At 65.2% G+C, this 55257-nt stretch carries 54 protein-coding genes, 2 tRNA genes and 1 pseudogene (2 of these 57 cut by a window edge); 27 read left to right on the top strand and 30 right to left on the bottom strand.

Features of this window, described 5'->3' with window-relative positions; all coding sequences use genetic code 11:
• The 6 genes in view from shc to hpnA are tightly spaced (at most 10 nt apart) and all read right to left on the bottom strand, a layout consistent with a single transcriptional unit that may run on beyond the window.
• Positions 1-1929, bottom strand: the 5' portion of a protein-coding gene (gene shc, locus ACO056_RS08910; protein ID WP_421854835.1) for a squalene--hopene cyclase. The gene continues 15 nt to the left of window position 1, outside the view; 1929 of the gene's 1944 nt are visible here — the first part of the coding sequence; the start codon lies at positions 1927-1929; its stop codon lies off the left edge, out of view.
• A 10-nt stretch (positions 1930-1939) separates the two neighbouring features.
• On the bottom strand, positions 1940-3187 hold the full coding sequence (gene hpnE / locus ACO056_RS08905; protein WP_421854832.1) for a hydroxysqualene dehydroxylase HpnE: 1248 nt from the start codon (positions 3185-3187) through the stop codon (positions 1940-1942).
• A gap of 2 nt (positions 3188-3189) precedes the next feature.
• A complete protein-coding gene (hpnD, locus tag ACO056_RS08900) occupies positions 3190-4017 on the bottom strand; it encodes a presqualene diphosphate synthase HpnD (protein WP_421854829.1) in 828 nt (275 codons plus the stop codon).
• The gene (gene hpnC, locus ACO056_RS08895; protein WP_421854826.1) at positions 4014-4835 is read right to left on the bottom strand and encodes a squalene synthase HpnC; all 822 of its coding nucleotides are present in this window, start codon (positions 4833-4835) and stop codon (positions 4014-4016) included. Before hpnC ends, hpnD begins: the two co-directional genes overlap by 4 nt.
• A complete protein-coding gene (locus ACO056_RS08890) occupies positions 4835-5965 on the bottom strand; it encodes a glycosyltransferase (RefSeq protein WP_421854823.1) in 1131 nt (376 codons plus the stop codon). The genes hpnC and ACO056_RS08890 overlap by 1 nt, the downstream gene beginning before the upstream one ends.
• Complete coding sequence (hpnA, locus tag ACO056_RS08885; protein WP_421854820.1) at positions 5962-6966, bottom strand: hopanoid-associated sugar epimerase; 1005 nt, start codon at positions 6964-6966, stop codon at positions 5962-5964. The genes ACO056_RS08890 and hpnA overlap by 4 nt, the downstream gene beginning before the upstream one ends.
• 142 nt (positions 6967-7108) lie before the next feature.
• Between hpnA and hpnI the strand changes: the two genes are divergently transcribed.
• The 4 genes from hpnI to ACO056_RS08865 are packed head-to-tail and all read left to right on the top strand — an operon-like array spanning position 7109 to position 11590.
• Positions 7109-8272: a bacteriohopanetetrol glucosamine biosynthesis glycosyltransferase HpnI gene (gene hpnI, locus ACO056_RS08880; RefSeq protein ID WP_421854817.1), complete on the top strand. Its 1164-nt coding sequence runs from the start codon at positions 7109-7111 to the stop codon at positions 8270-8272.
• Positions 8269-9714 (top strand): hopanoid biosynthesis associated radical SAM protein HpnJ, encoded by a 1446-nt coding sequence (gene hpnJ / locus ACO056_RS08875; RefSeq protein WP_421854814.1) that lies wholly within the window; start codon positions 8269-8271, stop codon positions 9712-9714. The genes hpnI and hpnJ overlap by 4 nt, the downstream gene beginning before the upstream one ends.
• Before the next feature lie 3 nt (positions 9715-9717).
• Positions 9718-10575 (top strand): hopanoid biosynthesis-associated protein HpnK, encoded by an 858-nt coding sequence (gene hpnK, locus ACO056_RS08870; protein ID WP_421854811.1) that lies wholly within the window; start codon positions 9718-9720, stop codon positions 10573-10575.
• A gap of 43 nt (positions 10576-10618) precedes the next feature.
• Positions 10619-11590 carry a lysylphosphatidylglycerol synthase domain-containing protein gene (locus ACO056_RS08865; RefSeq protein ID WP_421855412.1) on the top strand — a complete coding sequence of 324 codons (972 nt, stop codon included), beginning with the start codon at positions 10619-10621 and terminating at the stop codon, positions 11588-11590.
• A gap of 3 nt (positions 11591-11593) precedes the next feature.
• On the opposite strand, the gene ACO056_RS08860 is transcribed toward ACO056_RS08865, so the two are convergent.
• The 5 genes from ACO056_RS08860 to ACO056_RS08840 all read right to left on the bottom strand — a co-directional run bounded on the left by ACO056_RS08860 (position 11594) and on the right by ACO056_RS08840 (position 15450).
• Positions 11594-12220, bottom strand: coding sequence for a ParB-like protein (locus ACO056_RS08860; protein ID WP_421854808.1), 627 nt, complete (start codon positions 12218-12220; stop codon positions 11594-11596).
• A gap of 2 nt (positions 12221-12222) precedes the next feature.
• A complete protein-coding gene (locus ACO056_RS08855) occupies positions 12223-13824 on the bottom strand; it encodes a SulP family inorganic anion transporter (protein WP_421854805.1) in 1602 nt (533 codons plus the stop codon).
• A gap of 134 nt (positions 13825-13958) precedes the next feature.
• On the bottom strand, positions 13959-14594 hold the full coding sequence (locus ACO056_RS08850; RefSeq protein WP_421854802.1) for a hypothetical protein: 636 nt from the start codon (positions 14592-14594) through the stop codon (positions 13959-13961).
• A gap of 23 nt (positions 14595-14617) precedes the next feature.
• Positions 14618-14953: a hypothetical protein gene (locus ACO056_RS08845; protein WP_421854799.1), complete on the bottom strand. Its 336-nt coding sequence runs from the start codon at positions 14951-14953 to the stop codon at positions 14618-14620.
• Between the two features lie 104 nt (positions 14954-15057).
• Positions 15058-15450, bottom strand: a complete 393-nt coding sequence (locus ACO056_RS08840) for a hypothetical protein (protein ID WP_421854796.1) — start codon at positions 15448-15450, stop codon at positions 15058-15060.
• Between the two features lie 192 nt (positions 15451-15642).
• On the opposite strand from ACO056_RS08840, the gene ACO056_RS08835 reads away from it, so the two are divergent.
• Positions 15643-15819 carry a CsbD family protein gene (locus ACO056_RS08835; protein ID WP_421854793.1) on the top strand — a complete coding sequence of 59 codons (177 nt, stop codon included), beginning with the start codon at positions 15643-15645 and terminating at the stop codon, positions 15817-15819.
• 150 nt (positions 15820-15969) lie between these two features.
• Here ACO056_RS08835 and ACO056_RS08830 read toward each other — a convergent pair whose 3' ends face one another.
• On the bottom strand, positions 15970-17079 hold the full coding sequence (locus ACO056_RS08830; RefSeq protein WP_421854790.1) for an OmpA family protein: 1110 nt from the start codon (positions 17077-17079) through the stop codon (positions 15970-15972).
• 165 nt (positions 17080-17244) lie between these two features.
• On the opposite strand from ACO056_RS08830, the pseudogene ligD reads away from it, so the two are divergent.
• The 4 genes and pseudogenes from ligD to ACO056_RS08810 all read left to right on the top strand — a co-directional run.
• Positions 17245-18873: pseudogene (gene ligD, locus ACO056_RS08825) on the top strand (DNA ligase D); the annotation flags it as partial.
• Between the two features lie 134 nt (positions 18874-19007).
• A complete protein-coding gene (locus ACO056_RS08820; RefSeq protein WP_421854787.1) occupies positions 19008-19550 on the top strand; it encodes a hemerythrin domain-containing protein in 543 nt (180 codons plus the stop codon).
• 39 nt (positions 19551-19589) lie between these two features.
• Positions 19590-20740 (top strand): IS3 family transposase gene (locus tag ACO056_RS08815; RefSeq protein ID WP_421846432.1). Its coding sequence is split into 2 segments (ribosomal slippage): positions 19590-19842 and positions 19842-20740, totalling 1152 coding nucleotides; the frame shifts between segments, so codons are not numbered across the junction.
• Between the two features lie 66 nt (positions 20741-20806).
• On the top strand, positions 20807-21490 hold the full coding sequence (locus ACO056_RS08810) for a hypothetical protein (protein WP_421854784.1): 684 nt from the start codon (positions 20807-20809) through the stop codon (positions 21488-21490).
• A gap of 273 nt (positions 21491-21763) precedes the next feature.
• On the opposite strand, the gene ACO056_RS08805 is transcribed toward ACO056_RS08810, so the two are convergent.
• The 6 genes from ACO056_RS08805 to aspS all read right to left on the bottom strand — a co-directional run bounded on the left by ACO056_RS08805 (position 21764) and on the right by aspS (position 27146).
• Positions 21764-21840, bottom strand: a tRNA-Met gene (locus ACO056_RS08805).
• Between the two features lie 111 nt (positions 21841-21951).
• A complete protein-coding gene (locus tag ACO056_RS08800; RefSeq protein ID WP_421854781.1) occupies positions 21952-22470 on the bottom strand; it encodes a 2'-5' RNA ligase family protein in 519 nt (172 codons plus the stop codon).
• Positions 22471-22476: 6 nt separating this feature from the next.
• Complete coding sequence (gene mltG, locus ACO056_RS08795) at positions 22477-23460, bottom strand: endolytic transglycosylase MltG (protein ID WP_421854778.1); 984 nt, start codon at positions 23458-23460, stop codon at positions 22477-22479.
• A 26-nt stretch (positions 23461-23486) separates the two neighbouring features.
• A complete protein-coding gene (gene fabF, locus ACO056_RS08790) occupies positions 23487-24743 on the bottom strand; it encodes a beta-ketoacyl-ACP synthase II (RefSeq protein WP_421854775.1) in 1257 nt (418 codons plus the stop codon).
• A 188-nt stretch (positions 24744-24931) separates the two neighbouring features.
• Positions 24932-25168: an acyl carrier protein gene (locus ACO056_RS08785; protein WP_054121351.1), complete on the bottom strand. Its 237-nt coding sequence runs from the start codon at positions 25166-25168 to the stop codon at positions 24932-24934.
• A 196-nt stretch (positions 25169-25364) separates the two neighbouring features.
• Complete coding sequence (gene aspS, locus ACO056_RS08780) at positions 25365-27146, bottom strand: aspartate--tRNA ligase (RefSeq protein ID WP_421854772.1); 1782 nt, start codon at positions 27144-27146, stop codon at positions 25365-25367.
• Between the two features lie 169 nt (positions 27147-27315).
• Between aspS and rnd the strand changes: the two genes are divergently transcribed.
• From rnd to ACO056_RS08755, 5 genes are read left to right on the top strand one after another with little or no spacing between them, the layout of a single operon-like run.
• On the top strand, positions 27316-28623 hold the full coding sequence (gene rnd, locus ACO056_RS08775) for a ribonuclease D (protein ID WP_421854769.1): 1308 nt from the start codon (positions 27316-27318) through the stop codon (positions 28621-28623).
• Between the two features lie 14 nt (positions 28624-28637).
• On the top strand, positions 28638-29534 hold the full coding sequence (locus ACO056_RS08770) for a hydrogen peroxide-inducible genes activator (RefSeq protein WP_421854765.1): 897 nt from the start codon (positions 28638-28640) through the stop codon (positions 29532-29534).
• 53 nt (positions 29535-29587) lie between these two features.
• Positions 29588-29833 carry a type II toxin-antitoxin system ParD family antitoxin gene (locus ACO056_RS08765; RefSeq protein WP_421854762.1) on the top strand — a complete coding sequence of 82 codons (246 nt, stop codon included), beginning with the start codon at positions 29588-29590 and terminating at the stop codon, positions 29831-29833.
• A gap of 11 nt (positions 29834-29844) precedes the next feature.
• Positions 29845-30135: a type II toxin-antitoxin system RelE/ParE family toxin gene (locus tag ACO056_RS08760; RefSeq protein WP_421855409.1), complete on the top strand. Its 291-nt coding sequence runs from the start codon at positions 29845-29847 to the stop codon at positions 30133-30135.
• Positions 30132-30470: an SMR family transporter gene (locus ACO056_RS08755; protein ID WP_421854759.1), complete on the top strand. Its 339-nt coding sequence runs from the start codon at positions 30132-30134 to the stop codon at positions 30468-30470. The genes ACO056_RS08760 and ACO056_RS08755 overlap by 4 nt, the downstream gene beginning before the upstream one ends.
• A gap of 6 nt (positions 30471-30476) precedes the next feature.
• Here the strand turns inward: ACO056_RS08755 and pgsA are convergent, their stop codons facing one another.
• Positions 30477-31070 carry a CDP-diacylglycerol--glycerol-3-phosphate 3-phosphatidyltransferase gene (pgsA, locus tag ACO056_RS08750; protein ID WP_421854756.1) on the bottom strand — a complete coding sequence of 198 codons (594 nt, stop codon included), beginning with the start codon at positions 31068-31070 and terminating at the stop codon, positions 30477-30479.
• Between the two features lie 139 nt (positions 31071-31209).
• Between pgsA and ACO056_RS08745 the strand changes: the two genes are divergently transcribed.
• The gene (locus tag ACO056_RS08745) at positions 31210-32538 is read left to right on the top strand and encodes an MFS transporter (protein ID WP_421854753.1); all 1329 of its coding nucleotides are present in this window, start codon (positions 31210-31212) and stop codon (positions 32536-32538) included.
• 9 nt (positions 32539-32547) lie between these two features.
• On the opposite strand, the gene ACO056_RS08740 is transcribed toward ACO056_RS08745, so the two are convergent.
• Together ACO056_RS08740 and ACO056_RS08735 are read right to left on the bottom strand one after the other, a co-directional pair.
• A complete protein-coding gene (locus tag ACO056_RS08740; protein WP_421854751.1) occupies positions 32548-32796 on the bottom strand; it encodes a hypothetical protein in 249 nt (82 codons plus the stop codon).
• Between the two features lie 108 nt (positions 32797-32904).
• Positions 32905-33339 carry an EVE domain-containing protein gene (locus ACO056_RS08735; protein WP_421854748.1) on the bottom strand — a complete coding sequence of 145 codons (435 nt, stop codon included), beginning with the start codon at positions 33337-33339 and terminating at the stop codon, positions 32905-32907.
• Between the two features lie 61 nt (positions 33340-33400).
• On the opposite strand from ACO056_RS08735, the gene ACO056_RS08730 reads away from it, so the two are divergent.
• Positions 33401-34336, top strand: a complete 936-nt coding sequence (locus ACO056_RS08730) for an isopenicillin N synthase family dioxygenase (protein WP_421854745.1) — start codon at positions 33401-33403, stop codon at positions 34334-34336.
• On the opposite strand, the gene ACO056_RS08725 is transcribed toward ACO056_RS08730, so the two are convergent.
• The 6 genes from ACO056_RS08725 to ACO056_RS08700 form a co-directional block, all read right to left on the bottom strand.
• Positions 34333-34791, bottom strand: coding sequence for a GreA/GreB family elongation factor (locus ACO056_RS08725; protein WP_421854742.1), 459 nt, complete (start codon positions 34789-34791; stop codon positions 34333-34335). The two genes, ACO056_RS08730 and ACO056_RS08725, sit on opposite strands and share 4 nt — an antisense overlap.
• The gene (locus tag ACO056_RS08720) at positions 34788-36110 is read right to left on the bottom strand and encodes an Hsp70 family protein (RefSeq protein WP_421854739.1); all 1323 of its coding nucleotides are present in this window, start codon (positions 36108-36110) and stop codon (positions 34788-34790) included. Before ACO056_RS08720 ends, ACO056_RS08725 begins: the two co-directional genes overlap by 4 nt.
• Before the next feature lie 57 nt (positions 36111-36167).
• Positions 36168-36884, bottom strand: a complete 717-nt coding sequence (locus ACO056_RS08715; RefSeq protein ID WP_421854736.1) for a hypothetical protein — start codon at positions 36882-36884, stop codon at positions 36168-36170.
• A gap of 3 nt (positions 36885-36887) precedes the next feature.
• Entirely contained in the window at positions 36888-37490 is a 603-nt protein-coding gene (locus ACO056_RS08710; RefSeq protein WP_421854733.1) for a hypothetical protein, read from the bottom strand.
• A gap of 221 nt (positions 37491-37711) precedes the next feature.
• Positions 37712-37787, bottom strand: a tRNA-Ala gene (locus ACO056_RS08705).
• 172 nt (positions 37788-37959) lie between these two features.
• Complete coding sequence (locus tag ACO056_RS08700) at positions 37960-38277, bottom strand: FYDLN acid domain-containing protein (protein WP_421854730.1); 318 nt, start codon at positions 38275-38277, stop codon at positions 37960-37962.
• A gap of 174 nt (positions 38278-38451) precedes the next feature.
• On the opposite strand from ACO056_RS08700, the gene aroA reads away from it, so the two are divergent.
• The 3 genes from aroA to ACO056_RS08685 are packed head-to-tail and all read left to right on the top strand — an operon-like array spanning position 38452 to position 41434.
• Positions 38452-39813, top strand: coding sequence for a 3-phosphoshikimate 1-carboxyvinyltransferase (aroA, locus tag ACO056_RS08695; protein WP_421854727.1), 1362 nt, complete (start codon positions 38452-38454; stop codon positions 39811-39813).
• Positions 39810-40433 (top strand): (d)CMP kinase, encoded by a 624-nt coding sequence (locus ACO056_RS08690; RefSeq protein ID WP_421854724.1) that lies wholly within the window; start codon positions 39810-39812, stop codon positions 40431-40433. Before aroA ends, ACO056_RS08690 begins: the two co-directional genes overlap by 4 nt.
• A gap of 53 nt (positions 40434-40486) precedes the next feature.
• A complete protein-coding gene (locus ACO056_RS08685; protein ID WP_421854722.1) occupies positions 40487-41434 on the top strand; it encodes a GNAT family N-acetyltransferase in 948 nt (315 codons plus the stop codon).
• Here the strand turns inward: ACO056_RS08685 and ACO056_RS08680 are convergent.
• Positions 41431-42738, bottom strand: coding sequence for an adenylate/guanylate cyclase domain-containing protein (locus tag ACO056_RS08680; RefSeq protein WP_421854719.1), 1308 nt, complete (start codon positions 42736-42738; stop codon positions 41431-41433). The two genes, ACO056_RS08685 and ACO056_RS08680, sit on opposite strands and share 4 nt — an antisense overlap.
• Positions 42739-42938: 200 nt before the next feature.
• Between ACO056_RS08680 and ACO056_RS08675 the strand changes: the two genes are divergently transcribed.
• The 4 genes from ACO056_RS08675 (at position 42939) to rplI (ending at position 44707) form a co-directional block, all read left to right on the top strand.
• Positions 42939-43343 (top strand): PilZ domain-containing protein, encoded by a 405-nt coding sequence (locus ACO056_RS08675; protein WP_421854715.1) that lies wholly within the window; start codon positions 42939-42941, stop codon positions 43341-43343.
• A gap of 161 nt (positions 43344-43504) precedes the next feature.
• The gene (rpsF, locus tag ACO056_RS08670; RefSeq protein ID WP_421837518.1) at positions 43505-43867 is read left to right on the top strand and encodes a 30S ribosomal protein S6; all 363 of its coding nucleotides are present in this window, start codon (positions 43505-43507) and stop codon (positions 43865-43867) included.
• A gap of 3 nt (positions 43868-43870) precedes the next feature.
• Positions 43871-44095 carry a 30S ribosomal protein S18 gene (rpsR, locus tag ACO056_RS08665; RefSeq protein WP_054121790.1) on the top strand — a complete coding sequence of 75 codons (225 nt, stop codon included), beginning with the start codon at positions 43871-43873 and terminating at the stop codon, positions 44093-44095.
• Positions 44096-44107: 12 nt separating this feature from the next.
• On the top strand, positions 44108-44707 hold the full coding sequence (gene rplI / locus ACO056_RS08660; RefSeq protein WP_421854712.1) for a 50S ribosomal protein L9: 600 nt from the start codon (positions 44108-44110) through the stop codon (positions 44705-44707).
• Positions 44708-44809: 102 nt separating this feature from the next.
• Here rplI and ACO056_RS08655 read toward each other — a convergent pair whose 3' ends face one another.
• Positions 44810-48988 (bottom strand): LamG-like jellyroll fold domain-containing protein, encoded by a 4179-nt coding sequence (locus tag ACO056_RS08655; protein WP_421854709.1) that lies wholly within the window; start codon positions 48986-48988, stop codon positions 44810-44812.
• A gap of 207 nt (positions 48989-49195) precedes the next feature.
• On the opposite strand from ACO056_RS08655, the gene ACO056_RS08650 reads away from it, so the two are divergent.
• From ACO056_RS08650 to ACO056_RS08635, 4 genes are all read left to right on the top strand, one after another.
• The gene (locus ACO056_RS08650; RefSeq protein ID WP_421854706.1) at positions 49196-51355 is read left to right on the top strand and encodes a penicillin acylase family protein; all 2160 of its coding nucleotides are present in this window, start codon (positions 49196-49198) and stop codon (positions 51353-51355) included.
• A 44-nt stretch (positions 51356-51399) separates the two neighbouring features.
• Positions 51400-52836, top strand: coding sequence for an AMP nucleosidase (locus tag ACO056_RS08645; RefSeq protein ID WP_421854703.1), 1437 nt, complete (start codon positions 51400-51402; stop codon positions 52834-52836).
• Positions 52837-53183: 347 nt separating this feature from the next.
• Positions 53184-53948, top strand: a complete 765-nt coding sequence (locus ACO056_RS08640) for a cytochrome b/b6 domain-containing protein (protein WP_421854700.1) — start codon at positions 53184-53186, stop codon at positions 53946-53948.
• Position 53949: 1 nt separating this feature from the next.
• A complete protein-coding gene (locus ACO056_RS08635) occupies positions 53950-54711 on the top strand; it encodes a molybdopterin-dependent oxidoreductase (RefSeq protein ID WP_421854697.1) in 762 nt (253 codons plus the stop codon).
• Positions 54712-54796: 85 nt separating this feature from the next.
• Here ACO056_RS08635 and ACO056_RS08630 read toward each other — a convergent pair whose 3' ends face one another.
• A protein-coding gene (locus ACO056_RS08630; RefSeq protein ID WP_421854694.1) for a M2 family metallopeptidase crosses the window boundary here: on the bottom strand, positions 54797-55257 show its final stretch. The gene runs 1360 nt beyond the window's last position; the window shows 461 of its 1821 coding nt (coding positions 1361-1821); the start codon falls outside the window, past its right edge — the gene reads right to left on this strand; the stop codon is at positions 54797-54799.

Genomic DNA, 55257 nt, shown 5'->3' with positions numbered 1-55257 from the left:
AACGCGGCGGTCGTTGGAACGCTTGAGGTTGCGGTAGCGCGCCATGGCCCAGAGAGGGAAGTACTTGGGGTAGCCGTGGTAGCGCAGGTAGAACACGCGCGGGAAGCCGCCGCCGGTGTAGTGCTCCTGCCCCCACAAGCCGTCCGCCTGCTGGTTTGCCGCGAGCCAGGCCACGCCGCGCTCCACTTCGGGGGCATCCGCCTCACCCGCCGCCATCAGGCCGAGCAGCGCCCATGCGGTCTGCGAGGCAGTCGAAGGAGCAGGCGTGTGGCCCTTGCGATCGAGCGCGTAGCTGTTGCAATCCTCGCCCCAGCCGCCGTCCGGGTTCTGAATCCGCTTGAGCCAGCTTACCGCATTGGCCACCGCCGGATCTTCGGGCGGCAGGCCCGCAGCATTGAGCGCGCAAAGCACCGACCATGTGCCGTAGATGTAGTTCACCCCCCACCGGCCGAACCAGCTGCCCTCGGGCTCCTGCTCGCGGCGCAGGTAGTCGATAGCGGCGGACATGCGCGGGCTGCCCTGCGGTTCGCCAAGCTGCGCCAGCATCGAAACACAGCGTGCGGAAACGTCTGCAGTCGGCGGATCGAGCAGCGCGCCGTGATCGGCGAAGGGCAGATTATTGAGATAGTCCGCGGTGTTATCGGCATCGAACGCGCCCCAGCCGCCGTTTTTCGATTGGAGCCCGACAGTCCATTCCACGCCGCGATCGATCGGCATCCGGTCTGCCACCTTCGCCCGGTCCATCGCCATGACGACGACCGCGGTATCATCGAGATCGGGGTAATGCGCGTTGTTGTACTGGAACGCCCAGCCGCCGGGCCGCACGCCGGGGCGCTGGTCGATCCAGTCGCCCTCGACATCGAGCACCTGCAAGGGCTTCAGCCAATCGAGCCCCGCCTGCGCCCGCGCCTGATTGTCCTCGCCGCCGGCCTCCATCATCGCGTGGGCGGCGAGCGCGGTGTCCCACACCGGCGAGACGCAGGGCTGGCAATAGGCTTCGTCCTCATGGACGACGAGGAGGTTCTCGACCGACTTGCGCGCAATCGCCCGCCACGGATGATCCTCGCCATAGCCGAGCAGGTCGAACATCATCACGCTGTTGGCCATCGCGGGATAGATCGCGCCCAGCCCGTCTTCGCCGTTGAGCCGCTCGGCCACCCAGTTGACGCAAGCATCGATGGCGCGCTTGCGCAGGCGCTTTGGCCAGAGGCCATCGCCGGCCTTGAGCACCCGGTCGAGCGCGTTGAAGCCCGTGGTCCACAGCCACTTGGGGTCCTCGGCCTGAGTCAGCCGGGCGGGTTTGCGGCCGGTGTAGAGCTCATCGACCTTGATGCCCTTGGGATTGCGCGCAGCAGGCTTCAGGGCGCAGAGCACGAGCAGCGGCACCACCACGGTGCGCGCCCAGTATGACATGCGCGAAAGGTGGATCGGGAACCAGCGCGGGAGCAGGATCAGCTCGGGCGGCATTGTCGGCACTTCGGACCACGGCCCGGCAGCGAAAAGCGCCAGCTGGATGCGCGTGAACACGTTCGTCGCCTCGGCCCCGCCGGCCTTCAGAATGGCCTCGCGCGCGCGCGCCATGTGCGGCGCATCGATGGGATCTCCGATCATCTTGAGCGCGAAGTAGGCCTTGACGCTCGCGCTGACGTCGAAGCCGCCATCGTGGAACAAGCTCCAGCCATCATGTTTCGCCGACTGGATGCGGCGCAAGTAGCGCCCGATCTTGGCTTCGAGTTCGCTGTCGACGGGCTCTGCCAGATAGTGGCGGAGCAGCACGTATTCGGCCGGGATGGTGCAATCGGCCTCGAGTTCAAAGACCCAGTGACCATCGGGGCGCTGCACCTGCTTCAAGGCCCCGGCAGCGCGGTCAACTGCGGCGTCGACGGCAGCAAGGTCCATCCGGGGAGTGGCTTCGAGGGTATCAAGCATGAGCGACCTTCTAGCGTCGTTCTGCGCCAATCGCCAAGCCCGCAGCCGTTTCGCCCGAACGCAGGGCGCCTTCGATGGTGGCGGGCAGCCCGGTCTGGACCCAGTCCCCGGCGAGCAGGAGGTTGCCCCAGCGCGTGTGCGCCTGTGGGCGCAGGGCGTCCTGCGCCGGGGTGGCGGCGAAAGTGGCGCGCTTCTCCTTGACGACCTGCCACGCCGGCATTTCCGCAGTGAAGCCGTAGGCGCGCTGGATCTCGTCCCAGAAGGTGCGGGCCAGCTCTTCGCGGTCGAGCCCGACAATGTCGTCGGCAGCGGAAACCGTGACGGAAATGCGGTCCGGAAAGGCGAACAGCCACTGTGCGCGCGCGCCGAGCAGCGCGAGCATGGGCGGGGCATCCGCTGGCGGCGGACAGGCGAAGTGCGCGTTGACGATGGAGTTGAAGGTATCGGGCGCGGTGATCTCGGGCAGCAGGCCTTTCGCGATCCACGGCGGCACCGCGAGCACGACCGTTTCGCCCGCCAGCTCCTGCCGATGATCACCCCAATCGAGCGCGGCGATGCGCTCGCCCTCGGTCTCGATTGCCCGCAGGCGCTTGCCGAACGTGACGGGGGCGCCACGGCCTGCCAGCCACTCCAGCGCTGGATCGATGAATGCAGCTGCCAGTGTCGGCTCGGCGATGCGCGGCAGGCTGGCCTTGCCGCCGCGCAGCAGCGTCTCACGCAGGACCGCCGCCGTCAGCGCGGCAGAACCTTCAGCGGGCGGGGTATTGAGCACAGCGAGCAAGACCGGCTCGAGCAGCCTGTCCCACACCGGCCCTTGCGCGCGAATGCGCTGGCCGACGGTCGCGCCCGGGGTCTTGGCGAGGAGCTTCACTAGCGGGAGGTAGTCCGCAAGGCGGCTGCCGGGAACGCGCCGACTGGTGGAGAGGACCCACCACGGCAGCGGCCCGTCATTGATCCCGATGGTCCAGCGCGCGCCGCTGGCGAGATCGGCGAAGGCGAAATCGGCATGATCCGGGCCGGACAGCGGTGTGTCGGCGCCCACTGTCTGGCGAAAGCGCGTAACCGCGTGGTTGCCCGCGAGGACGAGGTGATTGCCGTTGTCGATGGTGAGGCCAAGCTGGGCATCGTGGTAGGACCGGCACCGCCCGCCGGCTTGCGTGGCGGCCTCGGCAATTTCCACCGCGAAGCCAGCCTCGACAAGGCGGACGGCAGCCGACAGCCCGGCCAGACCCGCGCCGACGACAATCGCCTTACGCATGCTCAACCCGCCACCAGCAGCCACAAGACGGTGAGCAGCAATCCCAGCTTGTTCGAGCGCACCCGCTCGCGCGGCGGCGCCCAGCCAACTTGCTCCATGCGGCGGAGCATCCGGGCATAGGCGATTTCCATCAGCCGCGGGGCGATGAGATGCCCCTTGGGCTTGGGCGCGAGGATCAGGCCGGCCTGACGATAGTGTTCATGCGCGCGGGCGGCCATGTGCCGGGCCGCCTTGTCCATGCGCGGATCGGCGGCAATCGCCTGGGGCGTGGTTGGCTCGATACCGGCGAGCCGGAGCGCTTCGGCGGAAATGTAGACCCGCCCGATCTCGGCATCCTCGTCGATATCGCGCAGGATATTGGTCAGCTGCAGCGCCCGGCCGAGGTGATGGGCGAGCGCTACGCCGGGTTCGCGGTCCATCCCGAAGATATTCACCGACAGCCGCCCCACAGCCGAAGCGACATGGTCGCAATAGGCATCGAGTTCGGCTTCGCTGGGCCAGCGGATATCCTGCGCAACGTCCATCGCCATGCCGTCGATCACGGCCTCGAAGTCTGCACGTTCGAGCGCAAAGCGGTGCACATGGGCCGCAAGAAAGGCCGCGCGCCCCGGATCGCGCCCGGCATAGAGGGCATCGAGATCCACGCGCCAGGCATCGAGATCGGCCATGCGGGCGGGCCGCTCGCCGTGCTGGTCATCGGCAATATCATCGACGATGCGGCAGAAATCGTAGACCGCGTACATCGCCTCGCGCTCGTCCTTCGGGAGCACGCGCATACCGGCATAGAACGAGCTGCGGGTTGCCTGCGTCGGGACATTGGCCTTGCTCATGCCGCACGCCTCAGCAGCGCAGGCAGCGCCGCGCCGGTCGCGAGCCAGAGCGCTTCGACCTTGCCGTGGTGGACGTTCTCGCTGAGCGGATCGCGGCGTTCGAGCCGGTCGCAAAGACTTTCCGCAAGCCGCTGAATAACCGCCACTTCCGCACAGAGGCGGCGATCGCGGATCCGGCGCGAGAAACCCGCGGATTCGGCCAGCAGCTGCCGCGTGCGGCGGGCGAGTTCGGCAATGATCCGGCGCAGCTGCGCGCTGGCCTTGTCCGCACCGAGTTCTTCCACGTTCAGCCCTGTTTCGAGAGGGATGTAGACCCGGCCGAGCTGCCGGAAATCCTTGGCGCAATCTTGCAGGTGATTGATGATCTGCAAAGCGGCGCACAGGGCATCATTTCCATGCCACGTTTCGCGGCTCTCGCGATGGACGTCGAGCACGAAGCGGCCGACCGGCATCGCCGATACGCGGCAGTAATCGATCAGCTCGTCCCAGGTCTGATAGCGCTTCACCGTCACGTCGCGCGTGAAGGCTTCGAGCAGATCGTGCGCATGGACCAGGTCCATCCCGCGTTCCGCCATTGCATCGCGCAGTGCCATGGCCTCGGGCGCGCCCTCACCTGTCAGCCCGGCGCGCATCGCGGCGAGCAGAGCAAGCTTGTGCTCAGGCTCTGCTGTGGGGTGATCGGCGATATCATCGGACGCGCGGGCGAAGCGGTAGAAGGCCTTCACGAGCGCGCGGTGCTCGGCCTTGACGAGGAAGCTGGCGACCGGGAAATTCTCGTCGCGATCGCCTTTTCCCGAGGCTAAATCATTGGGATTCATCACAAACCTGCCGCTGCCTGGGCGCGACCCTTCCACATCCCACCGCGTCCTCGGAAATGTTGCCACGCCGATAGCATGGTGCAGCCTAGGTAAAAAGCCGCAATTCCGGGAAGCGCGATGCCCCACAGCGGGGAGCGCCGATAGAAGCTGAGCATGGGCTGGAAGGTGGTGGCCATGATCGCCCACGCGGCCAGCCCGAGCCAGCGCGCGAGGCCATTGGCAAAGAGTGCGAGCGCTGGCGGCGCAAGGTAGACAAGCGCCATGCCGAGCACGGTTCCGCCGAGCAGCACCGGCGAATAGCGCAGCTGCGCATAGGCCGAACGGGAGATCATCGCCGCCACCGGCGCAAAGCCGCGATAGGGCCGGATACTGCGCGAGCGCCGCGTGAGCCCGAGCCAGACGGGCCCCTGCTGCTTGAGCAATGCACCAAGCGTGCAATCATCAATCAGCGCACCGCGGATGGCCGCGATCCCGCCCACGCGCTCCAGCGCATCGCGCCGCACCAGCATGCAGCCGCCCGCCGCCGCGCCCATGCCGCCCGCGCGGTTTACCTGGCCGAAGGGGTAGAGCATCTGGAAGAAGAACACGAACGCGGGGACGAGCATGCGCTCGGGCGGCGTCTCGCAGTGCAGGAGCGCCATCAGCGACACGAGCGACAGCCCACCCGCCTCGCCGCGGGTGACCAGCATGCGCAGCGTATCTGGCGCGTGTTCGATGTCGGCGTCGGTCAGCCAGAGATAACGCGGCCCCTTCCCTGCCCGCGCCGCGCCTTGCGAGACAGCCCAGAGCTTGCCCGTCCAGCCGCGCGCCAAGGGCTCGCCGGTGAGAACTTCCAGCCGGCCAGAGCCCAGATTGCGGGCGATCGCGGCAGTGCCATCTGCGCTTTGGTCATCGACGAGGATGACGCGAAAGGGCCCCGGATAGTCCTGCGCAAGCAGGCTGCCGATCGACCGCGCGATGACGTCCGCCTCATCGCGCGCGGGGACGACCGCAACCACTTCAGGCCAGACGTCCGGCGCGGGCGGCATCGCGCGCGTATCGCGTTCGCGCGCCAGCCAGAACATGTCGCGCCCGAGCATCAACACGAGCCAGATCGCCAGCGAAAGCGCGCCCAGCGCGGCGGCGGTCATCGGATCATGCCCGCTTGCCGGAACCAGCTTATCGCATCGCGCACCGCGTCCCCCCACGGGCGGGCCTGATAGCCGAGCTCGCTCCGGGCCTTGTCCGACCGGAAGAACATGCGGTGGCGCGACATGCGCAGCGAATCAAGCGTGAGGAAGGGATCGGCCTTGCCGGTTGCGCGCGCCAGCGCCTCGTTGATCCACGCCAGCGGCATCAGCGGCGCGCGCGGCAGGCGGACCTGCGGCGGACGGCGCCCCACTTCGGCCGCGATGCAGACGAGGAGATCGCGCAGCATCACGTCCTCACCGCCGAGAATATAGCGTTCGCCCACCCGGCCCTGCTCGAGCGCGAGGCGGTGCCCCTGCGCAACATCATCGACATGGACGAGATTGAGGCCAGAATCGACATAGGCCGGCATGCGCCCGTTCGCCGCCTCGACAATGATCCGGCCCGTCGGCGTCGGCTTCACATCGCGCGGGCCGATGGGCGTTGAAGGCAGGACGATCACCGCCGGCAGGCCCTGTTCGGCGACCATCTGCTCGACAAGCCGCTCGGCGACGACCTTGCTGCGCTTGTAGGCGCCGACTGCTTCTTCGGCGCTGGCGGCCTGCCGCTCGTCGACCGCCCCGGCGTCGGACGGCTTCAGTGTGGCGACGCTGCTGGTGTAGACCACGCGCTCGACACCTGCGCCAAGCGCAGCGCGCATCACTGTACCGGTGCTGGCGAGGTTGTTGCGCACGATTTCTTCCGGGTCCGGCGCCCAGAGCCGGTAATCGGCGGCGACGTGGCAGACGAACCGGACGCCTTCCATCGCACGGGCGACACTGGCTGCGTCACGCGCGTCACCTTCGGCCAGTTCGCCCGGAAAATCGCCGAGATTGCCGCGCGGGCTGGTCGCACGGACGAGACCGCGCACGTGGTAGCCGGCACCCGCCAGCTGCCGTGCGACGGCCGAGCCGACGAAGCCCGACACCCCGGTCACGAGCGCGAGACCCCGTGATTCGTCCATCAGGACCTGTCATCCCCTGTCATTGAAACCATAGTGGCTTGATTGACCGGCCATGCCGCGGTGGCAAGGGGATTGCCATCCGGTTCGCCGGTTTTGTCCAAATGTTTTACGCGGCGCGCGAACTTCATTAGGACTTCGGGCGATGATTGCCGCTGCCCATATCGCCTCCGTAATCGGCTGGCTTATCCTGGCGCTGGCCGTGATCGGTACGCTCTATTGGGCCTATGCCACCTCTGTGCTCCGGCAGTTTCTGCGCCAGAGCGCGCCTGCCATCGCTCGCACCGAAGCGGTGACGCTGCTCAAGCCGCTCTATGGCGCCGAACCATGCCTTGCGGAAAACCTCGCCAGCTTCCTTCGCCAGACGCATGACGGACCACTGCAGATGGTCTGCGGGGTGCAGCGCGCGGACGACCCGGCGGCGGACACCGTCCGCGCACTGATGGCGCGTTTTCCGGCGGCGCGGATCGATCTCGTCATCGATCCGGCGCGCCGCGGTGCGAACGCCAAGATCGGCAATCTCATCAACATGATGGCCCGCGCCGAGCATGATATTCTGGTGCTCAGCGACAGCGACATGGCGGTGGAGCCCGGCTATCTCGCCGGGGTTCTGGCCGCGCTCGATGCGCCGGGCGTCGGGGCGGTTACCTGCCTCTATCGCGGGCGCGGCGATGCCGGGTTCTGGTCGCGGCTCGCCGCTGCCGGGCCGAGCTACCAGTTCCTTGTCGGGCTGGTGTTCGGCAAGACGATGGGGCTGGCCGAGCCCTGCATGGGCTCAACTATCGCACTGCGCCGCCCGGTGCTTGAGGCAATCGGCGGTTTCGAGGCCTTTGCCGACGTGCTTGCGGATGATCATGCAATCGGCGCGGCGGTGCGCGAACGCGGGCTCGGCATCGCCATTCCGCCGCTACTGCTGGCGCATGCCTCGGCAGAGACCAGCCTCGTGCAGGTGTGGCGGCAGGAACTGCGCTGGGCGGCGACGATCCGGGCGCTTGCCCCGGCCGGCTATGCCGGTTCGCTGATCGGCATGCCGCTGGCGCTGGCGATGCTGGGCGCCGTGTTTCATCCCTTGCCCGGCGCCTGCGTGATCGCGGCGGCCTTCCTTGTGCGGCTCTGGACAAAGCGGGTGGTTGACCGCCGCGCGGGGGCCGCTACCGCGCCCTGGTGGCTTTTGCCGCTGCGCGACGGACTGAGCTTCGCCGTGTTTGTGGCGAGCTATTTCGTTCGCGTTGTTGATTGGCGCGGAACAAGGCTTAGAATGGACGGCGACGGGCACCTCGTCAGCCCCGTGGAGAATATCAGCTCATGATGCGTACCCTTTTCCTCCAGGCACCGTCGTTCGACGGCTATGACGGCGGCGCGGGTGCACGCTATCAGATGAAGCGCGAGGTCAAATCCTTCTGGTACCCCACCTGGATCGCCCAGCCGGCGGCAATGGTCGAGGGATCGAAGCTGATCGACGCACCCGCGCATGACTTGTCGTGGGAGGATATCGCGCACGAGTTCGACGAGCGTGATCTTGTCATCCTGCACACCTCTACGCCGAGCTTCAATCAGGACATCCGTACCGCCGCGCTGATCAAGGGGCGCAACCCGAAGATCGTGATCGGCTTTGTCGGAGCAAAGGTCGCGGTCGAGCCGGACAAGAGCCTGGCCGCCTCGCCCCACATCGATTTCGTGGCGCGCGAGGAATACGATTTCACCATCGTGGAAATCGCCGAGGGGCGCCCCTTGCGCGAAGTGGACGGCATCACCTGGCGCGACGCCGATGGCAGCTTCGTGCGCAACAAGGACCGCGCGCAGATCGAGGACATGGACGTGCTGCCGATGGTATCGCCCATCTACAAGCGCGATCTTGATCTCAAGAAGTATTACGGCGGCTATCAGCGCCACCCCTATATCTCGTTCTACACCGGGCGCGGGTGCAAAAGCCGCTGCACGTTCTGCCTCTGGCCGCAAACCATTTCCGGCCACCGCTATCGGCACCGCACAGTGCCCAAGGTGATCGAGGAAGTGCAGTACATCCTGCGCGAGATGCCCGAGGTGAAGGAGATCTTCTTCGACGACGATACGCTGGCCGATGCGCACGATTTCGTTGTCGAGCTTTCGGGCGAGCTGGCCAAGCTCGGTTTCGGCAAGCCCGGCTTTCCCGTTACCTGGGGCTGCAATGCCAAGGCGAACGTGCCTTATGACGTGCTCAAGGCAATGAAGGCGGGCGGCTGCCGCGTGCTGCTGGTGGGCTATGAAAGCGGCAATCAGCAGATCCTGCACAACATCAAGAAGGGCCTGCTCGTCAAAGTGGCGCGCCAGTTCACCAAGGATGCGCATGCGCTGGGCCTGACCATCCACGGCACTTTCATCCTCGGCCTGCCCGGCGAAACGCTGGAAACCATCGAGGAGACGATCCGTTTTGCGATCGAGCTCAACCCGCACACCATCCAGGTCTCGCTCGCCGCACCTTATCCCGGCACGTTCCTCTACAAGCAGGCGACCGAAAACGGCTGGTTCGACGGCAGCGATCACTTGCTGACGGACGGCGGCAACCAGATCGCCCAGCTGAGCTATCCGCACCTGTCCTCGAAGGTCATCTTCGACAAGGTGGAAGAGTTCTACAAGCGCTTCTACTTCCGCCCCCGCAAGATCGGCGCCATCGTTGGCGAGATGGTGCGCGACTGGGACATGCTGAAGCGCCGCCTGCGCGAGGGTGTCGAGTTCTTCGAATTCCTGCGCAAGCGCAAGGAAGCTGCCTGATCCTTGGCTAGCGAGGAGCCCCGGCGGCTCATTGTCACGGCGGACGACTTCGGCGCTTCTCCTGAAGTCAACGCCGCAGTCGAGGAAGCGCATCGCGGCGGCATCCTGACCGCGGCAAGCCTGATGGTCGGCGGCGACGCGGTGAGCGATGCGATTGAGCGCGCACGCCGCCTGCCACGGCTTGGCGTCGGGCTCCACCTTGTGCTGGTCGAAGGGCGACCGGTGCTGCCGCCCGAGCGGATTCCGTCGCTGGTGGACGGCGCCGGCCTGTTCCGTTCGGACATGGTGCGCATGGCTTTCGAGCTGTTCGCATCGCCCCCGGCGCGGCGACAACTTGCGGCCGAGATCGACGCGCAGTTCGCGGCCTTTGCGGCGACGGGGCTGCGGCTCGATCACGTCAACGCGCACAAGCATTTCCACCTGCACCCGACGATCACCTCGGCCATCCTGCGCGCCGGAAAGCGCCATGGCATGACCGCGATGCGAGCGCCGATCGAACCGCCGGGCGTCATCGCGGCAATCGAAGGCACACGCCCGCACGCCGGGATCGAACATGTCTGGGCGAAAGTCCTGCGCCGCCGCCTCCGAGGGGCTGGCCTGACGGTGCCGGATCAGGTTTTCGGTCTCGCGTGGTCGGGCGCGCTGACGGCGCCGCGGCTGCTGGCGCTGCTGGACAATCTCCCGCCCGGGCTGACCGAAATCTACGCGCATCCGGCGCTGGCTCCCTATCCGGGCAGTGCGCCGGGCTACCGCTACGCCGAGGAACTGGCTGCGCTGACCGATCCTCTTGCCAAAGCGGCGGTCAAACGTAATGGCGTGCCAACCGGGCGTTTTGCCGATTTTGGCGGGGCGCGGCCCTGACCATGGCGCGCACCCCGAACGACCATGATGCGGGAGGACGCGCCTGAGCACCTGGAGCCGCATCGGCATCCTTGCCGCCACATTGCTGGGGCTTGCCATCGCCGTCTGGACCGTTGGCGACGTTGGCCTCGCGCAAATCGCGCAGACCGCACGGCGCATGGGTCCGGGCGGTTTCGCGGCCGTTTGCGCGTGGTCGCTGTTCACCTCGGCGCTGCTAGGGGGAGCATGGCATTCCGCGGCTCCGGGCGAGCCGGCCCGGCGCGTGGTGCTGTTTGCCTGGGCACGGCTCGTGCGGGACGGGGCCTCCAACCTGCTCCCATTTTCGGAGCTTGGTGCGATACTCATAGGCTGGCGAACGCTGATCGGGGCAGCGGTCCCGGCCGCGCGAGTCTACAGCTCGTTCGTCGTCGATCTGACGACCGAGATGGCCAGTCAGGTCGTCTACACGCTGTTCAGCCTGATCGCGATTGCGCCGCTCCTCGCAGGCGCCGGAGCGGCGGAATTGCGCCCCGCGATCATCGGCGGCACCGCGGTGATGATTGGCTTCATCGTGCTGTTCTTCACCATGCAGCGTACGGTGCTGGCGCTGGCGGCGCGGATCGCGGCCCGCTTCCTGCCCGGAGCGACCGTGCTGGCCGAAGTACAGGCCGAGCTTTCCCGCACCTACGCCATGCGCGGCCACGTGCTCGCCGCGTTCGTGTTCAATCTTGCGGCATGGACAGCCACCGGCACCGGCTCGTGGTTCATGCTCGAGCTGATGGGCAGCGATATCGCGCTGTGGAAAGTGCTCTCGCTGGAGGGCCTGATCTTCACCTTGCGCAGTATCGCCTTCTTCGTCCCCGGCGCGATCGGGGTGCAGGAGGCCGGCTACCTGTTCGTTGCACCGCTGTTCGGTCTTGCGCCGGAAGCCGCGCTGGCGCTCTCGCTGGGCAAGCGTGCGCGCGACATGCTGATCGGCGCGGCCGCCCTGCTGATCTGGCAGATACGCGAATCGAGAGCGCTGATCGTGCAATAGGCCTCAATCATGCTCTGGCCCGGCAAAGCCCGGAAGGTGCGAGGCGGCGGGGGATCGCGCCAGAACGAGCGCCTTGGCAAAGGCCTTGGCGAACTTGTCCTTCACCTGATGCAGCGCGATCCGATCGCGCAGGAAGTCTGCCCAAAGAAACTCGGTGTAGGGGGTCTGCGTCTTGGCATAGCCGCCCGAGCGCCGCACTTCGCCCGCGAGCGAGCGGTAGGGATCATCAGCCAGCTTGCCGACATGGCGCGGCAGGTCCGACCAATCGCATCGCTTGCCATCCTCGTCATAGGGGTGGAGCCAGTTGTGGCAGTCCATGAAGCTGAAGAAGCGCCGCTTGGGCAAGTGTTCCAGCCGGGCGACGACCGAGACGAGGACATGCTCGATCCCTTCATCGTGCAGCGCGCGGGCGAGATGGTGGTGGTCGATCAGCCAGTAGACGCCGCCGGGACCGATCACCGCCGGGATGACATGCGAGCCGAGAAACTCCCCGCCGTCGCGGTCGCGCCGCGTGCGCCATTCCGCGCGCTTGCGCTCCACTTCGTGCAGACCGACGGTCATCTGCGTCGGACGCAGCGAACGGATCGGCACGGGATGGACAATCGGCTCGATCGGATTGGTCATGGCCATGGCTAATCTCCTGTGGTGGCGCGCTGGGCGGCATCGGCAACGCTGAAGGTGGAATCGCGGGCAAGCTCGGTCATGCCGGCCGCCTGCAGGACATCGCGCACGCGGTCATGCGCGCGGGCGAGGATCAGGCGCTTGCCGGCCTTGCGCAACTGCTCCGCAAATTCGCCCAGCGCCTCGATTGCCGTGCCGTCGAGATCGTTGCTTTCCTCCAGACTGAGGATCACCGTGGCGGCCGGGCGCGCCATCGCCTCACGCGCGATCACCGCCAGCGCGGTTTCGGCATTCGCGAACATCAGCGGGGCGTTGGGGCGGAACAAGGCAAGCTCGCCGGTTGCCGAAGCGTCAGGGTGGCGCGCCATGTCGACATAATCGTGACTCTCGCCGAGCCGCCCAAGTTCGCTGATCGTGGGATGCGACAAGGCATAGAGCAAGGCCGCGATGGAAAGCCCAATGGCGCCCAGCATCCCGCCAAGCACGCCCAGCGACAACACACCGAGCGCAGCGGCGACGGCGACCCACTGGTCGCGGTTCAGCCGGAAATAACGCGCCAGCGGTGCCGGTGAGAGCGCATGCGTCAGCGCCGCGATGACCACGGCGGCAAGCACGGGCTCCGGGATCTGCGAGATCCATCGGCCGCCAAGCAGCGCGAGCATCAGCAGCGCCGCGCTGGCTGCCGCGGCGGCAAGGCGGCTCTGCGCCCCGGCCGCCTCGTTCGCCGTACCGGCCGAAAAGCCCGCACCCACCGGCATCCCCTGCACGAGCGCGGCAGCGAGATTGCTTGCCCCCAGCGCGCCCAGTTCGCGATTTGCCGCCAGCGTATCGCCATGCTGCAGGGCGAGGCTGCGCATCGTACCCCAGCTTTCCGCAAACAGGATAAGCGCGATCGGTGCGGCGAGCTGGACCAGCCGGCTCCACAGCGCGAAGCTCTCCGGGAAGGTGGCGGCGGTCCATTCGAGGCGGATCGGCCCCGCCACCGCCACCCCGCGTGCGGGCAGATCGAGCAGGATGCTGAACGCCGTCCCGCTGCTCAGGACAATCAGGGCGCCCGGCAAGTGCGGATGGCGCCGGAGCCACAGCAGCGCGGCAAGCGCAGTCCCTCCCAGCAGGGTGCTGGCAAGGTTCCACGCGCCTGCCTGCCGCACCAGTTCGGCAAACTGCCAGGCAATCGGCGCGGCCTGCACGGCAACTCCTGTCAACTTCGGCAGCTGCCGCACGATGATGACAACCGCGAGCCCGAACGCGAAGCCGCGCAGCACGGGCCGCGAAATGAACCCCGCAAGGCTTCCCAGCTGGAAGAGATGCAAGATCAGGAAAATGAGGCCGACGATCGCCACCAGCGCAGTCGCCATGCCCGCGTGTTCGGCAGCGCCGCCGGGCAATCCCGCCAGTGCTGCTGCCAGGATCGCTGCGGAGGAAGATGTCGGCGCGATCACGGCGAACCGGCTCCGCCCGACCAGGGCATAGGCGAGACCCGCCGCAATCGCCGCCAGCAGCGCCCGGCCCGGCGCAAGGCCCGCGATGCCGGCATAGGCAACGCCCTCAGGCAACATGACGCCGGCGACAGCCAATCCCGCGATCAGATCCTTGCCCCCAGTCTTGATCATGTAGTCCTGCTCATGGCGCGTGCGCTGTTTCCCGTCTGTGACCTTTCGCGGAGTTTGCGCGCTGAAGCGCAGGATTCAAACAGAAATGCGCGCCGCGGCTGCGGCAGGAAACATGGTCTGCGCAGGCGGCTCAACTATCGCCGCTGCAACCAGCTTTCGCGCTCGGCCGCAGCTTCTTCGTCCGAGTAGACCGGGGCGTTATCGTCGAAGTGCGTCCAGCCCGCGCTGCGATAGGCCTCGCGGCGGGCGCCCAGTTCCACGTGCCGCGACCGGTCCAGCACCGCCTCGACCGATGCCGCTTCGTCTTCATCGACGGTTACGCCCACCAGCGTTCCGCCGCGCCGCACGCCCTCGGCATAGACGTCCGCTTCCTCCTGACTGACCCCGGAATTGGTAAGCGCGCCGACGATCCCGCCTGTCCCGCCGCCGACCACGCCCCCGGCTACCGCGCCGACAGCAGCGGCTGCCAGCCATCCGGCTGCCACGACAGGACCAAGGCCAGGAATGGCGATGAGGCCAAGCCCGGCCATGACACCTCCGCCCGCACCGAGCAGGCCGCCCAGCGCCGCGCCGACCGCCATGCCGGAGCCGGACGCTTCGGTGGCGGTCGTATCCTGCGGTTCGCGCACTGCGGCAGGGGCGCCCGAGATGCCGGAATGATGCGATACAAGGCTGATGTCGCTTTGGGCCACGCCCGCGCGCTCAAGTTCGAGCACCGCATCTTCGGCCCGCTCGAAGCTGTCGTAGAGACGCGTTACAATCTTTCCCATGTCATTGTCCTTGTGTGGAGCGCCTAGTGTTCCGCCACGTTGCCCTTGAAATCGAGGGCCACGTGGACGGCCACGTCGTTCATGGTCGCATCAGCCAGCCAGAGCCCGTCGCCATCAAGCCTGAGGCGCGTGACCTTGCGGTAGCCGGCCTTTTCGAGCCTGTCTTGGGCCTGGCTCGCGGTGAACGAGTTGTGGCCCTTGGCGAGATCACCCCATGTGATCGTATCGGGCGATTTGACCGCCGCGTTCTGCGCCGCGCTTTCGCTGGCGATGGGCCGCTCCTGCGCCAGTGCCGGGGCTGCCGTGGGCAAGCCCAGCACAATGGCGGCAGTGGTCCAGATCAAACCGTTGAACTTCATGGCAACTTTCTCCGCTATTGCAGGAGAAGGAAGCGCGCCGGGCGGGGAATGTTCCCGACCGATCGCGCCATGCCGGCCGTGAGGAGCCAGCCTGCCGCCTGGGTTCAGTCGTCGTCTCCGCCCGGCCCGAACATGCCATCCTCGTCGTCGTCATTCCGCTCGCCGCGATAGGCATCCATGTCGATGTGCCCGGATCGCACCATGTCGTGCATATGGTCGACAAGGTCCTGAACATCGTCTTCGGCGCCCTGTGACGGCGTCTTGTCGCTATCTTCAAGTGCGAAATCGGCGGCATCATGGCCACCTGAAGCTGCCGCCAGTGTCTGGCTTTGCGCGTCCTCGTCTTCCTGCGACAAGTTCACGGTTTCGGGCGGAAGCGGACCACTGCCGGTTGAGATCATCCGCGGTTCGATGGGCTCGTCCCGTTCAGGATGATCATCCGGATCAGGCAGGGGCACTTCTGACGGTTCCGGGGTCGGATCGGGAATCGTGGCCATTGGACATTCTCCACCCGGCGCGTGGTCGGATTGCCGGTCGGCTATATAACCGCCGAACAATCCGCCAGTTCCCCCGGCGCAGCATTTACGTCCGATTGCGTCCGGATCGCGCCGGTGCGCGGAACAACCGCCGTGCTGTGCGGTTGATTCACCGGAAGGTGATCCTGCCTTCGCGCATATGGGAGTTATAGCATGGGTTCGACATCAGATCGCATCGCCGGCGCGGCCAATTCGGTGGTCGGCAAGACCAGGGAAGCCATCGGCAAGGAAACCGGTGACGCCTCGCTCGCTGCCAAGGGCGCCGCGCAGGACGTCAAGGGCAAGGTGCAGACGGCGATTGGCAAGACCAAGGCCGCACTCGGCGAGTAAGACCTGACGCGCGCCGGGATGACGGCCCCGCCCGAAGTGGGTGGGCCCCGCTCCCGGCGCGCACCATGAATTGTCCCTCACCCGCTTCAAGCACACAACGAAAAAGGGCTGGATCGCTCCAGCCCTTTCCCATTCCGGATTCTGGGGGGGTTAGAATCCGGCGTTCGGTCCGTAGGTGATTTCCACCCGGCGGTTCTGCAGTTCGCGCACGCCCGGTGCTGTCGGCACGCGGGGATTGGCCATGCCAAAGGCCTTGGTCGCGATCTGCCCGGCAGGCACGCCATGCGCGGTCAGATAGGCCTGAACCGAGCTGTTGCGGCGGGCCGAGAGATCCAGATTGTACCGGGCCGTACCCGATAGATCGGTATAGCCATCGAGCTGGATCGGCACATTCGCGCAGTTGCCGTAGGCAGTCACCGCGTTGTCGAGGATCGCCGCAGCCTCGGTCGAGACATCCGCACGGTTCCAATCGAAGAACACGATATAGGGGCCCTTGTTGCACACCGGCGCAGGCGGCGGCGGCGGAGGTGGGGGCGGCGGAGGCGGCGGAGGAGGCGGCGGCGGAGGCGGAGGCGGCGCCTGTTCGGGCTGCGGTTCCTCTGCGCGGCCGAAGTTGAACGTGAGCGTCGCCAGCAGCGAATGCGAGCGCAGCGAAGCGCGCGCGTTCTGGCTGTCCATCGTCACGAACTTGCCCTCGTCGGGCCGGAAGTAGCGATAGCGCACACCAAGATCGACATTGCGGCTCAGCGGCACAGTCAGCCCGGCGAGCGCCTGCCAGGCAAAGCCGGAGGACGTGTCGCGCACATCATCGCCATAGGCCGTGAATTCATGGAGACGGGTCCGCGCATAGCCGGCACCGCCGCCGACATAGGCCTTGATCCCGCCCCAATGACCGAGCCCGATCAGCGCGTTACCCATCGCCGCCCAGGTCGAGGTATCGCCGCCGAGCGTGCCGGCATCGCGGGTGAGAACCGTTGGCACGCCGACAACATCGCGGGTCTGCGATTTCAGCTTGGATTTGGCGTAGAAGCCTTCGGCCTCAAGCCGGAAGTGGCCGAAATCGTAGCCGAGGGCACCGCCCGCTTCCCAGCCGGTATTGAACCGGTCGGTATGAAGGGGGCCTGCGTCGGTGCGGACGTTCGAACGCTCCTGTTTGACCGCGCCACCTTCGATGGTGACATATGGTCCGGACTCATCAGCCCAGGCCGTCCCTGCCATTGCAGTGGACGCAAGAGCAGCAGCTAAGAGCAGTTTTCTCATAAGGTTTTCCTCGTTCCGGCGCGTTTCACGCGTGCAAGAAAGTGGCAAACTCGCGATTTGTTGCATGGGCCACTTGCTGCAGGCCTGTTTTGTGAACCCGCTGGCCGATCGTTGCCGAACTGCAACATACGTCCACGCGCGCGAACTGCTCGCGGATGATGTGGGCTAGCCGCGCTCCAACTGCCGCCATGCTTGATCGACGGGGAGATCATTGCCCGCGATGCGGAGGGCAACCCGGATTTTTCCGCGCTGCAAGCCGTGCTCAAACGTGGTCATGGTTCGCAGGACGAGCGCGATGCATTTGAATTCCACGCCTTTGATCTCCTCGTGGACGACGATGTGGACCTTGGCGAACATCCCTTGATCGAGCGCAAGGAGCGGTTGGCGAACCTGCTGGAAGCGGCGCAGTCACCGATCTTCGTTGCCGATCACATCATTGGCGCGGGTGAGACGCTGTTTCGAGCCATGTGTTCAGCAGGGCAGGAAGGCGTTGTCTCGAAGCGGATTGATGCGCCGTATCGCGGCGCCCGCACACGCAACTGGGTCAAAGTGAAATGCATCCTGCGCCAGGAGTTCGTTATCGTCGGCTTCACCGCCTCGCGCGCCCGCGGCCGCCCCTTTGCCTCGCTCCTTCTCGCCCAGCATGACGGCGACAGCCTCGTCTATCGCGGCCGCGTCGGCACCGGCTTTGACAGTGACCTGCTGGACGATCTGGCTCGCCGACTGGCCGATCTCGAAACGGCAGAGCCCCCACTTGAGGTGGCTGCTGCGGATCAGCGTCATGTCCGCTGGGTCAAGCCCTGGCTCGTCGCCGAAATCGCCTATGCTGAGCTCACCTCCGAAGGGCGTGTTCGCCATGCCAGCTTCATCGGCCTGCGCACTGACAAACCACCACAAGAGGTCCAGCTTGAAATGCCTGCTCCCTCCCCCGCGTCTGAACCGGCCATCGCGATCACGCACGGCGAGCGGGTGATCTTTCCCGACAGCGGCGTCACCAAACAGGACCTTGCCGACTACGTAGCGGCGATTGCGCCGCTGATGTTGCCCTTTGTCGCTGGCCGCCCCCTCAGTCTCGTCCGCTGCCCAGGCGGACGTGACAAAGCGTGCTTCTTCCAGAAGCATGACAGCGGCTCGTTCGGGCCGGAGGTCCGCCACATCAGCATCGCCGAAAAGGACGGAGGGCATGAAGACTACCTCTTTGTCGACAATGTTGCCGGCCTCCTCGCCTGCATCCAGATGGGCACGATCGAATTCCACGCCTGGCAATGCCAGGCCAGCGCGGTGGAGCGCCCGGACCGGCTGATCTTCGACCTCGATCCGGCCGAAGGAATCGATTTTGCGCAATGTGCGGCTGCCGCCATCACCATCCGCAACGAACTTGCCGAACTGGGCCTGCAGAGCTTCGCGCTGCTTTCGGGCGGCAAGGGCGTTCACGTGACCGTTCCGCTTACACCGGGCCATGACTGGCCGACCCACGCCGATTTCGCAAAGCGCTTCGCAACAGCACTTGCCGCAGCCCAGCCCGACCGCTTCGTCGCGACCATGTCCAAGGCGAAACGCAAGGGCCGTATCTTCATAGATTGGCTGCGCAACCAACGCGGCGCTACCGCGATCGTGCCCTATTCCGCCCGCGCGCGCCCGGGCGCACCTGTCGCGGTCCCGGCAAGCTGGGATGAACTTCACACCATCGAGACGGCCCACCCCTTCTCCATCAGCGACAGCAAGCGACTGTTGAAGCGTGCCGCCGCTTTGAAAGGCTGGGGCCACGCCCGCCAGCGGCTGCCTGAAAGCTAAGGCGGGCAACTCGCTGCTTCGGACGAGATATTCCATTAACGCAGATTGGTCTGCCGGACGAAATGCGGCTCCATATCCCGGTCCGTACGTTTCACCCGGATCGCGTATCGCGCGCAACCTGAAGGAGCGTCCCCATGCCGCCAAAGACCGATGCAAAATCCCGGGCCACAAAGCCGGCTTCGAAGACTGCGCGCAAGAGCGCGCGCGCCGACGCCAAGCCCGTCGATGCCATCAAGCTGCTGAAAGACGATCACAAGGAAGTGAAAGGCTATTTCAAGCAGTATGAAGGCCTTGAAGCTGACGAGGAAAAGCAGGCGCTCGCCGACAAGATCTGCCTTGCGCTTACCGTTCATGCGCAGATCGAGGAGGAGATTTTCTACCCGGCAGTACGAGAGGCGATCGACGATGACGATTTGCTGGACGAAGCCGAGGTCGAACATGCCAGCGCAAAACAGCTGATCGCCGAGATCAAGTCGATGCAAGCGGGCGACCGCCTGTTCGACGCCAAGGTGACCGTGCTGGGAGAGTATATCGCCCATCACGTCGAAGAAGAAGAAGGCGAGATGTTCCCCGAAAGTCGCGACAGCAAGATCGACCTCAAGGACTTGGGCGAAATGCTGGCGGCCCGCAAGGCGGAGCTCATGGCACAGGCCGTGACGTGCTCCCCTGAAATGTGACCGCTTTTTGGTAGAGTCTGGCGCAAGGAGTCGGACGATATGAAGCGAAGCAGGTTCAACGAAGAGCAGATCATAGCGATCTTGAAGGAGCAGGAGGGCGGATTGCCGACGGCGGAGGTTTGCCGCCGCCACGGGATCAGCTCGGCGACGTTCTACAAGTGGAAGTCGAAGTTCGGCGGGCTGGAGGTGTCCGAGGCCCGGCGGTTGCGAACGCTCGAGGAGGAGAACTCCCGGCTGAAGAAGCTCTTGGCCGAGGCGATGCTCGACAATGCCGTGTTGAAGGATCTGGCATCAAAAAAATGGTAACGCCCGGCGCCAAGCGGGAAGCCGTCGCCCATGCCCGGGAGCATCACGGGGTGAGCGAGCGTCGGGCGTGTGCATTGGTTGGCGTGAGCCGCAGGGTGATCCGTTACGAGCCGACACGGCCGGATGACGGCACGCTGCGGCAACGGTTGCGCGAGCTGGCGGCGGAGCGTCGCCGGTTCGGCTATCGCCGCCTGGGCTATCTGCTGGCGCGGGAGGGCATCGCACCCAATCACAAGAAGCTGCTGCGCATCTACCGGGAGGAAGGGCTGCGCGTGCGCCGTCGTGGCGGGCGCAAGCGCGCTCTGGGCACACGCAGGCCAATGGTGTTGCCCGATGGCCCGAACCAGCGCTGGTCGCTCGACTTCGTCTCTGACAGCCTGATCTGCGGTCGGCGCTTCCGCATCCTGTGCGTGGTCGATGACTACACACGCGAGTGCCTGGCGCTGGTGGCCGATACATCACTGTCGGGTGCACGGGTGGCCCGGGAACTGACCGGCCTGATGGGCATCCGGGGGAAGCCGCATACGGTGGTCAGCGACAATGGCACCGAGCTGACCTCGTCGGCCATCCTGCGCTGGTCGCAGGAGCGCCGGGTCGAGTGGCACTACATCGCGCCGGGCAAGCCGATGCAGAACGGCTTCGTCGAGAGCTTCAACGGGCGCCTGCGCGACGAATGTCTCAACGAGACGCTGTTTACCTCGCTAGCTCATGCCCGGTTCGTGCTCGCTGCCTGGCGGCACGATTACAATACGGTCAGGCCACACTCCAAACTGGGCGGGAAGACCCCCGCCGAGATCGCCGGCCAACGTGTCTGGGGGCATGCCCCCAGACACGTTGCCATCCCCTCAAACACCCATCATGAAGGAGCGAGACTCTACCTCTGACTGGTAACAATCAGGGGAGCACGTCACCGCCCAAGCGATCGTCAGGCCTTTGCGCAGGCCGGGCGAATGGCAGCCGTGTGGAGCGGCAAGGCTTCGTCGTTGTTCCGGGTCGAAATGTCACCCAAAGCCGCCCGCGCCGCGATCGGCGCCTATGCCGCCTCGGCCAGCCTGCAGGCCGCCGCGGCCATCGAGTCAGTGGGCAACAGGCCTGTGACGTTTCATGCGCTTTCGCTGGATGCCGAAGGGAAGCCCCTACCGATCATCCATTCCGACGAAGGGTTTGTCCTGCTCTTCGGCAATCCCGATGCTACGCAACTAGACCAATACCTCGGTGCGATCCTGCGACCGTTCCCCGCAGGACTGCTCACTCCGGCCGGTATGGTCGTAGCCAATCCTGTTTTCGCATCGCCTGCGCTGTGGGCCAAATTCGGGCCCGGCGCCTATCATGGCGCAGTGATCTGGTCTTGGCAGCAAGCGCTGCTTGCAGCGGGGCTGGAACGGCAATTGGGGCGGACGGATCTCCCAGTCGGGACACGCGCCCGTCTGCTCGGCGGGCGAGCTGCGCTTTGGCGCGTGATTTCAACGACGCGGTCGCTACGAAACTCCGAGCTTTGGACCTGGCGCGCGAAGCGCGGACAACTCAGGCCCAGCGCTTTTGGCGCGAACTCACACGATGCCGACGAATCGAATGCCGCCCAACTTTGGAGCACCGTTTACCTTGCTGTGCGGCCGGGCAGGTCTGCACGATAGATGTGCGGTGCCTTTTCGGTCGTCCAGATTGGTGCGATGATCAACGTCCGTGTCGCACATCGCTACAACGCGCGTGTTGGCACAGATCTGTCAGAGCCAGCAGGGGTAGCGCTCCTTTCCGACCCGACGCTCCTCGAAAATGCCCCCACACCAAATCCGGCTCCACGGTGAATTTCTGGGGCTCATGAGGACGCAAATCATCCCCATCCTTCAGCTGCTCTGCCAATTCTTGGAAAAATTCCAACCTTCACGGAAACATCCGGAAGGAGAAAATGGTAGCGGAGGAGGGACTCGAACCCCCGACACGCGGATTATGATTCCGCTGCTCTAACCGGCTGAGCTACTCCGCCCCGATCGGGGATTGCGCAGGTGGGGCAAGGCCCGATCCCCTGTGCAGGCGGGCCTATTAGGCGGGGAGGCTTATGCGGTCAACAGGGGAATCGGACTTGCCCCACAGCGTTTCATCGGTGAGGACGCCCGCGGAATGCCCAGCGGCCAATGGTTTCCCACGGTCCGCCCATATAGCGATGTAGCGCAAGGCCGGCGAAGGTGAAGCGCTCGGGCAGGATGGCGGGGCCGAGCGCAGCCTGCAGGGCCTTCGCATCGGCGCGCACGACCTTGTTCTGCACCGTGACATGGAGGCGCGGCGTGCCTTCATCCTGCTGGGTGAGCATGCCGTGGAAGTGCGCCGCGATCATCGCACGCGTTTCCAGCAGCGCGGGGCTTTCAATGGCGATAGCGGTGCCCGTGCCGAGATCCATCAGGCCGGTGATCTGCGCCGGCAGCGGAGGGTATTCGGCCGCCAGCGCGGCGAGCAGTCGGCGCGCCTCATCCTCGATGAAGGGCGGCAATGCGCGCAGCAGGGTAACGTGGGCCGGAACCTGATTCCGTTCTGGCGGATAATGGGCGCGGCGCAGGGCCTCGGCGCGGCTTTGGAGGGCGGGAGGAAGCTCGGCCGTTACCACCAGCGGCGCCCGCATGGCCGCCTAGATCTCCCCGCGCGCGCGGCGGATCGCGAACCAGCGCGCGACGTTGGCGTTATGCTCCTGCAAGGTCGCGGCGAAGACATGGCCGCCCTTGCCATCCGCCACCATGTAGAGCGCATTGGTCTTGGCCGGATGCAGGACCGCCTCGATCGAGGCCTTGCCCGGATTGGTGATCGGCGCCTTGGGTAACCCGACCATTGTGTAGGTGTTGTAGGCATTGACCGCCTGGATTTCGGACTGGCGAATGCGCCGGCCCAGCGGCTTGCCGCGAGTGATCGGGTAAATGATCGTGGGATCGGCCTGCAGCATCATCCCCTGCCGCAAGCGGTTGGAATAGAGCCCTGCCACCATCCGCCGCTCAGCAGGCTTGCCGGTTTCCTTCTCGACGATCGAGGCGAGAATAACCGCTTCCTCGGGGCTGTGCGCAACCGTATCGGGCGCCCGGTCAGCCCAGAGCTTGGCCAGGGTGCGCGCCATGGCCTGCTGCATACGGGTTACCACCGCCGTGCGGCTCTCAGCACGCTGAAAAGCGTAAGTATCGGGCAGCACCGATCCTTCGGCGATCGTGGGCACGGCACCGGTCAACAAGGTCACCTTGGCAAGGCGTTCCTCGACCATGATTGCGGGCATGCCTTCGGGGATCGTGACCATGCGGCGCACTTCGCCGCCCTCGCCCTGCAGGATGGCCAGAACGGCCGAGCCGCTGGCATGCGCAGGGATGGTGTATTCGCCGGCCTTGAGCGGCTTACTGCCGCCCAGCAGGCGCGCACGGGTGCGGAAAGTGCCTGCCGAGGCGACGATGCCTTCAGCCTCGAGCTTCTGCGCCACGCTGGCGAGCGTCGCGCCCTCGGGCACGGAGAAGGTTGCCTCCTTCACCAGGGGGCCGCTGCCATACCAGCCGTAAAGGAAGTGGACGCCATAGGCGCCCACCACCAGCAGCACGGCAAGTGCAATGATCCTCAGGCGGCCTGCTGCCTTTGGCATCGAACGCCGCCTCCCCTGTCTCCGGCTCAGATCGCCTTCACGATCACGCTGGCGTTGGTGCCGCCAAACCCGAACGAATTGTTGAGTGCAGCGCGAACCACGCGCTTCTTCGCGACCTTGGGCACGAGATCGACACCTTCGCAGCCTTCGTCCGGATTATCCAGATTGAGCGTGGGCGGCACGATCTGATCGCGGATCGCCAGCACGCAGAAGATCGTCTCGACCGCACCGGCCCCGCCAAGGAGGTGGCCGATGGCGGACTTGGTGCTGCTCATCGAGGCGCCGGTGAGATCGGGGCCAAGCACGCGTTTGATCGCGGCAAGCTCGATCGTATCGGCCATGGTCGAAGTGCCGTGGGCGTTGATGTAGTCGATATCGCCCGGGACCATGGCAGCCTTGCGCAGCGCCATCCGCATGGAAAGCTCGGCGCCCTTGCCTTCAGGATGCGGCGCAGTGACGTGATAGGCATCGCCCGAGAGGCCGTAGCCAACGACTTCGGCGTAGATCTTCGCGCCGCGCGCCTTGGCGTGCTCGTATTCCTCGAGCACGACGACACCCGCGCCTTCGCCCATAACGAAGCCGTCGCGGTCCTTGTCATAGGGACGGCTCGCCTGTTCGGGGCGATCATTGTAGCTGCAGTTGAGCGCGCGCGCCTGGGCAAAGCCGGCAACGCCGAGCGGGTTGATCGTGCTTTCCGAGCCGCCCGCGAGCATCACGTCGGCATCGCCGTCCTTGATCATGCGCGCGGCATCGCCGATCGAATGCGCACCGGTCGAGCAAGCGGTGACGACCGCGTGGTTGGGGCCCATCAGGCCATACTTGATCGAGACCTGGCCCGAGATCAGATTGATCAGGCGGCCGTGCACGAAGTGCGGGCTCACGCGGCCCGGGCCCTTTTCGTGCAGCACGATCGATTCGCTTTCGATGCCCGGCAGGCCGCCGATGCCCGAACCGATGGAGCAGCCGGTGCGCATCTTGAGGTCGTCGTCCATATCGACGAGGCCGGCATCTTCGAGAGCCTGGCCCGCGGCATCGATGCCGTAGACGATGAACGGATCGACCTGGCGCTGGACCTTGAAATCGACGCGCTTGTTCGGGTCGAAGCCATAAGGGTGGTCAGCCGGCTTGACTTCGCAGGCGATCAGGCACTTCTGGCCCGTGGTATCAAAGCGGGTGATCCGCCCTGCGCCCGATTTCCCGGCGATAAGATTGGCCCAGACGGTTTCGACATCGGCTCCCAGCGGGGTGACGAGGCCAAGTCCGGTGATGACGACACGGCGCATTTCAGTCTCCGAAACGTTCGCCCGCAACCGGCGAACGGACCTTGAAGCACAACAGGCCCAGACCCCTTACGGGACCGAGCCTGTCGAAGCCCCGGCGGTTCAACACCGGGGGACGACCGCCGTTCCCGTCAAACCCCGCAAAGCAGGGCAGGACGGAAAGGTGCCGACGGGTTGGCAATCCGAAAGGATCAGCCCTTGTTGTCGTCGATGTACTTGATCGCGTCAGACACGGTGGCGATCTTCTCGGCCGCGTCATCGGGGATCTCGACACCGAATTCTTCTTCGAACGCCATGACCAGCTCGACGATATCGAGGCTGTCGGCACCGAGATCGTCGATGAAGCTCGCGTCTTCGGTGACCTTGTCGGCCTCTACCCCGAGGTGCTCGACAACGATCTTCTTCACGCGGTCGGCAGTATCGCTCATTCTTTTGCCCCTTCAAGGAACTGGGTTGGTATACTCAAATCTGGCCATCGCCCTAATGTCCGGATTGCTGGCTGGCAAGTGGCCCGATGCAATCGAACGCTGTGGACGAATTGTGCGTGATGCGTGACGAACGGTGAAAGCTGCGGCGAGAGGGGCGGCCGAACCTGAGGTTTGCGCGCCCATCCTACCAATTCGCTCACCCCTTGGAGGGTTCCACCGTCCGCAGATGCAATTCGCGCAGCTGTTGAAGGCTCGCCGGTGAAGGCGCGCCCATCAGCAGATCCTCGGCGCGCTGGTTCATCGGGAACAGCGTGATCTCGCGCAGGTTCTGCGCGCCGCAGACCAGCATGACGATGCGGTCCACACCCGCCGCCATGCCGCCGTGTGGCGGCGCGCCGTACTGGAACGCGCGGTAGAGCCCGCCAAAACGCTCCTCGACGTCTGCCTTGGAAAGGCCGACGAGTTCGAACGCCTTGACCATCAGTTCAGGCGACTGGTTACGGATCGAGCCCGAAGCGATTTCATAGCCGTTGCAGACGAGATCGTACTGGAACGCCTTGATCGTGAGGGGATCCTGACCCTCCAGAGCAGCCATCCCGCCCTGCGGCATCGAGAACGGGTTGTGCGCAAACTCGACCTTCTTGGCGTCTTCATCCCACTCGTAGAACGGGAAATCGACGATCCAGCACAGCTCGAAGCGGTCCTTGTCGATAAGGCCGAGCTGTTCGGCGACGCGCGTGCGGGCGGCACCTGCCAGCTTGGCCGCCTGCTCGGGCTTGCCAGCGGCGAAGAACAGGCCATCATCCGGGCCCAGGCCAAGCGCCGCGTAAAGCGCTTCCATGCCCTCGGCGCCGTGATTCTTGGCGATCGGGCCGCCGAACTCGCCGCCCTTCCGCGTCACGTAGCCGAGGCCGGCGTGGCCTTCGCTGCGCGCCCACTCGTTCATGTCGTCGAAGAACTTGCGGCTCTTGTCGGCCGTGCCCGGCGCGGGAATCGCCCGCACGGTGCCGCCGCCCGCGACGATCTTCTCGAACAGGCCGAAGCCCGAGGTGGTGAAATGGCTGGCGACGTCGGTGATGATCAGCGGATTGCGCAGGTCCGGCTTGTCCGAGCCGTACTTCAGCATGGCATCGTCATAGGCGATGCGCGGGAAGCTGCCCGAAGGCGTGACGGGCTTGCCGTTCGCGAAGGTCTCGAACACGCCGCCGATGACCGGCTCCATCGTTTCCCAGACTTCTTCCTGGGTCACGAAGCTCATCTCGAGGTCGAGCTGGTAGAATTCGCCCGGCAGGCGGTCGGCCCGCGGATCCTCGTCGCGGAAGCAGGGGGCGATCTGGAAGTAGCGGTCGAAGCCCGCCACCATCAGCAGCTGCTTGTACTGCTGCGGCGCCTGCGGCAGCGCATAGAACTTGCCCGCGTGGATGCGGCTGGGCACGAGGAAATCGCGCGCGCCTTCGGGGCTGGAAGCGGTGAGGATCGGGGTCGAATACTCGGTAAAACCAGCGTCTTCCATGCGATTCCGCATGTCGCGGATCACCTTGGTCCGCGTCATGATATTGGCGTGGAGCGTTTCGCGGCGCAGATCGAGGAAGCGGTAGCGCAGGCGGATATCCTCGGGATACTCCTGCTCGCCGGCCACCGGCATGGGCAGCTCTTCCGCCGCCGAAAGCACCGTGGCGGCGCGGGCATAGACTTCGATCTCACCCGTCGCGAGCGCGGCGTTCACCGTGCCGGCGCTGCGGGCCTTGACCTCGCCCTCGATCGTCACGACGCTTTCGACGCGCAGGCTTTCCAGTACGGCGAGCGCCGCGCTGTCGCTGTCCGCCACGATCTGGGTGATGCCGTAGTGATCGCGCAAGTCGACAAACAGCACGCCGCCGTGGTCACGCTTGCGGTGGACCCAGCCCGAAAGGCGCACGTTCTGCCCGACATGCGCCTGTGCCAGCGCGCCGCAGGTGTGGGAACGATAAGGGTGCATCGAGGAACTTCCAATTGGGCTGGCCAATCGGCCAGCATTCGGGCAGGGAATGGCTGCGGCCAAGAGGCGATGGCCGCTCATTTGTCAAGCCGCAGGCCCCGGACGGGGCCACCACCAGCTCCGGACCGGGCCATGCATGGACCGTATGAAGCGCATACAGAAAAGCACGATGAAGATACACCCGCTGATCACCACGACTCCGGCCCTTGCCGATCTGTGCGAGCGCCTGTCGAAAGCCGATTTCATCACGGTCGATACCGAGTTCATGCGCGAGAACACCTATTGGCCGGAATTGTGCCTGGTGCAGATCGCCGATGACAAGGAAGCCGCCGCGATCGACCCACTCGCGCCCGGCCTTGATCTTGCCCCGCTGCTCGAACTGTTGGTCGACAACGAGGACGTGCTCAAGGTGTTTCACGCCGGTGGGCAGGACGTGGAAATCATCTACAACCTGACCGGGCGCACCCCGCACCCGATCTTCGATACCCAGATCGCGATGATGGCGATCAGCCAGTCCGAACAGATCGGCTATTCGAATCTGGTTGAAAGCTGGCTCGGCTTCACGGTCGACAAGGGCGCTCGCTTTACCGACTGGTCGCGCCGCCCGCTGACCGAGCGGCAGATCGAATATGCCATCGGCGACGTTACGCATCTTTCGAAGATCTTCCCGCGCATGCTCAAGCGGCTGATCAAGACCGGGCGCGGCGAATGGCTCGATGCCGAGATGGAAAAGCTCGCCGATCCAGAGAATTACCGCTCCGATCCTCAGGCCGTCTGGCAGAAGATCCGCGCGCCCAGCCGGAACCCGGCGGTGCTCGGCCGGCTCAAGGCGATTGCCGCCTGGCGCGAGACCGAGGCGATGGACAAGAACATCCCCCGCGGGCGGATCATGCGCGATGAAACGCTGGCCGATATCGCCAGCCACCCGCCGCGCGAACAGCATGAGCTGGCCAAGGTCCGCGGGCTTTCCGCCGGTTGGAAGGACAACGATATCGGCCGCCGCCTGATGCAGGCCATCGCCGATGCCAAGCCGATGAGCGATGCCGAACTGCCGCCGCGCGCACCGCGCGGCGCGCCGCTGGGCAAGGAAGGCGCGCTGGTTGCAGACTTGCTCAAGCTGCTGCTCAAGATCCGCAGCCGGGAGATTGATATCGCGGCACGTTTGCTGGCGCGCAGCGACGATCTCGAAGCGCTGGCTGCCGGGCAGCGCAAGGGCCTGCCGATCCTCGAAGGCTGGCGCTTCGATCAATTCGGCCGCGATGCGCTGGAACTGGTCGAAGGCAAACTCGCCTTCGCAGTGGTGAAGGGCAAGCTCAAGATGGCGCATATCGATGCCATTGCCGGCGGCAATGACGATGACGCCGAGCCGGAGGCTGACGAGGACGCCATCCTGCTGACCACCGACAGTGATCAGGACGACGGAGGCGACGGGCGTAACTGGGACGACGTTCAGGCCCCCGAGTCCGGGGCCGACTGAGAGCGCCGCGCGGCATGACCACCTACCTGCCCACCCTCAAGCAGTTGCAGTACCTCGTCGCGCTTCACGAGCACGGCCACTTCGGCCGCGCGGCGGAGGCCTGCTTCGTCTCGCAGTCGACGCTTTCGGCGGGCCTGCGCGAACTGGAAACGCTACTTGGCGTGACGCTTGTCGAGCGCACACGGCGCGTGGTGCGCTTCACCTCGCTCGGCGATCAGGTGGTGGCAAAGGCGCACCGCCTGCTGCGCGAGGGTGAGGAGCTCTCCGCCCTCGTTCAGGCACACGGCGCGCCGCTTGTCGGCGAACTGCGCATGAGCGTGATCCCGACCATCGCCCCGTTCCTCCTGCCGCGCATCCTGCCGCGCCTGCGCCGCGAGCGGCCTTTGCTCAAACTGTTCCTGCGCGAAGAGCCGAGCGCGGCTGCGGTCGAATCGCTGCATCATGGCCGGGCTGACTGCGTGTTGCTCGCCCTCCCCTTCGCGACCGGCGAGGTCGAGGCGGCGCACTTGTTCCACGACCGCCTGCTCGTCGCTTTCCCCAAGGACGACCCGCGCGATCCCCCGGAAAGCATCGCGCCTGCGCTGATCGACGAGGCGCGCCTGCTGCTGCTGGAAGACGGGCACTGTCTCAAGGACCACGTGCTCGCCGCCTGCAACCGACCCGAACTGCGCGCGAGCGCGAGCGTGATCGGCACGAGCCTGCATACGCTCGTGCAGATGGTCGACAATGGCCTCGGCCTTACCATGCTGCCCGAAATGGCGGTCAAGGCGGGTATCCTACAAGGCACCCAGATCGTCGCTCGCCCGCTCGAATCCGAACACGCCAGCCGCGAGATTGCGCTGGTGTGGCGCAAGAACTCGCCGCGCGCCGAGGAATTCCGCCTGCTGGCGAGCGAACTCGCAGCGGGTTGATAACTGTTGATAAGAGAGATATCCTCGACGTCTCTTTTATCAGCGAGGCAGACATGATCAGCGCCGATCTCGGAAGCAAGCTTGAGGAATTCGTATCCTCGCTCGTCGCAAACGGCCGCTACAACTCCAAAAGCGAAGTCCTGCGGGAAGGGGTGCGGCTGATTCAGGACCGCGAGGCGCGGCTTGCAGCGTTTGATGCAGCGATCATGGAAGGCGTGCGAGAGGCCGATGCGGGTCTCGGCGCGCCGGCAGAGGACGTTCTCAAGCAGCTGAAAGACAAATATCGGTCAATGATGTGACCATATTGCCGGTGATCATTGCGCCGCGCGCGCAGTCCGATCTAGCAGACATCGGTGATTTTATTGCCGCCGAAAATCCAGCCCGGGCAGAAACCTTTGTCGAGGAGTTGATCGGGCGCTGCCTCTCCCTGTCCGAACAGCCCGAACGGTTCCCGCTTGTGGAGCGACTTGCTGGCGCCGGTGTCCGCAAGATGGCTCACGGCAGCTACCTGATCTTCTATCGGGTCTATCCGAACCGCGTGACCGTCGCGCGCATCCCCCACGGCGCCACCGACTACGAAGCGAGGTTCCTCGCCCCATGAATCTCCCGCCCTACGTCTCGCTCGCCATCGCGATCGTTGCCGAAGTCATCGCCACCACTGCACTCAAGCAATCGGCCGGCTTCACCCGGTTACTGCCGCTGGCCATCAGCATGGCCGGATACACGATCGCGCTGTTTTTCCTTTCGCTGACGCTGGAGCGCATCCCAACGGGTGTCGCCTATGCGATCTGGTCTGGTGTCGGCATTGTGCTGATCACGGCGCTGGCGTGGTTCGTCCACGGCCAGCGGCTCGATACGCCCGCCCTTGCGGGGATCGGCCTGATCATGGCCGGGGTGCTGGTGCTCAATCTGTTTTCAAAGTCCGGGGCAGCCTGAACGTCGTCAGTCCATGTGCTTGAGGCCGACGCGCAGGTAATCCCAGCCGGTGATCACCGTCAGCGCTGCGGCGGCCCACAAGGTGATCAGGCCCACGGTGTGCGGCACGTTCGCCGTGATGGTCCCGAGCGGCATCGTCCAGTCCGGTGCACCCTCCCCCAGAATCAGCGCGCCCAGCGCAATGAACTGGAAGGTCGTCTTCCACTTGGCGAGCCTTGAGACAGGCACCGAAACCTGAATACCGCCAAGAAACTCGCGCAGGCCCGAAACCGCGATCTCGCGGATCAGGATGATGAGGCCTGCGATCACGTGCAGATCGCCCACAAAGGGCCCCGTCAGCACGCCTTGCGCGGTGAGCACGAGGATCACCGCCGCGACCATGATCTTGTCCGCAATCGGATCGAGGAAGATCCCGAGCTTGGAAACCGTGCCCTGCGCGCGGGCGAGGTAGCCATCGAAGTAATCGGTCACCCCCATCAGGGCGTAGACCGCAAAGCCGATTGCATAGCCAACGTGCCACTCTGGCCACCACAGCAGGCCTGCCAGCAGCGGCACGGTGACAATGCGGGACAGCGTTAGCAGATTGGGAAGTGTTAGCATCGTATCTCCACCATAGGCATGATGGCGACGCGAAGAAACCGCAAGTTGGTCCGAACATGCCCCTTGTTCGCCCCGTGCAGGGCGCTATGGGATGAACGCGAGATGCGAAAGCTGGCAAAACCCGAATGACAACGCCCTAATGACGACAATTGCGCTGCTCATCCGGAAACGCCGCTTTCTGCCGCTTTTTGCCACGCAGTTGCTCGGCGCGTTCAACGATAATCTCTACAAGAACGCGATGATCCTCTATGTGGTATACACTGTATACCACTCGGAAGCGGCGGAAGCGCGCTTCTCCGCGATTGCCTCCGCGGTGTTCATCCTGCCGTTCTTCCTGCTTTCAGCGCTTTCTGGCCAGCTGGCTGACATGCGCGACAAGGCGCGGATCATCCGCATCGTGAAGGCGGCCGAAATCGGCATCATGGTGGTCGGCGCCGCCGGATTGTTCCTCGCCTGGCGGGGCATGGCCGTGCAAGTGGTAGCCATTCCGCTGATGCTGACCGCGCTGCTTGCCATGGGCGTGCATTCCACGTTCTTCGGCCCGATCAAGTATGCGATCCTGCCGCAGCATCTCCATCAGGATGAAGTTCTGGCTGGCACCGGTCTCGTGGAAGCCGGGACCTATATCTCGATTCTTGCAGGCACAATCTTTGCCGGCTGGATCCCGGTCGAATGGGCGGCGCTCATCTGCATCGGCACTGCCGCCATCGGCTTCTTCACAGCGCAGTTCGTGCCCTCCGCGCCGCCGCAGATGGAGCCCGTGCCGCTCGATTTCAACGTGTTCCGCTCCTCGATCACGCTGGTGCGGATGACAACGCGGCACCCGCGCGTGTTCCTTGCCATTGCGGCGATCAGCTTCTTCTGGACCATCGGCGCGGTGCTGTTCATCCAGTTCCCGCCGCTCGCCAAGAACGTCCTTTCGGCGAGCAAGGAAGTGGCGAGCCTGTTCCTCGTGGTGTTCTCGATCGGTGTCGCCATCGGCTCGGTTTCGATCAATCAGTTGCTCAAGGGCACCGTCTCGGCGCGTTTCGGCCCGGCCTCGGTGATCGTGATGGGCCTGTTCATCGTGGCCTTCCACGTAGTGTGCAAGATGTGGCAGCACGCGGTCGGCTCCACTCTGCTCAGCGTCCCGCAGTTCGTGATGGAGCCACTTGCAGTGCCGCTGCTGCTGACGCTGCTGGGCATTGCCATTTCAGGCGGAATGTTCGTGGTTCCGCTCTACGCCTTCCTGACGACCGTGGTCGACAAGGCGGAAACTGCGCGCACGATCGCGGCGAACAACATCGTCAATGCGGGCGCCATGGTTGTGGGATCGCTGATTGCAGTGAGCCTCAGCGCCGCCGGCGTTCCGCTAGCCGATCAGCTGCTGCTGGGCGCTGCCATGTGCCTTGTCGCCGCCTGGCTGGCCCGGGTGCTCCACCGGGCCGAAAAGGCCCATGTGGGCGAGATCGAACACACCTTCGAGTAAGCGCAGGCTTCAGAAGATGAAGACTGAAACCGCCAGGAAGCAGGCACAGTAGGCCAGCAGAAAGTCCATCACATCCTGCCGCGTGATCCGCCTCGGATCGACTGGCGGCGAACGTAGCCCTTCGGGTAGCTGCAGTGCTTTCATCGCCGCTTCCACCTCAGGCTCGAACATCGGCAGCGGGCGCAGCACATGCGCCGGCAATGTGCGGCGAAAGGGGTGGCCGGCAAGTTCGGGATTGGGGGCGCGCCGTTTCAGCATGGCTCCTGTGGTAACGCTTTGTTTACCACGCGGGGAGGCTGCGAATCGGCCTTGTCCGCAGTCAAAGCGGGACTGTTCCGATCCGGCACATCCGGCTTTGAGCCCCGATCAGATCGTCCCGCCCGCCATCTCCATGACGATATCCCATTCAGACGCGCGCACCGCCGAAACCGAGAGGCGCGAAAGCCGCAGCAATTCCATCTCCGCCAGCGCGGGGTTGGCCTTGATCGCCGCGAGCGTGACCGGCGCCTTGAGCTTGGCAACCGGTTTCACTTTCACCGCCGCCCACTTGCCTTCAGGGTCGGTCGGATCACTCAGGCCCGCAACACTGATCCGAGCGATTCCAACGATTTCCTTGCCGATATTGGAATGATAGAAGAAGGCAAGATCGCCCACCGCCATGGTGCGCAGGTTGCGCGCGGCGAGGTGATTGCGCACGCCGTCCCAGGTCCCCTCGCCCTCTGCCAACAGATCATCCCAGCCATAGACGTCGGGTTCCGACTTCATCAGCCAAGCCTGTGCGGTCGCCTTGATTTTGCTCATGCATGCCTTCCGGGATCGGGATATGGGAGGCTCATAATCGCTGATGGAAGCCGCGCAAGCCATGAACCTCGATACCCTTCCCGTGCTCTCGCTGGCCGCCCCTTCGGGCAGGCTGGCCGAGGATCTTGGCAACAGCTTCCAGCGCTTCGGCTTCGCGCTGGTCTCGGACCATGGGCTCGATCCGGCGCTGGTGGCGCGCGGGTGGGAACTGACCGCAGCATTCTTTGCGCAGGATGAAGCGGCCAAGCGGCGCTGGCACATCGCAGGTGGCGGCGGACAGCGCGGCTATACCCCGTTCCGCACGGAAATCGCCAAAGGCGCGGCGCACCACGATCTCAAGGAATTCTGGCACGTCGGGCGCGAGCTATCCGCCGGCGATCCCCTCGCGGCGACGATGCCGCCCAATGTCTGGCCCGATGCTCCGGAAGGTTTCCGCGAGACTTTCACCGCCCTCTTCGCCGAGTTTGACCGCATCGGCGCGCAGATTCTCTCGCACATCGCGGTGTGGCTGGAGCTTGCGCCGGACTGGTTCGATCCCGCCATCGCAGGCGGCAATTCGATTCTGCGCCTGCTGCACTACCCGCCGATCCCGGGGGAAACCGGCGGCGCGATCCGCGCCGGTGCGCATGAGGACATCAACCTCATCACGCTCCTGCTGGGGGCCGAGGAAGCCGGGCTTGAGCTGCTCACCCGCGAAGGCCGCTGGATCCCCGCTTCACCCCCGCCGGGCGCGCTGGTGGTCAATATCGGCGATATGCTGCAGCGCCTGACCAACCACGTCCTGCCCTCGACCACGCACCGCGTGCGCAATCCCGATGGCGCGCGCGCCGCGCACAGCCGCTACTCGATGCCGTTCTTCCTGCATCTGCGCAGCGATTTTTCGATCCGCACCCTGCCCGGCTGCGTGAGCGGCGAAAACCCGGACCGCTATCCCGTGCCAATCAGCGCAGACGAGTACCTGCACGAGCGGCTGCGCGAAATCGGGCTGAAAGTTTAGACGCCGACTTTCACTACCTCGAGCGCGCCGTCCTTCCCGGCGAAATCGAACTCGTCGCCCGCCTCGGCGCCTAGCAGGGCGCGGCTCAGGGGTGCGGTGAAGGAGAGCAGGCCAGCCGCCGGATCTGCTTCGTCATCGCCGACAAGCGTCACGGTGCGCTCCTTGCCGTTGAGGCGGTAGCTCACAGTGGACCCGAATGCCACGACCCCGCCCTCAGGCGGCGGCATGACCTGTGCGGTGGCCTGCCGGGTGCGCCAGTAGCGCAAGTCCCGCTTCACGCGCTTGATCTCGGCCTCATCTGACAAACCAGCCAGTTCCGCCTCCAGCGCCTCGACGCGCGCGGCGATCAGCACAAGGCCGCGTTCGGTGACGAGGTTGGGCCCGGACGGGATCGGTAGCTCGAACTTGGGTTCGAGATGTTCGTCATCGCTTTCGCGGCGGAATGCGACGCTCATGCTTCCTCCACTTCCTCCACCGTCCATTCGGCGAGATCGGGCGCGCTGCCGATCAAGGCAAGGCCGTGCGCAATGGACGTCAATTCATCGCCGCTGGCAATGCGCGTTTCGCCGAAGCGCTTCTCGAACAGCTGGCGGACGGCCGGGATGAGCGAGGAACCGCCGGTGAGGAAGACGTGGTCGATCTGGCCCGGCGCAAGCCCAGCCCGCGCGAGCACGCGGTCCACCCCGCCTTCAAGCTCGGCAAGGTCCGGCGCGATCCAGCGCTCGAAATCGGCACGGCGGACCTCTGCCCTCACCGCAAGCCCCTCCCCCTCGAAGGCGAACACCGCCTCGGTCTGGCTGGACAGATCACGCTTCACCGCGCCGACCGCTTCGTAGAGGCCGTAGCCCAGTTCATTCTCCACCACCGCGATCATCCGGCTGATGGCCGCCGGATCGCTGGCCGAAAGCCGCAGCTTGCCCAGCTGATCAAGCGTACGCCGATTGCGCATCAGCGCCAGCCGCGACCAATCGCTGAAATCGGCGAAGTGGCCGGGCGGAATTTCGAGCACCTTGTCGAACGAGCGGTAGGTGCCCCCCTTGCCGAGCAACGGCAGGACGAGCTGGTCCATGATGCGAAAGTCGAACCGGTCGCCCGCGATGCCCACACCAGCCGAGGCGAGCGGCACGCAGCGGCGCGGGGCATCGGGCGCCTCGACGCGGACGATCGAGAAGTCGCTCGTACCGCCGCCGAAATCGGCCACCAGCAGCGTCGCCGGATCACTCAGCCGCGAGGCAAAGCCATAGGCCGCGCCGAGCGGTTCATAGACATAGTGGACCTCGCGGGCGAGCCGGGCGAACATCCCTGCATAGCGCGTGCGAGCGAGCGCCGGATCGGGCCGCGAACCGACGTAGCGGACGGGCCGGCCCACCACGATCCGCTCGGGCAAGTCGCGCAAGGCCTCGCCGGCATGCGCGATCAGATGATCGAGAAAGGTGCGGCCCATATCCTCGAACGCGAGCCGCTTGGTGAAAACCGGTGCATGTTCGAAGGTGGCGCTGGCCGCGACCGACTTGAACGACTGAATGAACCGCGAACCTTGCGGATCGGCAAGGAATTCGGCGATGGCCCATGGCCCCGCCTCGTGCCCCAGCCCGCCGCGCAGGGCATCGTCCTGCCAGAAGCACAGCGCCGAACGGAACACCGCGCTGGCCCCGGCGGGCGCAGCAAAATCGGCAAGGCGCACGGCGCCATCGCCTGCGCTGCGCGCCACGACCGAGTTGGTCGTGCCGAAGTCGATGCCGATTGCGGGCACAGGGGGAACGGGCGCAGACATGGGTAACGGGACTTTCGGGCATGGTGGCGGCTGGCGATTCGCAGCGGGCCGACGCCCCTAGCCTGCCGTCTCCTTGGGCACCACGTTATATTTGCGCACTTCGTCCTGGCTCAGGCAGTAGCGCGTGGTCTTGTTCTGCGCCGAAGCGACAGCCTGCTGCCGGTACATCACTTCGGTCAGCAGCTTGCGGCTGATCCCCATGCGGATGAGGAAATCGTTGTCCTCGCTCGCCAGCAGGGCGCTGTCCTGTTCGATCTGGCCGATCAGGCGGGTCGTCTCGGCGCTGCCTTCCTCGACCGAGATCTCGATCGTGTCGCGGTCGCCGGTGTGCGTGAACATGTGGACCATGAACACGCCGCCCGGTTCGACGAAGCGCCGGTCGCCGCCCATGAACACGAAGTTGCATGCCGAAAAGCATGTCCAGCCTTTGGGGATGCGCGTGACCATGCCCGGATAACTGCGGATCACCTTGCCCGCGAGATTGCCCGCACGCGCATCGCCGCCGCGCGATTTGATCCACACTTCCTCGATCCGCTCATCGGCATCGAGCGCGGCCTTGAGGCGCACTGGCAGGGTGGAATCGATGATCCCGTCGGCGATCAGCACGTGCTTGCCGTTCTTGTCGGCCGCCGTCAGCGCAATCGCCTTGGCCTGCCCCCAATCGGGCGCCGCGGGGCACGAGGGATTGTCCTTGTCCATCAGGATCGCGGCAGGCTTCGCCGCGACAAGCGCCAGTCCGGCAGCGCCAAGCGCAAGGCTGCGCAGCACGCCCATCGATCAGGCCATCAACGCATAGCGCGCCTGGCCGGGCTTGCGGCACATGCGCTTGTTGGCGGTGGTCTCCTCGCCGTTGACGATGATCACGTCGCTGACGGTGATGCACTGCATCCCGCCGGAATCGTTGTCATTGCGCGCGACCACGGTCGAAGTGCCCGACACGTTCTCGCGCGTTTCCGAAGTCCAGGCGGACGATGCGCCCACCGGCGGCGGCGCAGTATTGTCAACCTCGCCGCGCGTCGCCTCGATCGTGGCGTTGGCGGCCTGCTTCTGCTCGGCAGGATCCAGCTTGCAGGCGATGGCGTTGGTAAGCGTGCCGGCGACATCGGAAATCGGGAAGTAGCTGGAGACCCCGGCGGACCCGGCTGCGCGGCCGAGCCCCTGCCCGATCAATCCGCCCAGCACCGCCGAACCTTCGCTCTTGCTCTTGCCCTTGGGGCAGCCGTCAGAGCTTTTCGACGAACTCGAAGGCACGCTCGGCAGCGAGGGGAAGCTGAATCCGCCAAACTGCGCGCTGGCGCTCGTCGCGACGAGGCAGGTGCCGGCGAGCAAGCCGACAGCCGCGCTGATCCGGCGGCGGAGAGACGGACGAGACGTGTTCATCACCAATGGCACCCCTGATCTGCGCGGCGCGGCCCGCCCCGGTTTGCCCGGAGCGATACCCGCCGCTGCATGGCCTTTGCTATCCGGCGAAGATTTGATCGCCGATGAACCCGATAGCGCGCATGCCTAGGCAGGGGTGTGATGTGCGTCAATGGCAGGGACATGCCGCGAAGCGGCATTCGCGCCGCGCCGGAAACGTCTGATCGATTGCCTGGGGGAAGTGGTGGAGCCTAGCGGGATCGAACCGCTGACCTCCTGCATGCCATGCAGGCGCTCTCCCAGCTGAGCTAAGGCCCCACAATTCCTGACAGAGATGCCGCTGGAGGCCCTCTGCACCGGCAGCGTTGCGCCGGAGGACCGCGCCTTTATGCGAGGCCCGGTGCGCTGGCAACACATTTTTGCACCAGCGCGTGATCGCCGCCGGAGCGCATGCGGCATGCTGCCGCCTGCACTCCGGCGTGCGGAAAAATCAGACTTCCTCGTCCTCGCCGTCGTGGCCGGGAACGCCGAGGTCATCGTCGCCACCAAGGTCGACGTCGTTGTCCGGCGAATCGGCATCCTCGTCGATGTCGAGGTCCTCGTCGGCGAGGTCCACGTCGGGTACGACGTCGACCTTTTCCTTCTGGATCTCCTCGTAGGGGATCGGCTGCTTTGACTTGAGCACGGGCTCAGGCGTCCACGTATACTTGCATTCGACACAGGTGACCGGGTCATCCTTGCCCAAGTCGTAGAAGCGGGTGCCACACTTCGGGCAGCCGTGCTTTGCGCCCCATTCAGGCTTGACCATGCGAAATCCTTAAACTTGCGCCCGCAACAGATGGCGGGAGCATCAATGTATTTTGCTTGATGGGGGCGCAGTGGCCGGGAATCAAGCGCGGCGCGCGCCTTGCCATAGGCGCGGGGCGCTGTCAAAAGCGCGCCGGTTTTCAAGACGTCTCCTGCCCCGGAAAGAGCTTTCCCAGTGCATTCAGCCGAAACTTCCGCTCCGCGCCCTCGCCGCTTCATCGCCGCCGGGCCGCTCACCGGGCGGATCCGCGTTCCCGGCGACAAATCGATCAGCCACCGCTCGATCATGCTGGGCGCGCTGGCGGTTGGCCGCACGCGGGTGACGGGGCTGCTGGAAGGCGAAGACGTGATGGCCACCGCCGCCGCCATGCGCGCGATGGGCGCTGCGATCGCTCGTGAGCCAGGCGGCGCCAATGGCCCGGAGTGGGTGATCGACGGCGTGGGCGTGGGCAGCCTGCTCCAGCCGCAGCAGGCGCTTGATATGGGCAATTCGGGCACGTCGACCCGCCTCCTCATGGGCCTCGTTGCCAGCCATCCGATTACCGCCACCTTCATTGGCGATGCCAGCCTTTCGAAGCGGCCGATGGGCCGGGTGATCGAGCCGCTTTCGCAGATGGGCGCGGATTTCACTGCGGCACCGGGCGGCCGCCTGCCGCTGACGTTGCGCGGCATCGCGCCCGCTGTGCCGATCAGCTACCGCCTCCCGGTCGCCTCGGCGCAAGTGAAAAGCGCGGTGCTGCTGGCCGGGCTCAACACCCCGGGCACGACGACGGTGATCGAACCCATCCCCACGCGCGATCATTCGGAGCGCATGCTGCGCGGCTTCGGCGCAGACCTTGCGGTCGAAGTCGCCGCAGACGGCACGCGGACCATCCACATCACCGGCGAGGCGGAACTCCGGCCGCAGACCATCGAAGTTCCGGGCGATCCCTCTTCCGCCGCGTTCTTCATTGTCGCGGCGCTGCTGGTGCCGGGCTCCGACCTCGTGATCGAGAACGTCGGGCTCAACCCCACGCGCGCCGCGCTGATTGGCGTGCTGCGCGACATGGGCGGCCAGATCGAGGAACTGGACCGCCGCGATGTCGGCGGTGAACCGGTGGCGGACCTGCGAGTGCGCCATTCCGCACTCACCGGGATCGAGGTCGATCCGGCGGTCGTGCCAAGCATGGTCGATGAATTCCCGGTGCTGTTCGTTGCCGCTGCGCTCGCGACAGGCCGCACGGTAACGCGCGGCCTTGATGAACTGCGCGTCAAGGAAAGTGACCGCATCGCGGCAATGCGCGCCGCGCTGGAACAGGTAGGCGCCCGGGTCACCGAGACCGAGGACGGCCTCATCATCGACGGTACCGGCGGGGAACCGCTGCGCGGGGCCAACAATGCCCCCATCGCCACGCACCTCGACCACCGCATCGCCATGAGCATGGCGGTGGCCGGCCTTGCCAGCATAGGCGGCGTAGAGATCGACGATACCCGCCCCATCGCCACCAGCTTCCCCGTGTTCGAAGCGCTGCTGGACAAGGCTAGCGGGGCGGCATGATCATCGCCATCGATGGCCCGACCGCTTCGGGCAAGGGCACGATCGCGAAGGCGCTCGCTGCGCACTACGCCCTGCCGCACCTCGATACCGGGCTGCTTTACCGCGCAGTCGGACGGCAGGTGTTCCTCACCGGCGGCAATCCCGACGATCCAGACCAGGCCCTTGCGGCGGCGGACTTTCCGGAAGGGCTGCTCGATGATCCGGAGCTGCGCAGCGAAGCGACCGGTGCGCTTGCCAGCCGGGTTTCGATACACCCCGGTGTGCGCGCCGCGCTGCTCGCACGCCAGCAAGCCTTTGCCCGCCAGCCGGGCGGCGCAGTGCTCGACGGCCGCGATATCGCCACAGTGATCGCGCCCGAGGCCGAGGCCAAGCTCTTCGTCACTGCCAGCGTCGCCGCGCGCGCCATGCGGCGCTGGGCGGAAATGCAGAAGCGCGGCGAGAGCGTGACCCGCGCGGAGATCGAGGCAGACCTCGCCGCCCGCGACGAGCGCGACCGCAACCGCGCCGCCGCGCCGCTGCGTCAGGCCGCAGGCGCCGCGCTGCTCGATACGTCCGCGCTCCCTATCGAAGCGGCCATCGCGGCGGCGATTGCGTTGGTCGAGAAGCAGCTTACGGCTTGACAACCACTTTTCCATAACGCGATATATAACGCGTTATGCGAAAGGGGGATGCCGTGACCGATATCTTGCGCGAAGCCGGACCTGTGTTTCTGGGAAGCCGGCTCAAGCGGCTTGCCGAGCGGATGCAGGCCGAGGCTGCCATCGCGATTGCCGAAGCAGGACTGACCTGCCAGCCGGGCCACATGGCGCTCCTCGCCACCCTGGCGCGAGGGCCGCAGAGCATCAGCCAGCTTGTCGCGGTCGTTGGCACCAGCCAGCCGGGCGTGACCCGCGCGGTGGGTCAACTCGCTCAGCTCGGCCTCGTCGAAACCGTGACCGGGCGCGACCAGCGCCAGCGGCTCGTTTCGCTCACACCGCAGGGAGAGGAAGCCCACGCCGCCGCGATCACCGATGTCTGGCCGCGCATGGGCGGTGCCGTGCGCTCGGTGCTGGCCAGCATTCCCGGCGATTTCCTAGGGGATGTCGAACGGATCGAGGAAGCCCTGGCCTCCCGCCCGCTGCTTGACCGGGTCGGCCCGGCGCGCCGGACGGTTCTGCGCCTGCGCGAATTCAGCGACGAGCTTGCGGGGGCTTTCCACGACATCAACAAGCAGTGGATCGAGGCAATGTTCGTGCTCGAACCGGTCGACCGCGAAGTGCTCGAGAACCCTCGCGAAAAGATCATCGACGTTGGCGGCACGATCCTGTTCGTCGAAGCCGAAGGTCTTGGCGTGGTCGGCACCTGCGCCCTCAAGCCGACGGGCGGCGGCAGCTACGAACTCACCAAGATGGGCGTGCTCGAAAGCGCGCGCGGGCTTGGCGCAGGTGCCTTCCTGCTGGCTGCCGCGATAGCGCGGGCCCGGCGGATCGGGGCCGATCCGCTGTACCTGCTCACCAACCACACCTGCGAAGCGGCGATCCACCTCTACGAGAAGCTGGGCTTTCGCCACGATGGCGGGATCATGGCGGACTACGGCACCCGCTATGCCCGCTGCGATGTGGCGATGCGCTATGTGCCTTAAGCGGCATTCTCCATGTGCCCGCCGGCCAGCGGCTGCGCAATGTAGACCGCGACATCGCCGACGCCCTTGAGCCCGATCGTCACCGGCTCGCCGAAGCCCTCACGGTCACGCGCGCGCAGCCAGGTGATTTCGGAAACCGCGATACCGTTGACCGGGGCCGTGGCATCGAGGCGCGCGGCGATGTTCACGGTGTCGCCCCAATAGTCATAGGCCATGCGCGTCTCGCCGATCACCCCGCCGACCACCGGGCCGCTGTGGATGCCTGCACGCAGGGCAACTTCGATCCCCGCCCCCTTGCCCATTTCGGGCACGCCCGCGATCACCGCACGGGCAAAGGCGATGGCGGCATCGGCGCTGTTGCCCGAAGGCACGTTGCCCCCGGCGATGGCGAGATAGGCATCCCCCACTGTCTTCACCTTCTCCACGCCGAACTCACGCGCGCAGGCATCGGCATGGTTGAAGAAGGCGTTGAGCAGTTCAACCAGATGGCCGGGCGAGACGCGCTTGGCCAGGGTGGAAAAGCCCACCATGTCGATGAAGATCACGCTCGCGTCGGCATAGGAATCGGCGACCAGCAGCCCGCTGCGAATGCGGTTCACTGCGGCCGGCGGCAACATGTTGAGCACCAGTTCCTCGTTGCGCGCCCGTTCGGAGTCTAGCGAATCCGCCAGCTGGAACGCCGCGCGGCTGGTGCGGCCGACCGCGAGGTTGATCGCGACCATGACCACCGCGCCGCTTGAGTAGCTGAGCACGGAATAGACCACGCCCGAGATATGCGGCTGCCCGTTGCTGATCTGCGCGAACCACGCGAGCGCATCGAGCGCCAGCCAGCCAAGGAACGCTCGCGGCCGTCCGGCGAGCGTGACAGCAGCAAAGGCGGTGATGATGAGCCGGTCGATTACCCCGACCGCGTAAAGCGTCGCATCAAGGCTCGCGAGGTGCTCAAACAGCACCATGTTGATCTTGCCGACCAGCAGCGACAGCGTGAGCAGCGCGATGAAATCGATCAGGACAAAGCGGATATAACCGGCCCAGAACGTCGTGCCGATGTAGGCACCGCAGACCAGCAGCGCGAAGCCGAGGAAGATCGCGAGCTGCGCGTTGTCGGTCGGCGCGAGGAACATCGGGTTGACGATCGAATAGGCCAGCGCAACGACCATGAAGATCACGCCGTAGAGCCGCACGAACGGAAGCCGCAGCGTACGCGCCCTCTCGGAGTAGCGGCGCTCCGTCTCGTCGTCGGCAAAACGGCTGAACAGGCCTGGTCGGCTCATCGCGATGGCGCTCTTGGCTTCAACACTCACTGGTGCCTCCCCACAGCAGTTGGCAGTCTGCCAAGCCGTTGCCCCGCTCTCTTATTCCCCAATGCTTGCAGGAAAGACAATGATTTACTGCGGATCGGGGGGTCTCCCCCCCGCGTTAATGCGTAGGGCCTGAAGGATCGCGGACTGCTGCCGTTCTCAATGCATGTGGTAAACGGCAGCGGCAGCGGCAGGAGCAGACCATGACGGACGAATTGGACGGAACGTGGCGGATCAACCACCGGCGTACGCGCCGCGTCGGTTTCGAGCTTCCGGTGCGCTGCAAACATGGCGTGACCCGGTCAACGGTCATGCTTAAGGACATGACGACCCACGGCGCGCGGATCGAGGGGATCCCCCGCCACCGCATCGGCGATACCGTCACGCTGTTTCTGCCCGAACTGGCGCCCAAGCTGGCCGTTGTGATCTGGTCGGAGGACAAGACGTCCGGCCTCGAATTCGAACTGCCGCTGCATGAGAACATCTTTGCGAACCTTGTCGCCGATTTCGCGATCGGGCATCTGCAACGGCTCGAGATGGCCCGGCCTCTGACGGATAATGCCGCCAAGGCGGAACCGGCAGTGCCGCCGACGCGCCACGCGGCCTGAAACTGCCAATTCCAGCTTGCATCTTCATCAGATCACGCTAAGGGCCAGCGCTTCCGCGAGAAGGGCGCTGCCCATGCGCGGAAATCGAAGAAAGCCGGAGGGGCCCCGCAATACCGCGGATCAGCCAGCGATCGGTTAGATTGATGAAGGACGCAAGGCCCATGCCTCTGTACGAGCATGTCTTCCTTGCGCGTCAGGATCTGAGCCAGGCTCAGGTTGACGCGCTTGCCGCCACCGCCACCGAAATCGTCGAGAGCAACAACGGGAAGGTCATCAAGACCGAGACCTGGGGGCTCCGTTCGCTGGCATACAAGATCCAGAAGAACCGCAAGGCGCACTTCGTGCTGCTCGACATCGAAGCGCCTGCCGGCGTGGTTGCCGAGCTTGAGCGCCAGACCGCGATCAACGAGGACGTGATCCGCTTCATGACCGTGCGTGTTGACGCCCATGAAGCCGGCCCCTCGGTGATGATGCGCAAGAACGACCGCGAGCGGACCCGCCGCCGCGAACGCGAAGGGGAATAAGCCATGGCTCGTCCGTTTTTCCGTCGCCGCAAGTCGTGCCCGTTCTCGGGCAAGGGCGCCCCTGTCATCGACTACAAGGACGTGCGCCTGCTTCAGGGCTTCATGTCCGAGCGTGGCAAGATCGTGCCTTCGCGCATTACCGCCGTTTCGGCAAAGAAGCAGCGTGAGCTGGGCCAGGCGATCAAGCGCGCCCGGCACATCGGCCTGCTTCCCTACATCGTCAAGTAAGGAGCGCAGACCATGCAGATCATCCTGCTCGAGCGCATCGAGAAGCTGGGCTCCATCGGCGACGTTGTCACCGTCAAGGACGGCTACGCGCGCAACTTCCTGCTGCCCAACAAGAAGGCGCTTCGCGCCAACGAAGCCAACCGCAAGGTCTTCGAATCCAACCGCGCGCGGATCGAGGCGGACAACGCTGCTCGCCGCGAAGAGGCCAAGCTCGAATCCGCCAATGTCGAGGGCAAGGAAGTGGTGCTGATCCGCGCCTCGTCCAACTCCGGCCAGCTCTACGGCTCGGTCTCGGTGCGCGACATCGTCGATGCGCTGGTCGAACAGGGCGCCAAGGTGACCAAGGCGATGGTCGTGCTTGAACGCCCGATCAAGGCGATCGGCATCTCGACCGTCAAGGTCTCGCTGCACCCCGAAGTGAGCGTTACCGTCAAGGTCAACGTCGCCCGGTCGGCCGACGAAGCCGCGCTGCAGTCGCAGGGCGTCGACGTCATCGATGCGATGTTCGATGCCGAAGTCGGTGGTTTCACCGAGGATTACGATCCCAATGCCGAACCGGGCGAAATCCCGGCCGACCTGCTTGAGGACCGTGCCGCAGACGCGGACGCCTGAGGCAAGGCCAAACGGCAACAAAAAAGGGGCGCTTCCGGCAAGGAAGCGCCCCTTTTTTCTTGCAGAAACACAGCAGGCGCGCAGAGCCCGACGCCCCTCCCCTCACATCACGAAATCGGCCGCCACGAGGGCGCTCGCACTGGTCACGAGGATCGCGAAGTCGGCCACCTTGTCGCCATTCACGTCGCCCTGGACTAGCCACTGGCCGCTCTGCGCGGTCACCGTCAAGGCGCCGTGCGTCCCGTCGAAGCTCGCCATCAGCTTGAACGCGCCGTCGCCCGCATCGGCACCATTGGCATCGATCCTGGAGAGATCGATGAGATCATGCTCGGCGTGGGAGAAATCGTAGATCGTGTCGCGGAACTTGGTATCGAGACCCGCATCCTGCAGGCTGTTGTAGACGAAAGTGTCTGCCCCGGCGCCGCCGAACAGAGCGTCGATGCCCTGCCCGCCGATCAGGATGTCGTTGCCGCCAAAGCCCCGCAGCGCATCGTTGCCCGCGCCGCCGGTCAGGGTATTGGCCGCCTCATTGCCGCTGATCGCGTTGTCGCCGGAGTTGCCGGTGCCGTTGATGGCCGCCGTCCCCATGAGGATGAGGTTCTCGACGTTGTCGCCAAGCGTAAAGCTCACTGTCGACTTCACCATATCCACGCCGGCGTTGGCCTGCTCGACAACCTTGTCGCCGACATTGTCGACGACGTAGATGTCGTTGCCGCCCATGCCCGCCATGGTGTCGGCGCCGGCCAGGCCATCGAGGTAGTTGGCGTTGCCGTTGCCGGTGATCTGATTGGCAAGATCATTGCCGGTGCCGTTGGTGGCGGCCCCGTCAAGCACCAGATTTTCAAGCGTGGCTCCGAGCGTATAGTTCACCGAGCTGATCACCGTATCGGTGCCCTCACCCGCCAGTTCGATCACCTTGTCGGCGGTGCTCGAGACCACGTAGGTGTCGTTGCCGGTGCCGCCGGTCATCGTGTCGTTGCCCGAACCGCCGTCGAGCAGGTCGTTGCCGGTCCCGCCGTTCAGGACATCGTTTCCGGCCCCGCCGTAGAGCGTGTCATCACCGATGCCGCCGGAAATATCATCGTTGCCGCTGCCGCCGGTCAGTTCGTTGGCAAGGCCATTGCCGGTCAGCTTGGTGCTGGTGGAGGACTCCACCACGACATTCTCGACATAGGGGCCAAGCGCGTAGCTGGTGATGCTGGTGCCAGTGATGTGCACGGTATCAATGCCACCAGAAGGATCGAAGGCTTCGGACACCACGTCGCCGGGGTTGTCGATCCAGTAGCTGTCCGAGCCCGCGCCGCCGATCATGACATCCGCGCCGGTGCCGCCGATCAGCGTATCATTGCCGGCCCCGCCGACGAGCCGGTCATTGCCGTCCCCGCCCTCGAGCAAGTTCGACTGTTCGTTGCCGGTGATGATGTTGTCCTTGGCGTTGCCCGCGCCGTTCACTGCAGTCCCCGCGAGCACAAGCGACTTGGCCTCTACCGCCAGCTTCACGTTGAGCCCCGAAGTGACAGTCACATTCGGCGCAGCGGCGCTGCCGACGAGCGGTGCCGTGCCTGGTCCCGGAGGCGGTAGCGGCGTCGTGCCGAGCAGTTCGTTGAGCCAGTAAGTCACCGTCTCGACGCGCGCGTTGGCATTGCCGTCCTCATTGAGGAAGCGGTCCCACCGGGTGTCGAATCCGATATGGTAGATGCCGTCCATCACCGTGTTCACCGCTTCCTCACCCAGCAGATAGCTTGCTCCGCCATCGCCCTGGATGAGGTGGAAACCGGTTTCGATGCCGTTCTCGTCATTCCCGTGGGCGGCGAGGAAGGCGGCCTGCCGGTTGGCGTGGATCCACGCCGAAAGGTCGTACGTCTCCGCGACGGTGAGGTGCCCATCGTCGAGCGCGCCCGTGGCCTCGATCGCATCGATAATGATGTGGTTGAGCTTGTCGGCCGCCGCCGCCCCTTCGCGGATCTGGGTGGCAGAAATGTTGTTCCTGAGGCCAACATCTTCGCCGATCATCTGGATGAGCTGGTCGAGCCCGGTCCCGGTTGTCCCCACCGGGCCATCATAGGCATAGGGCAGCCCGCCCGCGGGCATCGGTCCGTTTGCGGCAAGTGCGGCCTTGTAGTCGTCGATCGAGGCATAGAACCGGTCTGCGCCGACGGGATAGCCATCAAGCTCCAGCCGCAGCCCCTCCGCCCCGGTGTTGTCGAAGTAATAGAGGTCGACCGCGTAGAGCCCGGCCTTGTCGACATTGATTGTTTCGCTGGTACCCGAGAAGCCGCGATTGCCAGCAAAGCTCGAAAGCTCATCGCCGCCCAGCTTGAGCAGAAAGCCGTCGTCCGAGCGTACGTTGACAAGGTGCTGGCCCTTGTCGAGCCAGACATACCCCTGCAACCTGAGGCCGATGGTATTCATCGCGGTCGTGTCGCCGCCGTCGGTCAGGCTCGCCTTGCCGTCGAGGAACTGGCCCAGCGTCGCCACTTCCTTGAACCCGCCGAAGTCGACCGTTTTGGCGGTAAGGTGGAAATTGGCGGTCTTGGTCGCGGTCTGCGCGATCAGGTCGTCGATGGAATCGAAATTGGTACCGCGATCGAACACCTCCCCCTTGAGGCCGGTGCCCGCGCGCGCAGCAGGCTGTTCGCCTTCAAGCGCAGCGGCGCCGTTCCATTCCGTCGGCAAGGCACCTGAATGGTTGATCGCCCGCAGTTCGAACGGATCGAGGATGCGGTCATAAATGGCGAGGTTGCCGACCTTGCCATCGAGATGGCTGTCAAGCGTGCCGGGATGGCTCGCATCGCGGCTCCACGTACCCGCCCCCAGCACGAGACTGCGCGTATTCGGACCAAGGCCGCTGGTGGCATCGACATCCGCTGCCACGCGCTTGCCATCGAGGAACAGCCCCAGGCCATCCTGGCCGAACGTGATCGCCAGCGAATACTGGCGGCCGCTCTCGATCGTCACGCCCTCGGCCTTGAGCCACCAGTCGCGGGTGCCGTCCTGCAGGACGACATAAAGTTCGCCATTGCGCACGAACGCGGTGATGTCGCCGTCCGCGTTCGATGCGCCGTCCTTCGAGAACACCACGTGGGTCCCGCCGTCATCGGCATGGTTGGCAAGGAAATCGAGCGCGATCGTGCCTTCGGCGACGCTGGTGTCCGGAAGCTTGCCAAGATCCACCGCACCCTTGCCGCCGGCATCGACGACAAGCCCGGCCCGGCTGAACACGAGATCGGGCTTGAGCGTTGCGGCATCGACCGGAGCGTGGCTCGAATGCAGCGAGCCGGACGCAAGGTCCTTCGCCAGCAGCAGGCTGATCCAGTCGGAGGTATCGGTAATCCGCTGGTTCGCGTTGCCGTCCTCGTTCTCGAAGCGATCGCCCGAGATCTTGAAGCCGATGTGATAGATGCCGTCAGCCACGGTATCGACCGAGAGATCGCCGTAGATGTAGTCGCGCCCGCCATCGCCCTGGGCGTAGTGCAGCCCGCTTTCGAACGCGCCGTTGTCGTCGCCGTGGAGCTTGGTCCACTCGGCGAGTTTGTTGACGATGATCCAGTGATTGAGGTCGACCATGTCCATCGGGTCGAGCTTGTTGTCATCGGCGACGCCGGTTTCCTTGATCGCCTGGAGCATGATCTTGGCCATGCCATCAGCTGCCTTGGCAGCATCGTTGATCTGCTTCTGCGAGATGCGGTGGTTGAGGCCGATATCATCGAGCAGCCGCTCGGTCAGGAGATCGAGGCCAGTGCCGGTGGTGCCGTGCGCCTGCGGATCGGCCTTGCTGTTCTTGAGCGTACCCGCCGTCAGTTCGGGCTCGAGGAACGTGTTGAGCCAGTGCGCCACATCATCGACGCCCGGGCCCCAGTAATTCTTCGGAGACGTCAGGTGGCCGTCCTTGATCTCGTAGGCAAGGCTGTAGATCCCGTCGAGCACACGGTCCACACCGGCCTCGCCGAACAGGCGGGTGACGGCGCCATCGCCGGAGACTTGCTGGAAGCCGGTCTCGATGCCGTTCTTGTCGGTGCCATAGAGAGCCGTGAACTTGCCGTAGCCGCTGCTGCGCAGATAGGAATTGAGCGAATAAACGTCCGAAACGGTAATCTCGCCATCATTGGCGAGGCCGAGGGCCTTGATCGCGCTCACGATCATGCCGTTCATCGCATCGGCTGCCGCTGCCCCTTCACGGATGGCCGCGCCGGAAGTCCCCATGTTGAGGCCGTAGTCGCTCGCGATCAGATCGATGGCACGGTCGAGTCCCGTGCCGGTAGTCCCTATGATCCCCATCATGCATCTCCTTGGCTTCAGGCCTTATGTGGAGTGCATGCCGAAGGAGGTTTTAAGTACAATGGCTGCGGAGAAGCCCTAAGGGATTAACCTATATCCTAAAGACTTGAGCATTACCCGGTCGCTCCGATTTTTGGGTGTTCCAAGAAACGGCATTTGATCCCAGACACTTGCACACCTATGTTGAGAACGATTGGTCGGGAGCGGGTAATGAAGCGTGCACATGCCGTCGCAGTTGCGGCACTTCTCATCGGGGTCGCCCCGGTTAACGCCTTCGGGAAAAGTTCCGAAATAATCGGTGAGGCGAAAATCCAACGGGACGAGTGGGGCATCGCCCATGTCTCGGGCAAGACCGATGCCGATGCAATCTACGGCATGATCTACGCGCAGGCCGAGGACGACTTCCCGCGAATCGAGCGCAATTACCTCGTCAGCCTCGGCCGTCTCGCCGAAGCGGAAGGCACGACCGCGGTGTGGCAGGACCTGCGCCAGCGGCTCTGGGTCGATCCTGACGTACTGAAAACGGACTACGCGAAAAGCCCTGTCTGGCTGCGCAAGCTGATGGACGCATGGGCTGCCGGCCTTAACGCATACCTTGCCGATCATCCCGAGGTTAAACCGAAAGTCCTTACGCATTTCGAACCCTGGATGGCGCTGAGCTTCACCGAAGGCAGCATCGGCGGCAATATCGAACACATCCCGCTTTCGCAGATCGAGGCGTTCTACGGCGCCCGCAAGGTTGCCATGACCGACGACGAGCTTGGCCGCCGCCTCAAGGAACCGGCCGGGTCCAACGGCATCGCCATCGCACCCTCGCGCACGGCGGATGGCCATGCGCTGCTGCTCATCAATCCGCACACCAGCTTCTATTTCCGCGCCGAACAGCAAGTGACGAGCGGCGAAGGTCTCAACGCGTATGGCGCGGCGACATGGGGGCAGTTCTTCATCTACCAGGGCTTCAATGCGGATGCGGGGTGGATGCACACCACCAGCGGCATCGACAATGTCGACGAGTTTGCCGAAACCGTGATCCAGCGCGATGGCCAGCCGCCGGCCTATCGTATCGGCGATGTGGTGAAGCCCTTCACCACGCAGACCGTCACGCTCAAAGTGCGGCAGGCGGACGGCACGTTCGGCGAACTCCGGTTCACCACTTATGCGAGCGAACATGGCCCGGTGGTGCGCGAGGAAGGCGGCAAGTGGATCACCACCGAGCTGATGAACCGCCCGATACCCGCACTGGAGCAGAGCTTCCTGCGCACCAAGACGCATGATCTGGCGAGCTTCCTCAAGGTCGCGGAGCTCAAGGCGAATGCGTCCAACAACACGCTGTTTGCGGACAGCAAGGGCGAGATTGCCTATCTCCATCCGCAGTTCGTGCCGGTGCGCGATGATAGCTTCGACTGGCGAAAGCCCGTCGATGGCAGCAATCCCGCCGCGCGCTGGCAGGGCGATCATGCGGTGGCCAGCCTGCCCAATGTGCTGAAACCGGCCAACGGGTGGGTGTTCAATGTCAACAACGCGCCGTGGACTGCTGCCGGTCCCGACAGCCCCAAGCCCGAGGCGTTCCCGCGCTACATGGACCAGGCTGGCCAGAACGCGCGCGAGGCGCATGCCCGCGCGGTGCTGGGCGACAGACGCGACTTCACGCTCGAAAAGCTGATGGCCGCCGCCTACGATCCCGCTCTCCCCGCGTTTGATCGCCTGCTGCCCCAGCTCTTAGCCGCAAACGCCGCCGCGCCCGATACGAAGCGCGAAGGGCCGATCGCGCTGCTCAAGGGGTGGGACCACAAGTGGGCGCTGAACTCTACCGCCACCAGCCTCGCGGTCGGCTATGCCGAGGCACTGTGGAACCGGGTTTCGCAGATCAGCGATGGCGACGAGGAAAGCCTGTGGGAGCGGATGAACAATCGCATCACCGATGCCCAGCGCCTCGCCGCGCTCGATGATGCGGTAAACCGCCTCGTCAGCGATTTCGGCTCGTGGCAGGTGCAGTGGGGCGCGATCAACCGCTACCAGCGCAATGACGGCGCGATCACGCAGGTGTTTGACGATGCCAAGCCCAGCACGCCGATCGCGTTCGCCAGCGGCAACTGGGGCAGTCTCGCCTCGTTCGGGGCGCAGCGCTATCCCGGGACCAGGCGGATGTATGGCACCAGCGGCAACAGCTTCGTCGCGGTGGTCGAGTTCGGACCCAAGGTCCGTGCCCGCGCGGTGAGTATCGGCGGGACCAGCGCCGACCCGGCCTCACCCCATTTCGGCGATCAGGTGGACCGCTATGCCACCGGCAACTTGCGCGAGGTGTGGTTCTACCCGGAGGACCTCAAGGGCCACGTGGTCTCCACAAGGTTGCTCAAACGAATGCGCTGATACCCCGACTTCCAAAGGTCACGCCGCGCAGGTACAGCGGGAGCATGGATCATATCGCCTCCGTGCTCGACGAGCTTACACGTATCTACACTGCCTCGGTCGCCCGGCTGCGCGAGGACGTGATGGCCTTCGCCGCCACGGGCACCTTGCCGCCGGATGAGCGGCGCCGTGACGGCAGCTATTGCTACCCGGAACTGCGCATCCACTTCGGCGGGGAGCCGAGCATCGAGCCGACGGGGCATTCGTTCGGCCGCCTTTCGCAAAAGGGCACCTATTCCTGCACGGTCACGCGGCCGACGCTGTTTGGGGACTACCTTTCCGAACAGCTGGCGATCATCCTGCAGGGCTTCGACGTGACGGTCGAGGCCGCCGTTTCGCGGCAGGAAATCCCGTTCGCCTATGTGCTCGATGGCAGCCTCGGCGCGCAGATGGGGAGCATCGGGCCGCAGGAACTGGCGCGGCACTTCCCGAATGCCGATCTGGCCCACATCGGTGACGAAATCGCGGACGGCGAGTACAACGTCGGCGACGGGCCCTTGCCGCTTTCGCTGTTCGATGGCCTGCGCACCGATTTCAGCCTGGCGCGGCTGGTGCACTATACCGGCACGCCGGCGGAGGACTTCCAGCGCTACATCCTGTTCACGAACTACCACCGCTATGTCGATGAATTCGTTGACTGGGCGGGCAAGCAGCTGGGCACGGGCGAGTATGTCGCGCTTTCGGGTGCGGGCGGGCTCCACCTGACCGAGCCGACCGAGAATGCCCGCGCGCGCATGTCGGACACCGCTTGGCGGCGGCACCAGATGCCGGCCTACCACCTCGTGGCGCCCGACCGCAGCGGGATCACGCTCGTCAACATCGGCGTCGGCCCCTCCAACGCCAAGACGATCTGCGACCACCTTGCCGTGCTGCGGCCCGAAGCGTGGCTGATGATCGGCCATTGCGGCGGCCTCAGGCCCACGCAGAAGATCGGCGACTATGTGCTGGCCCACGCCTACTTGCGCGACGATCACGTGCTCGATCCGGTGCTGCCGCCGGAGATCCCGATCCCGGCAATTGCGGAAGTGCAGGTTGCGCTGGCACGCGCGGCGGAGATCGTCAGCGGCGCGGGCGGCTCGGACCTCAAGCGGCGGATGCGCACCGGCACGGTCGTCACCACCGATGATCGCAACTGGGAACTGCGCTACTCGCATTCCGCCCGCCGCCTGAGCCTCAGCCGCGCAGTGGGGATCGACATGGAGAGCGCCACCATCGCCGCGCAGGGCTATCGCTTCCGCGTGCCCTACGGGACGCTGCTATGCGTTTCGGACAAGCCGCTGCATGGCGAGCTGAAACTGCCCGGACAGGCCAACCGCTTCTACGAGGAAGCGATCTCCAGCCACCTCGCCATCGGCACGACCGCTTGCGAGCTGCTGCGGGCCGAAGGCGCCCGCCTCCACAGCCGCAAGCTGCGCGCGTTTAATGAGCCGCCGTTCCGTTAAGCGGCAAGTTGACACAGTTGACACAGTCTTGAGAGGAAACTGTCACCCCTCCCTCCGGCAGTGCAAAGTACTGATTTCCAAACACAAGCTGCCGATCCGTCCGACCCCGGTGCGGACGGCGCCACTGGCAGCGTGTTGGACAATTCCGGCGGGCGCACCGCAGCGGGCGGCGAAACAGCCGGTCGATTGCGGACACGCCATGGCAAAACCACGGTTCAAAGAGCGAGCCGGATCATGGCGCATCTGCCGGTCTGTAGGAAAATGGTTTCTGCCAGGTCCCGGCGCGGCGGCGCAGGGGCCTTTACAAGCACCCCGGCAGTGATAGCCTCCGGATCTGGAGGTGGCATATGCGCCGCGCGGGGGAATTGGGCGACATACAGCGCATCGGCGGCCACAGCCGCTGGGTGCGGTTGACGCATTGGACGATCGCGCTGGCGGTCTTCGTCTTGATCTTTTCCGGCCTTGCCATCCTGATGGTCCATCCGCGCTTCTATTGGGGACAGGCCGGCAACGACCTGATGCGTCCGCTGTTCGAAGTGCCGCTGGGCCCGAACTTCCACACCCAGCAATTCTCCGCGCAGACGCCGTTCTTTGCCGGGTCCGGCGGAGCCGCCACGGCAGACCGGCTGGCCGAGCCGTGGAACCAGAACGGCTGGGCGCGCAGCCTCCATTTCCTTGCCGCCTGGGTGTTTCTGGCCGGGCTGGCCGCCTACCTCACGCTCTGCGCGCTGACCGGCCATGCCCGGCGCAGGCTGCTGCCCGGGCGGGGCGAGCTGACCGGCGGCGCGCTGGGGCAGGATCTGCGCGCGCACCTCACGCTGCCCATGCCCTCCCCGCCCCCCGGTGCGCCTTATGGCCTGCTGCAGAAGCTGACTTATGCGTTCATCGCGTTTCTCGCGCTGCCGCTGATGGTGCTGACCGGCGTGACCATGTCGCCCGCCATCGCCGCGAACTTTCCGATCCTGCTCGATCTGCTGGGCGGCACGCAATCCGCGCGCACGCTGCATTTCTTTGCCTTCAGCTGCATTGCCCTGTTCCTGCTGGTCCATCTCGCGATGATTGCCCTGACCGGCCCGGTGCGGCACTTGCGCGCCATCATTCTGGGAGCCTGACATGGCGAACGACCGCTTCCTGCTTTCGCGCCGCGGCCTGATCGGTGGGCTCACGTCCAGCAGCGCGCTGATGCTGACGGGGTGCGGGCAAAGCCAGCCGCCGACTTACGGCAACCTGCTGCGCATGGGCGACAACTTCACCTATGCGATGCAGCGCAGCCTGCTCTCGCCCGCTGCGCTGGTGCGCGAGTATGACCGCTCCGAGGTCACCTCGATGCCGGCCACCGGCACGTATGATCCGGCAGTGGCAAGCACTGGCGCACACGATCCGCAAGCCGGGCACGATTATGCAATGCTGCGCAAAGGCGCCTTTGCCGACTGGCGGCTTGAGGTCAGCGGACTGGTCGACCGGCCCGCGAGCTTCTCGCTGGCCGATCTCCAGCGCCTGCCGCGCCGGACGCAGATCACCAAGCACCAGTGCGAGGAAGGCTGGTCGGCCATTGCCGAATGGACCGGGGTGCCGCTCCATAGCCTGCTGACCGCCTGCGGCATCCAGCCCGCGGCGCGCTACGTGGAATTCTACACGTTCGACAAGAACGCCGACAACATCGACATGATCGACGCGCTGCATCCCCAGACGCTGCTGGCCTACGGCATGAACGGACGCGATCTCCCCATTGGCCACGGCGCGCCGCTGCGGCTGAGGCTGGAACGGCAGATCGGCTACAAAAGCCTCAAGTTCCTGCGCCGCATCGTGGTGAGCGACCGGTTCCAGGATCTGGGCAATATCAAGGGCGGCTGGGCCTGGTATAACGGGATTTGAGCGGCGCTGAATTACCCCTCCGACCCGCCTGCGGCGGGCCACCTCCCCATTTGTGCTGCGCAAAAATGGGGAGGATATCAGGACGTTACCAGCCGCAGTTCTGGCCCTTGTTCTGGGCTTCGAGCCACTTCTGCAGCGGAGCGAAGTAGCGGATCATCGCCTTGCCGCTGATCTCGCGGGTGCCGGTGAAAGCCTCGAGCGCATCGGGCCAGGGCTTGCTGGCGCCCATCGAGAGCATGGCATTGAGCTTCGCGCCGACCGCCTTGTTGCCATAGAAGCTGCAGCGGTGAAGCGGACCTTGCCAGCCGGCTTCCTTGCAGGCGGCTTCGTAGAACTGGAACTGCAGCACGCGAGCGAGGAAGTAGCGCGTGTAGGGCACGACCGCGGGGATGTGGAATTTCGCGCCGGCATCGAAGGCATCGGCGGGGCGCTCGGCCGGGGGGACGATGCCCTGATACTTGAGGCGCATCTGGTTCCATGCCGCTTCGTAGCCATCGGGCTTGATCGAGCCATCGAACACACCCCAGCGCCAGCGGTCGATGAGAA

Source organism: Novosphingobium sp. (genome assembly GCF_965228995.1).
In the GTDB taxonomy this organism is placed as follows: Bacteria; Pseudomonadota; Alphaproteobacteria; order Sphingomonadales; family Sphingomonadaceae; genus Novosphingobium.
The sequence above is the reverse complement of the archived record's forward strand: the minus strand, read 5'-3'. Positions and strand labels throughout refer to the sequence as shown.

Excerpts from the sequence above, each read along its gene's own strand:
- hpnE (WP_421854832.1), bottom strand. The coding sequence starts at position 3,187 with ATGCGTAAGGCGATTGTCGTCGGCGCGGGTCTGGCCGGGCTGTCGGCT.
- hpnD (WP_421854829.1), bottom strand. The coding sequence starts at position 4,017 with ATGAGCAAGGCCAATGTCCCGACGCAGGCAACCCGCAGCTCGTTCTAT.
- hpnC (WP_421854826.1), bottom strand. The coding sequence starts at position 4,835 with ATGAATCCCAATGATTTAGCCTCGGGAAAAGGCGATCGCGACGAGAAT.
- ACO056_RS08890 (WP_421854823.1), bottom strand. The coding sequence starts at position 5,965 with ATGACCGCCGCCGCGCTGGGCGCGCTTTCGCTGGCGATCTGGCTCGTG.
- hpnA (WP_421854820.1), bottom strand. The coding sequence starts at position 6,966 with ATGGACGAATCACGGGGTCTCGCGCTCGTGACCGGGGTGTCGGGCTTC.
- hpnI (WP_421854817.1), top strand. The coding sequence starts at position 7,109 with ATGATTGCCGCTGCCCATATCGCCTCCGTAATCGGCTGGCTTATCCTG.
- hpnJ (WP_421854814.1), top strand. The coding sequence starts at position 8,269 with ATGATGCGTACCCTTTTCCTCCAGGCACCGTCGTTCGACGGCTATGAC.
- ACO056_RS08860 (WP_421854808.1), bottom strand. The coding sequence starts at position 12,220 with ATGGCCATGACCAATCCGATCGAGCCGATTGTCCATCCCGTGCCGATC.
- ACO056_RS08855 (WP_421854805.1), bottom strand. The coding sequence starts at position 13,824 with ATGATCAAGACTGGGGGCAAGGATCTGATCGCGGGATTGGCTGTCGCC.
- ACO056_RS08850 (WP_421854802.1), bottom strand. The coding sequence starts at position 14,594 with ATGGGAAAGATTGTAACGCGTCTCTACGACAGCTTCGAGCGGGCCGAA.
- ACO056_RS08845 (WP_421854799.1), bottom strand. The coding sequence starts at position 14,953 with ATGAAGTTCAACGGTTTGATCTGGACCACTGCCGCCATTGTGCTGGGC.
- ACO056_RS08840 (WP_421854796.1), bottom strand. The coding sequence starts at position 15,450 with ATGGCCACGATTCCCGATCCGACCCCGGAACCGTCAGAAGTGCCCCTG.
- ACO056_RS08835 (WP_421854793.1), top strand. The coding sequence starts at position 15,643 with ATGGGTTCGACATCAGATCGCATCGCCGGCGCGGCCAATTCGGTGGTC.
- ACO056_RS08830 (WP_421854790.1), bottom strand. The coding sequence starts at position 17,079 with ATGAGAAAACTGCTCTTAGCTGCTGCTCTTGCGTCCACTGCAATGGCA.
- ACO056_RS08820 (WP_421854787.1), top strand. The coding sequence starts at position 19,008 with ATGCCGCCAAAGACCGATGCAAAATCCCGGGCCACAAAGCCGGCTTCG.
- ACO056_RS08810 (WP_421854784.1), top strand. The coding sequence starts at position 20,807 with ATGGCAGCCGTGTGGAGCGGCAAGGCTTCGTCGTTGTTCCGGGTCGAA.
- ACO056_RS08800 (WP_421854781.1), bottom strand. The coding sequence starts at position 22,470 with ATGCGGGCGCCGCTGGTGGTAACGGCCGAGCTTCCTCCCGCCCTCCAA.
- mltG (WP_421854778.1), bottom strand. The coding sequence starts at position 23,460 with ATGCCAAAGGCAGCAGGCCGCCTGAGGATCATTGCACTTGCCGTGCTG.
- fabF (WP_421854775.1), bottom strand. The coding sequence starts at position 24,743 with ATGCGCCGTGTCGTCATCACCGGACTTGGCCTCGTCACCCCGCTGGGA.
- ACO056_RS08785 (WP_054121351.1), bottom strand. The coding sequence starts at position 25,168 with ATGAGCGATACTGCCGACCGCGTGAAGAAGATCGTTGTCGAGCACCTC.
- aspS (WP_421854772.1), bottom strand. The coding sequence starts at position 27,146 with ATGCACCCTTATCGTTCCCACACCTGCGGCGCGCTGGCACAGGCGCAT.
- rnd (WP_421854769.1), top strand. The coding sequence starts at position 27,316 with ATGAAGATACACCCGCTGATCACCACGACTCCGGCCCTTGCCGATCTG.
- ACO056_RS08770 (WP_421854765.1), top strand. The coding sequence starts at position 28,638 with ATGACCACCTACCTGCCCACCCTCAAGCAGTTGCAGTACCTCGTCGCG.
- ACO056_RS08765 (WP_421854762.1), top strand. The coding sequence starts at position 29,588 with ATGATCAGCGCCGATCTCGGAAGCAAGCTTGAGGAATTCGTATCCTCG.
- ACO056_RS08755 (WP_421854759.1), top strand. The coding sequence starts at position 30,132 with ATGAATCTCCCGCCCTACGTCTCGCTCGCCATCGCGATCGTTGCCGAA.
- pgsA (WP_421854756.1), bottom strand. The coding sequence starts at position 31,070 with ATGCTAACACTTCCCAATCTGCTAACGCTGTCCCGCATTGTCACCGTG.
- ACO056_RS08745 (WP_421854753.1), top strand. The coding sequence starts at position 31,210 with ATGACGACAATTGCGCTGCTCATCCGGAAACGCCGCTTTCTGCCGCTT.
- ACO056_RS08740 (WP_421854751.1), bottom strand. The coding sequence starts at position 32,796 with ATGCTGAAACGGCGCGCCCCCAATCCCGAACTTGCCGGCCACCCCTTT.
- ACO056_RS08735 (WP_421854748.1), bottom strand. The coding sequence starts at position 33,339 with ATGAGCAAAATCAAGGCGACCGCACAGGCTTGGCTGATGAAGTCGGAA.
- ACO056_RS08730 (WP_421854745.1), top strand. The coding sequence starts at position 33,401 with ATGAACCTCGATACCCTTCCCGTGCTCTCGCTGGCCGCCCCTTCGGGC.
- ACO056_RS08725 (WP_421854742.1), bottom strand. The coding sequence starts at position 34,791 with ATGAGCGTCGCATTCCGCCGCGAAAGCGATGACGAACATCTCGAACCC.
- ACO056_RS08720 (WP_421854739.1), bottom strand. The coding sequence starts at position 36,110 with ATGTCTGCGCCCGTTCCCCCTGTGCCCGCAATCGGCATCGACTTCGGC.
- ACO056_RS08715 (WP_421854736.1), bottom strand. The coding sequence starts at position 36,884 with ATGGGCGTGCTGCGCAGCCTTGCGCTTGGCGCTGCCGGACTGGCGCTT.
- ACO056_RS08710 (WP_421854733.1), bottom strand. The coding sequence starts at position 37,490 with ATGAACACGTCTCGTCCGTCTCTCCGCCGCCGGATCAGCGCGGCTGTC.
- ACO056_RS08700 (WP_421854730.1), bottom strand. The coding sequence starts at position 38,277 with ATGGTCAAGCCTGAATGGGGCGCAAAGCACGGCTGCCCGAAGTGTGGC.
- ACO056_RS08690 (WP_421854724.1), top strand. The coding sequence starts at position 39,810 with ATGATCATCGCCATCGATGGCCCGACCGCTTCGGGCAAGGGCACGATC.
- ACO056_RS08675 (WP_421854715.1), top strand. The coding sequence starts at position 42,939 with ATGACGGACGAATTGGACGGAACGTGGCGGATCAACCACCGGCGTACG.
- rpsF (WP_421837518.1), top strand. The coding sequence starts at position 43,505 with ATGCCTCTGTACGAGCATGTCTTCCTTGCGCGTCAGGATCTGAGCCAG.
- rpsR (WP_054121790.1), top strand. The coding sequence starts at position 43,871 with ATGGCTCGTCCGTTTTTCCGTCGCCGCAAGTCGTGCCCGTTCTCGGGC.
- rplI (WP_421854712.1), top strand. The coding sequence starts at position 44,108 with ATGCAGATCATCCTGCTCGAGCGCATCGAGAAGCTGGGCTCCATCGGC.
- ACO056_RS08655 (WP_421854709.1), bottom strand. The coding sequence starts at position 48,988 with ATGATGGGGATCATAGGGACTACCGGCACGGGACTCGACCGTGCCATC.
- ACO056_RS08650 (WP_421854706.1), top strand. The coding sequence starts at position 49,196 with ATGAAGCGTGCACATGCCGTCGCAGTTGCGGCACTTCTCATCGGGGTC.
- ACO056_RS08645 (WP_421854703.1), top strand. The coding sequence starts at position 51,400 with ATGGATCATATCGCCTCCGTGCTCGACGAGCTTACACGTATCTACACT.
- ACO056_RS08640 (WP_421854700.1), top strand. The coding sequence starts at position 53,184 with ATGCGCCGCGCGGGGGAATTGGGCGACATACAGCGCATCGGCGGCCAC.
- ACO056_RS08635 (WP_421854697.1), top strand. The coding sequence starts at position 53,950 with ATGGCGAACGACCGCTTCCTGCTTTCGCGCCGCGGCCTGATCGGTGGG.